General features: G+C 65.2%; 54 protein-coding genes (2 of these 54 only partly in view). 25 read left to right on the top strand and 29 right to left on the bottom strand.

Annotated features, from left to right (window positions below; genetic code table 11):
- Window positions 1-684, top strand: partial view of a sn-glycerol-3-phosphate ABC transporter ATP-binding protein UgpC gene (ugpC, locus tag CT676_RS06245; RefSeq protein ID WP_063981580.1) — the 3' portion only. 408 nt of this gene lie to the left of the window's left edge; the window shows 684 of its 1092 coding nt (coding positions 409-1092); its start codon lies off the left edge, out of view; the stop codon is at window positions 682-684.
- 128 nt (window positions 685-812) lie between these two features.
- Here the strand turns inward: ugpC and CT676_RS06240 are convergent, their stop codons facing one another.
- Both CT676_RS06240 and CT676_RS06235 read right to left on the bottom strand, forming a co-directional pair.
- On the bottom strand, window positions 813-1172 hold the full coding sequence (locus tag CT676_RS06240; protein WP_085399523.1) for a hypothetical protein: 360 nt from the start codon (window positions 1170-1172) through the stop codon (window positions 813-815).
- A 118-nt stretch (window positions 1173-1290) separates the two neighbouring features.
- Window positions 1291-2304 (bottom strand): Spy/CpxP family protein refolding chaperone, encoded by a 1014-nt coding sequence (locus CT676_RS06235; protein ID WP_244623077.1) that lies wholly within the window; start codon window positions 2302-2304, stop codon window positions 1291-1293.
- Between CT676_RS06235 and CT676_RS45130 the strand changes: the two genes are divergently transcribed.
- A complete protein-coding gene (locus CT676_RS45130; protein ID WP_244623075.1) occupies window positions 2299-2685 on the top strand; it encodes a hypothetical protein in 387 nt (128 codons plus the stop codon). The genes CT676_RS06235 and CT676_RS45130 overlap by 6 nt on opposite strands.
- A gap of 40 nt (window positions 2686-2725) precedes the next feature.
- Here CT676_RS45130 and CT676_RS06230 read toward each other — a convergent pair whose 3' ends face one another.
- A complete protein-coding gene (locus tag CT676_RS06230; protein ID WP_085399524.1) occupies window positions 2726-4150 on the bottom strand; it encodes an FAD-linked oxidase C-terminal domain-containing protein in 1425 nt (474 codons plus the stop codon).
- Between the two features lie 84 nt (window positions 4151-4234).
- Between CT676_RS06230 and CT676_RS06225 the strand changes: the two genes are divergently transcribed.
- Window positions 4235-4729 (top strand): thioesterase family protein, encoded by a 495-nt coding sequence (locus CT676_RS06225; RefSeq protein ID WP_028147665.1) that lies wholly within the window; start codon window positions 4235-4237, stop codon window positions 4727-4729.
- Between the two features lie 61 nt (window positions 4730-4790).
- On the opposite strand, the gene CT676_RS06220 is transcribed toward CT676_RS06225, so the two are convergent.
- Window positions 4791-4964, bottom strand: coding sequence for a DUF1328 domain-containing protein (locus CT676_RS06220; protein ID WP_008556598.1), 174 nt, complete (start codon window positions 4962-4964; stop codon window positions 4791-4793).
- A gap of 237 nt (window positions 4965-5201) precedes the next feature.
- Here CT676_RS06220 and CT676_RS06215 point away from each other — a divergent pair, with 237 nt between their 5' ends.
- The 8 genes from CT676_RS06215 to CT676_RS06185 all read left to right on the top strand — a co-directional run bounded on the left by CT676_RS06215 (window position 5202) and on the right by CT676_RS06185 (window position 12299).
- A complete protein-coding gene (locus tag CT676_RS06215) occupies window positions 5202-7814 on the top strand; it encodes a UvrD-helicase domain-containing protein (RefSeq protein ID WP_135214117.1) in 2613 nt (870 codons plus the stop codon).
- A gap of 8 nt (window positions 7815-7822) precedes the next feature.
- The gene (locus CT676_RS06210) at window positions 7823-8110 is read left to right on the top strand and encodes a type II toxin-antitoxin system HicB family antitoxin (protein WP_085399496.1); all 288 of its coding nucleotides are present in this window, start codon (window positions 7823-7825) and stop codon (window positions 8108-8110) included.
- 88 nt (window positions 8111-8198) lie between these two features.
- Window positions 8199-8615: a hypothetical protein gene (locus tag CT676_RS43865; RefSeq protein WP_085399497.1), complete on the top strand. Its 417-nt coding sequence runs from the start codon at window positions 8199-8201 to the stop codon at window positions 8613-8615.
- Window positions 8615-9283 carry an OmpA family protein gene (locus tag CT676_RS43860; protein ID WP_167767960.1) on the top strand — a complete coding sequence of 223 codons (669 nt, stop codon included), beginning with the start codon at window positions 8615-8617 and terminating at the stop codon, window positions 9281-9283. Before CT676_RS43865 ends, CT676_RS43860 begins: the two co-directional genes overlap by 1 nt.
- Before the next feature lie 151 nt (window positions 9284-9434).
- Complete coding sequence (locus tag CT676_RS06200) at window positions 9435-9971, top strand: Mpo1-like protein (RefSeq protein WP_085399499.1); 537 nt, start codon at window positions 9435-9437, stop codon at window positions 9969-9971.
- Window positions 9972-10000: 29 nt separating this feature from the next.
- Window positions 10001-11032, top strand: coding sequence for an NAD-dependent epimerase/dehydratase family protein (locus CT676_RS06195; protein WP_085399500.1), 1032 nt, complete (start codon window positions 10001-10003; stop codon window positions 11030-11032).
- Between the two features lie 28 nt (window positions 11033-11060).
- Window positions 11061-11687, top strand: a complete 627-nt coding sequence (locus CT676_RS06190; protein ID WP_063981571.1) for an isoprenylcysteine carboxylmethyltransferase family protein — start codon at window positions 11061-11063, stop codon at window positions 11685-11687.
- Between the two features lie 234 nt (window positions 11688-11921).
- Complete coding sequence (locus tag CT676_RS06185; RefSeq protein ID WP_085399501.1) at window positions 11922-12299, top strand: hypothetical protein; 378 nt, start codon at window positions 11922-11924, stop codon at window positions 12297-12299.
- Between the two features lie 539 nt (window positions 12300-12838).
- On the opposite strand, the gene CT676_RS06180 is transcribed toward CT676_RS06185, so the two are convergent.
- The 3 genes from CT676_RS06180 to CT676_RS06170 all read right to left on the bottom strand — a co-directional run bounded on the left by CT676_RS06180 (window position 12839) and on the right by CT676_RS06170 (window position 14303).
- The gene (locus CT676_RS06180) at window positions 12839-13045 is read right to left on the bottom strand and encodes a DUF2934 domain-containing protein (RefSeq protein ID WP_135214115.1); all 207 of its coding nucleotides are present in this window, start codon (window positions 13043-13045) and stop codon (window positions 12839-12841) included.
- 293 nt (window positions 13046-13338) lie between these two features.
- Window positions 13339-13545: a hypothetical protein gene (locus tag CT676_RS06175; RefSeq protein WP_028147657.1), complete on the bottom strand. Its 207-nt coding sequence runs from the start codon at window positions 13543-13545 to the stop codon at window positions 13339-13341.
- A gap of 323 nt (window positions 13546-13868) precedes the next feature.
- Complete coding sequence (locus tag CT676_RS06170) at window positions 13869-14303, bottom strand: hypothetical protein (protein WP_244623074.1); 435 nt, start codon at window positions 14301-14303, stop codon at window positions 13869-13871.
- A gap of 478 nt (window positions 14304-14781) precedes the next feature.
- Between CT676_RS06170 and CT676_RS06165 the strand changes: the two genes are divergently transcribed.
- Window positions 14782-16086 (top strand): sorbosone dehydrogenase family protein, encoded by a 1305-nt coding sequence (locus CT676_RS06165; protein ID WP_085399503.1) that lies wholly within the window; start codon window positions 14782-14784, stop codon window positions 16084-16086.
- A gap of 3 nt (window positions 16087-16089) precedes the next feature.
- On the opposite strand, the gene CT676_RS06160 is transcribed toward CT676_RS06165, so the two are convergent.
- Both CT676_RS06160 and CT676_RS06155 read right to left on the bottom strand, forming a co-directional pair.
- Window positions 16090-16914 carry an aspartate dehydrogenase gene (locus CT676_RS06160; RefSeq protein WP_085399504.1) on the bottom strand — a complete coding sequence of 275 codons (825 nt, stop codon included), beginning with the start codon at window positions 16912-16914 and terminating at the stop codon, window positions 16090-16092.
- Window positions 16915-16952: 38 nt separating this feature from the next.
- Window positions 16953-17870 (bottom strand): LysR family transcriptional regulator, encoded by a 918-nt coding sequence (locus CT676_RS06155; RefSeq protein WP_085399505.1) that lies wholly within the window; start codon window positions 17868-17870, stop codon window positions 16953-16955.
- Between the two features lie 156 nt (window positions 17871-18026).
- Here CT676_RS06155 and CT676_RS06150 point away from each other — a divergent pair, with 156 nt between their 5' ends.
- Both CT676_RS06150 and CT676_RS06145 read left to right on the top strand, forming a co-directional pair.
- Window positions 18027-19325, top strand: a complete 1299-nt coding sequence (locus CT676_RS06150; protein ID WP_085399526.1) for an MFS transporter — start codon at window positions 18027-18029, stop codon at window positions 19323-19325.
- Between the two features lie 21 nt (window positions 19326-19346).
- Complete coding sequence (locus CT676_RS06145) at window positions 19347-20420, top strand: tartrate dehydrogenase (RefSeq protein WP_085399506.1); 1074 nt, start codon at window positions 19347-19349, stop codon at window positions 20418-20420.
- Between the two features lie 55 nt (window positions 20421-20475).
- Here the strand turns inward: CT676_RS06145 and CT676_RS06140 are convergent, their stop codons facing one another.
- The 3 genes from CT676_RS06140 to CT676_RS06125 all read right to left on the bottom strand — a co-directional run bounded on the left by CT676_RS06140 (window position 20476) and on the right by CT676_RS06125 (window position 23189).
- Window positions 20476-21423 carry a LysM peptidoglycan-binding domain-containing protein gene (locus CT676_RS06140; RefSeq protein WP_085399507.1) on the bottom strand — a complete coding sequence of 316 codons (948 nt, stop codon included), beginning with the start codon at window positions 21421-21423 and terminating at the stop codon, window positions 20476-20478.
- A gap of 585 nt (window positions 21424-22008) precedes the next feature.
- Window positions 22009-22263 carry a hypothetical protein gene (locus CT676_RS06130; protein WP_085399508.1) on the bottom strand — a complete coding sequence of 85 codons (255 nt, stop codon included), beginning with the start codon at window positions 22261-22263 and terminating at the stop codon, window positions 22009-22011.
- A gap of 62 nt (window positions 22264-22325) precedes the next feature.
- Window positions 22326-23189 (bottom strand): DUF3313 domain-containing protein, encoded by an 864-nt coding sequence (locus CT676_RS06125; RefSeq protein WP_135214269.1) that lies wholly within the window; start codon window positions 23187-23189, stop codon window positions 22326-22328.
- 178 nt (window positions 23190-23367) lie between these two features.
- Here CT676_RS06125 and CT676_RS06120 point away from each other — a divergent pair, with 178 nt between their 5' ends.
- A complete protein-coding gene (locus CT676_RS06120; RefSeq protein ID WP_085399510.1) occupies window positions 23368-24039 on the top strand; it encodes a TetR/AcrR family transcriptional regulator in 672 nt (223 codons plus the stop codon).
- A gap of 9 nt (window positions 24040-24048) precedes the next feature.
- On the opposite strand, the gene CT676_RS06115 is transcribed toward CT676_RS06120, so the two are convergent.
- Window positions 24049-24528, bottom strand: coding sequence for a MarR family transcriptional regulator (locus CT676_RS06115; RefSeq protein WP_085399511.1), 480 nt, complete (start codon window positions 24526-24528; stop codon window positions 24049-24051).
- A gap of 104 nt (window positions 24529-24632) precedes the next feature.
- Between CT676_RS06115 and CT676_RS06110 the strand changes: the two genes are divergently transcribed.
- Both CT676_RS06110 and CT676_RS06105 read left to right on the top strand, forming a co-directional pair.
- Window positions 24633-25841, top strand: coding sequence for an ABC transporter substrate-binding protein (locus tag CT676_RS06110; protein WP_085399512.1), 1209 nt, complete (start codon window positions 24633-24635; stop codon window positions 25839-25841).
- A gap of 16 nt (window positions 25842-25857) precedes the next feature.
- Window positions 25858-27036 carry a cytochrome P450 gene (locus CT676_RS06105; RefSeq protein ID WP_085399513.1) on the top strand — a complete coding sequence of 393 codons (1179 nt, stop codon included), beginning with the start codon at window positions 25858-25860 and terminating at the stop codon, window positions 27034-27036.
- A gap of 35 nt (window positions 27037-27071) precedes the next feature.
- On the opposite strand, the gene CT676_RS06100 is transcribed toward CT676_RS06105, so the two are convergent.
- Window positions 27072-27800, bottom strand: coding sequence for a hypothetical protein (locus CT676_RS06100; RefSeq protein ID WP_085399514.1), 729 nt, complete (start codon window positions 27798-27800; stop codon window positions 27072-27074).
- A 288-nt stretch (window positions 27801-28088) separates the two neighbouring features.
- Here CT676_RS06100 and CT676_RS06095 point away from each other — a divergent pair, with 288 nt between their 5' ends.
- Window positions 28089-29012: an ABC transporter ATP-binding protein gene (locus CT676_RS06095; RefSeq protein ID WP_028147643.1), complete on the top strand. Its 924-nt coding sequence runs from the start codon at window positions 28089-28091 to the stop codon at window positions 29010-29012.
- Window positions 29009-29770 carry an ABC transporter permease gene (locus tag CT676_RS06090; protein WP_028147642.1) on the top strand — a complete coding sequence of 254 codons (762 nt, stop codon included), beginning with the start codon at window positions 29009-29011 and terminating at the stop codon, window positions 29768-29770. The genes CT676_RS06095 and CT676_RS06090 overlap by 4 nt, the downstream gene beginning before the upstream one ends.
- 108 nt (window positions 29771-29878) lie before the next feature.
- Here the strand turns inward: CT676_RS06090 and CT676_RS06085 are convergent, their stop codons facing one another.
- Complete coding sequence (locus CT676_RS06085; protein WP_085399515.1) at window positions 29879-30202, bottom strand: hypothetical protein; 324 nt, start codon at window positions 30200-30202, stop codon at window positions 29879-29881.
- A 327-nt stretch (window positions 30203-30529) separates the two neighbouring features.
- Here CT676_RS06085 and CT676_RS06075 point away from each other — a divergent pair, with 327 nt between their 5' ends.
- A complete protein-coding gene (locus CT676_RS06075; RefSeq protein WP_085399528.1) occupies window positions 30530-31309 on the top strand; it encodes a L,D-transpeptidase in 780 nt (259 codons plus the stop codon).
- A 2-nt stretch (window positions 31310-31311) separates the two neighbouring features.
- Here the strand turns inward: CT676_RS06075 and CT676_RS06070 are convergent, their stop codons facing one another.
- Entirely contained in the window at window positions 31312-32574 is a 1263-nt protein-coding gene (locus CT676_RS06070) for a hypothetical protein (protein ID WP_085399516.1), read from the bottom strand.
- A gap of 132 nt (window positions 32575-32706) precedes the next feature.
- Between CT676_RS06070 and CT676_RS06065 the strand changes: the two genes are divergently transcribed.
- A complete protein-coding gene (locus tag CT676_RS06065; RefSeq protein ID WP_085399529.1) occupies window positions 32707-33690 on the top strand; it encodes a glycerophosphodiester phosphodiesterase in 984 nt (327 codons plus the stop codon).
- Between the two features lie 134 nt (window positions 33691-33824).
- Here the strand turns inward: CT676_RS06065 and CT676_RS06060 are convergent, their stop codons facing one another.
- Window positions 33825-36104 carry a fused MFS/spermidine synthase gene (locus tag CT676_RS06060; RefSeq protein ID WP_085399517.1) on the bottom strand — a complete coding sequence of 760 codons (2280 nt, stop codon included), beginning with the start codon at window positions 36102-36104 and terminating at the stop codon, window positions 33825-33827.
- A gap of 178 nt (window positions 36105-36282) precedes the next feature.
- On the opposite strand from CT676_RS06060, the gene CT676_RS06055 reads away from it, so the two are divergent.
- Entirely contained in the window at window positions 36283-37893 is a 1611-nt protein-coding gene (locus tag CT676_RS06055) for an NAD(P)/FAD-dependent oxidoreductase (RefSeq protein WP_085399518.1), read from the top strand.
- Between the two features lie 288 nt (window positions 37894-38181).
- Here CT676_RS06055 and CT676_RS06050 read toward each other — a convergent pair whose 3' ends face one another.
- The gene (locus CT676_RS06050) at window positions 38182-38346 is read right to left on the bottom strand and encodes a Flp family type IVb pilin (RefSeq protein ID WP_063981551.1); all 165 of its coding nucleotides are present in this window, start codon (window positions 38344-38346) and stop codon (window positions 38182-38184) included.
- Window positions 38347-38500: 154 nt separating this feature from the next.
- On the opposite strand from CT676_RS06050, the gene CT676_RS06045 reads away from it, so the two are divergent.
- A complete protein-coding gene (locus tag CT676_RS06045) occupies window positions 38501-39388 on the top strand; it encodes a 50S ribosomal protein L11 methyltransferase (RefSeq protein ID WP_085399519.1) in 888 nt (295 codons plus the stop codon).
- Window positions 39389-39461: 73 nt separating this feature from the next.
- On the opposite strand, the gene CT676_RS06040 is transcribed toward CT676_RS06045, so the two are convergent.
- A complete protein-coding gene (locus tag CT676_RS06040) occupies window positions 39462-39641 on the bottom strand; it encodes a hypothetical protein (protein WP_028147633.1) in 180 nt (59 codons plus the stop codon).
- Window positions 39642-39826: 185 nt separating this feature from the next.
- Here CT676_RS06040 and CT676_RS06035 point away from each other — a divergent pair, with 185 nt between their 5' ends.
- Together CT676_RS06035 and CT676_RS06030 are read left to right on the top strand one after the other, a co-directional pair.
- Window positions 39827-41653 carry an aminopeptidase P family protein gene (locus tag CT676_RS06035; RefSeq protein WP_085399520.1) on the top strand — a complete coding sequence of 609 codons (1827 nt, stop codon included), beginning with the start codon at window positions 39827-39829 and terminating at the stop codon, window positions 41651-41653.
- A 321-nt stretch (window positions 41654-41974) separates the two neighbouring features.
- Window positions 41975-43255, top strand: coding sequence for a multidrug effflux MFS transporter (locus CT676_RS06030; protein ID WP_085399521.1), 1281 nt, complete (start codon window positions 41975-41977; stop codon window positions 43253-43255).
- A gap of 227 nt (window positions 43256-43482) precedes the next feature.
- Here CT676_RS06030 and ligA read toward each other — a convergent pair whose 3' ends face one another.
- The 10 genes from ligA to CT676_RS05980 form a co-directional block, all read right to left on the bottom strand.
- A complete protein-coding gene (gene ligA / locus CT676_RS06025; RefSeq protein WP_085399285.1) occupies window positions 43483-45636 on the bottom strand; it encodes an NAD-dependent DNA ligase LigA in 2154 nt (717 codons plus the stop codon).
- 154 nt (window positions 45637-45790) lie between these two features.
- Entirely contained in the window at window positions 45791-47461 is a 1671-nt protein-coding gene (gene recN, locus CT676_RS06020) for a DNA repair protein RecN (RefSeq protein ID WP_085399284.1), read from the bottom strand.
- Between the two features lie 23 nt (window positions 47462-47484).
- Window positions 47485-48372, bottom strand: coding sequence for an outer membrane protein assembly factor BamD (locus CT676_RS06015; protein WP_085399283.1), 888 nt, complete (start codon window positions 48370-48372; stop codon window positions 47485-47487).
- A 259-nt stretch (window positions 48373-48631) separates the two neighbouring features.
- Window positions 48632-49594 carry a UDP-3-O-acyl-N-acetylglucosamine deacetylase gene (gene lpxC, locus CT676_RS06010; protein WP_085399282.1) on the bottom strand — a complete coding sequence of 321 codons (963 nt, stop codon included), beginning with the start codon at window positions 49592-49594 and terminating at the stop codon, window positions 48632-48634.
- 364 nt (window positions 49595-49958) lie between these two features.
- The gene (gene ftsZ, locus CT676_RS06005) at window positions 49959-51752 is read right to left on the bottom strand and encodes a cell division protein FtsZ (RefSeq protein ID WP_085399281.1); all 1794 of its coding nucleotides are present in this window, start codon (window positions 51750-51752) and stop codon (window positions 49959-49961) included.
- Window positions 51753-51839: 87 nt separating this feature from the next.
- On the bottom strand, window positions 51840-53162 hold the full coding sequence (gene ftsA, locus CT676_RS06000) for a cell division protein FtsA (protein ID WP_071910400.1): 1323 nt from the start codon (window positions 53160-53162) through the stop codon (window positions 51840-51842).
- Window positions 53159-54187: a cell division protein FtsQ/DivIB gene (locus CT676_RS05995; RefSeq protein ID WP_085399280.1), complete on the bottom strand. Its 1029-nt coding sequence runs from the start codon at window positions 54185-54187 to the stop codon at window positions 53159-53161. The genes ftsA and CT676_RS05995 overlap by 4 nt, the downstream gene beginning before the upstream one ends.
- Before the next feature lie 350 nt (window positions 54188-54537).
- Complete coding sequence (locus CT676_RS05990; RefSeq protein ID WP_085399279.1) at window positions 54538-55524, bottom strand: D-alanine--D-alanine ligase; 987 nt, start codon at window positions 55522-55524, stop codon at window positions 54538-54540.
- A gap of 22 nt (window positions 55525-55546) precedes the next feature.
- Complete coding sequence (murB, locus tag CT676_RS05985; protein ID WP_135214114.1) at window positions 55547-56467, bottom strand: UDP-N-acetylmuramate dehydrogenase; 921 nt, start codon at window positions 56465-56467, stop codon at window positions 55547-55549.
- Window positions 56464-56528, bottom strand: partial view of a hypothetical protein gene (locus CT676_RS05980; RefSeq protein ID WP_135214113.1) — the final stretch only. 190 nt of this gene lie beyond the right edge of the window; the window shows 65 of its 255 coding nt (coding positions 191-255); its start codon lies beyond the right edge, outside the window — the gene reads right to left on this strand; it ends in the stop codon at window positions 56464-56466. The genes murB and CT676_RS05980 overlap by 4 nt, the downstream gene beginning before the upstream one ends.

Below are 56528 nucleotides of genomic sequence, written 5' to 3'. Positions count from 1 at the left end.
GGCCAGCGCCAGCGCGTGGCGTTGGGTCGTGCCATTGTGCGTCACCCCCGCGTGTTCCTGTTCGACGAGCCGCTGTCGAACCTCGATGCCAAGCTGCGGGTACAGATGCGCGTTGAGCTCAAGAAACTGCATCTCCGTCTCGGCACCACCGCCATTTACGTTACCCACGATCAGGTCGAGGCCATGACGCTGGGTGACCGGGTCGTCGTCATGAAAGACGGCGTGGTCCAGCAAGTGGGGGAGCCGCTCGAACTGTACAATCAGCCCGCCAACAAGTTCGTCGCCGGCTTCATCGGCTCCCCGGCCATGAATTTCGCCGCCGTTACGGTGACCGAGGCGAACGGATCGCTGATTGCCGAGAACTCCGGCCTGCGCATCAAGCTGCCGGACGAGACCGCGCAGCGGCTGCGCGGCCATATCGGACGCGAGGTCATGCTCGGCGTGCGGCCGGAGGACCTTACCGTGGCGGGTAGCGCTGATCTCGGCCACTCATGCTTCGATGCTGTGATTGAGGTGGTCGAGCAACTCGGCTCGGAAATCCTGCTCGATATGAAGGTCGGCGAGAGTATCATGGTGGCGAGCGTCGAGCCGACCGCGAGGGTGAGGGTGGGCGACAGGCTGCGCGTTGCCATGCGGCCTTCCAGGCTTCATGTTTTCGACGCGCAGACCGAGGCGGCCATCTAACCCCGGCAGAGGATCAATTCCACCGGTGAGCGGGAATTCGCCTTCTTGTCACCAGCTTCGATGACGCCCGGAGAGCGCGATGGCACTTGGCTCGTTGCCGGGCACACCGGATTTACGAGTACACGCCTCTAGGCCAGGGTCGGATGATCCCGCTGCACCGTCTCCCGGATCCAGCTGGCATGGATCGCGCGAAACAGGATTTGCGCGGTCTTGAGGTCGTTCGCTGTCATGCAGAGATCGACGATGCGATGGACTGCGTCATCGCGCATCAGCCCGTCGGAGATCTTCATCGCGATTTCCATCGCGACCTGGGCCGCGCGTTCATAGCGCTCACCTTCGCGCGTGTCGTTGCGCGCCGAACCGGCCGCGCTCGCGGCCGCGGCGTCACAGATCGCGCGGATGCGCTCGGCGGCCTCGATGTCGCCGAGCGGTCCTTCGATCGTCTCGTCCCAGATGTCCGCCGGCTTCTGCTTTGCGAACCACTTCATCGCCCCGTCACCAATGGTCTTCCAGCCGCCGTAGTTCCGCGCTCCCGCCTCGCCCAGCATAGAGAGGCCGATCGAGATCGGCGAGGCGATTTTTCCGCCACGTATTATCGATATGCAGTCAGGGCGTCCGACGTGGTCCGATGGCCTCGAACTGCGCCTTCTGCTCGTCGTTCAGCGTGGCGTAGAAATCCTCCAGCGCCGCGCGAACCGACTTGACGCCGTCGAGCATCGTGTCGAGCCGCTTGCGAACCGCCGCCATTCGCGCCGGCGGCGTCATCACGTCGCTGGGCTCGCAGGCCGCCTTGAGCGATGCGCTGACTTTGGCGCTGGTATCCTGGAGCACCTGTAGCGCAGCGCGCTGGGTGTCGTTGGGATGAAGCCTCGCCTCGATGTCAGTGCTGGGCCAATCGAGCGCAGCAGGCGTCGCGCAATTCTGGACCAGCGATCCGCCGGTGTTGTTGGAAGCCGTCGCACGACGCTGATCCTCGGCCAGCGCATTGAAGCGCGCCTTCTGCTCGTCGGTGAGCGAGCCGTAGAATCGATCGAGGGCGGGCTGAACGAGATCGACGGCTTTCTCCATCGCCTCGATGCGCTGCTGCATCGCCGTCAGCCGACCTGGCGCTGTCGCCGCGACCTGCGACGGGCAGGACGCGCGGATCATCTCGGACGCCTGGATCGATGCGTTGCCGAGTTCGTCGAGGCTTGCGCCTTGCGCCTCGGTCGGCTGCACCGCGGCGGCGATCTGGTCGATCGGCAGACCGACGATTTCGCGGCGGTCGCTGCCGCAGAGCCGATCCAGCGGGACGCCGCGCGCCTGGCGCCGTCCCTGCGGCCGCTGCGGCAGATAGGCCGAGAGACCGTTATAGCCATAGGGCCCGAAGATGCCGGCATAGATGTCCGGATAGCCGTAGCCCCAGAAGCCGAGACCGTCGCCCCAGATCGTGTAGTCGTAGAGATCGTTGTAGGCGAACGGCCAGAACAGCGGTCCGACCCAGCCATAACCGCCGCCCGCATGTTGCCACCACCCGCTGCTGGCGCCGTGCCAGCCGGCGAGTGCGGCCGCCGCCGCGATCTGGGCTCGCGCGGCCGGATTGCTGATCAGACGGCCGTTGCGGAAGGCGCTGGAATGCACGTTGAGGGCGTTGCGAAAATTCGCAGGACGGACGGCCGCATTGCGGATCTGGCCGAAGTTCGGGCCGCGATGTCGCGCGCCCGTTGCGAAGCGGGGCCCGCCATGATGCCCGCCGCCATGCACGTGTCCGAAGCCATGACCGCCAAAATGGCCGCCACCATGATGACCACCACCATGACCGCCGCCGTGATGGCCGCCGCCATGCCCGCCTCCGTGCCCACCACCATGGCCGCCACCGTGCCCGCCCTTGCCCAGAGCCGTGCCCGCCAGCATGCAGGCAAGCGCCATCACGGCAATTCCAATGACAGGTCGCAACATCGCATCCTCCCGCAGAGCCGCGCCATCGAGGCATCGGAAATTGACGGGGTGGAACCGGCCTGACTGCCGAAAGTTCCGCGACCGCGACGCAGCCGCCCGCGCGCTATGCCTCCGGCACGATCTTGCCGGGATTGAAGATATTCAGCGGATCGAGCGCCTTTTTCAGCGCCCGCATCGCGTCGAGCGCTTCGGGGCCGAGTTCCGCCTTGAGATATTTCTGCTTGCCCTGGCCGATGCCGTGCTCACCGGTGCAGGTGCCGTCCATCGCCTGCGCGCGCTCGACCAGGCGATGCATGAACTCCTCGCCGCGCGCCATCTCGTCGGCATCGTTGGTGTCACAGACCAGCGAGCAGTGGAAATTGCCGTCGCCGACATGGCCGACGATCGGCGACAGCAGGTTGAGGCGCTTGAGGTCTTCCTCGGTCTCGCCGACGCAATCGGCAAGCCGCGAGATCGGCACGCAGACGTCGGTCGCAACCACGCCGATGCTGTCGCCGGGCCGCAGCGCCTTCACCGACCAATAGGCGTCGTGCCGCGCCTGCCACAGCTTGGTGCGATCCTCCGGCTTGGTGGTCCAGGAGAAATCGCCGCCTCCGCAATCCTTTGCGATCTCGCCGAAGGCCTTGGACTGCTCGCCGACCTCGACCTCGCTGCCGTGGAATTCCATCAGAAGCAGCGGCGTTTCCGGCAGCGTCAGCTTCGAATAGGCGTTGCAGGCCTTCACCTGCGCGGCGTTGAGCAGCTCGATGCGCGCCACGGGAATGCCGGTCTGGATCGCCAGGATCACCGCCTGACATGCCCCGTGCACGGTCTCGAACGACACCGCACCGGCCGCGATCGTGTCAGGGATTCCGCGCAGGCGAATGGTCAGCTCGGAGATGATGCCGAGCGTGCCTTCGGCGCCGACGAACAGATGCGTCAGGTCGTAGCCGGCGGATGATTTCTTGGCGCGCGTGCCTGTGGTGATGATCTCGCCGTCGCCGCGCACGACCTTCAAAGCGAGCACGCTGTCGCGCATGGTGCCGTAGCGCACCGCGTTGGTGCCGGAGGCGCGGGTCGAGGCCATGCCGCCGAGCGAAGCATCCGCGCCGGGGTCGATGGGGAAGAACAGGCCCTGGTCGCGCAGATGCTCGTTCAGCGCCTTGCGGGTGACGCCGGGCTGGATCACGCAGTCGAGATCCTCGGCATGCACCGCGAGCACCTTGTTCATGTCGCGCAGGTCGATCGAGATGCCGCCGGCGGGCGCGTTGACCTGGCCCTCGAGCGAGGTGCCGGTGCCGAAGGCGATGACGGGCACGCGGTTCCTGGCGCAGATCCGCACCACGTCCTGGATGTCGGCGGTCTCCTGCGCCATCACCACGCCGTCCGGCGGCTGGTTGACGATCCACGTGGTGGTATGGCCGTGCTGCTCGCGAACGGCCTGCGAGGTGATGAGGCGGTTGCCGAACCGTGCGGCAAGCTGCTCCAGCGCGCTTGCGAGGGCTTTCGGCTCGACCCGCGGCGGATTATTGGTGATGGTCGTACCCACGGACATTCCTCCCGACAGAAGAACCGTGGCAAAGGACATCTGACCGGTCAAGTCAAGCGACCGCGCGCATAGCAGGAAAGACACATGCCGGAGACCGCCGCTGCCGAGCCGTTCCGCTCGTCGATCATGCAGATCGAGCCGCAATGGATCGACTATAACGGCCATCTCAACATGGCCTATTACAACGTGATGTTCGACCGCGCGATCGACCAGATGTGGTTACAGCTCGGGATCGGGCCGGGCTACATGAAGGAGCGAGGCGGCTCGACCTTCACTGCCGAATGCCATGTGCGGTATCTGCGCGAAATCCACCTCGGCGATCCCGTGCAGGTGTCGGTCTGGCTGCTCGAAGCCGACGACAAGCGGCTGCATACGTTCCAGGAGTTGCGGCACGCGACCGAAGGCTGGCTGTCGGCGACCTCCGAAAACATGTCGCTCCACATCGACATGGGCTCGCGAAAGGTGGCGGCCTTTCCGCCCGATATCCGGCAGCGCATCGCAGCCGTCGTGGGCGCCCACGGCGCCGTGCCGCGGCCCGAGGGCATCGGCCGGAACGTGGCGATGCCCTCGAAGCGGTAGTGCATGATCCGGAAAAGTGTGAAGCGGTTTTCCGGTAAGATCATGCACCCATCAGACCGCGCTATATCCTGTTGCGGCCGCGGGCAAGGCCCACCACGGCCGAGACCAGGAACAGCACGACCGCGATGAAGAAGATGATCTTGGCGATCTCGATCGAGGCGCCGGCGATGCCGCCGAAGCCCAGGATGCCGGCGATCAGTGCGATAACCAGAAACGTCACAACCCAGCCTAGCATGGTCAAACCCTCGTCTTGATGTCTGTCTGCGTCGGCGCGGCTGGCCGCGCCACCTGTCCAGACAATCTCGACGCGGGAACGATGGTTCCGGCCCACGCAAGCTGGAAATTCGCCCTCGCCGATGGAACAAATCAGCCCGCCGCGCACGTGGAAAACCTCGCCCCGGCGCCCCATATAGGCAGCAATCCCTGTTAAGAAGGCTCCCTTCCACCACCCCGCGGTGCCATCGTGGGGCCAATGATTCGCATGACCGAGCCGAGCAAGATCACCAGCGTACCCGACCACCAGCCCGCAGCCGGCGGCATCGCCGCGCGTGCGCGCGCCTCCGTGGGCCCGAAATATCTGTCCGGGCTCAATCCCGAGCAGCGCGACGCCGTGGAGACGCTGGACGGCCCGGTTCTGGTGCTGGCCGGCGCCGGCACCGGCAAGACGCGCGTGCTGACCACGCGCATCGCCCACATCCTCAGCCAGGGCCGCGCCCGCCCCGCCGAGATCCTGTCGGTGACCTTCACCAACAAGGCCGCGCGCGAGATGAAGCATCGGCTCGGCCAGATGCTCGGCCATGCGGTCGAGGGCATGCCGTGGCTCGGCACCTTCCACTCCATCGGCGGCCGCATCCTGCGCACCCATGCCGAGCTGGCGCAGCTCAAGTCGAACTTCACCGTGCTCGACACCGATGACCAGGTGCGGCTGCTCAAGCAGCTGCTCCAGGCCGACAATATCGACGACAAGCGCTGGCCGGCACGCATGCTGGCCGGCCTGATCGACGGCTGGAAGAACCGCGGCCTGACGCCGTCGCAGGTGCCGTCAGGCGAAGCCGCCGTGTTCGCCAACGGCAAGGGCGGCAAGCTCTATGCGAGCTACCAGGAGCGGCTGAAGATCCTGAACGCCGCCGATTTCGGCGATCTGCTGCTCGAGGACATCCGGATCTTCCGCGAGCATCCGGACATCCTGCGGCAATACCAGCAGCGCTTCAAATTCATCCTGGTCGACGAATATCAGGACACCAACGTCGCGCAATATCTGTGGCTGCGGCTGCTGTCGCAGGCGCCGACGTCTCCCTCCTTCACCTCTCCCCGCGTGCGGGGAGAGGTCGCATCGCAAAGCGATGCGGGTGAGGGGGACTCTCCGCAGACTGAACTCGTGGAGACAGCCCCTCACCCCGACGCTCTCAGCGCGAGCGAAGCTCGTCGCGACCCCGCAAGCGGGGCGAGGGAGCAGACGCCCCACGTCAAAAACATCTGCTGCGTCGGCGACGACGACCAGTCGATCTATGGCTGGCGCGGCGCCGAGGTCGACAACATCCTGCGCTTCGACCACGATTTCCCCGGCGCCAAGGTCATTCGCCTCGAGCGCAATTACCGCTCGACCGGCCACATCCTCGCCGCCGCCTCGCATCTGATCGCGCACAACGAAGGCCGGCTCGGCAAGACGTTGCGCACCGAGGACCATGACGGCGAGAAGGTCACCGTCACCGGCTCGTGGGATTCGGAAGAGGAAGCCCGCGGCATCGGCGAGGAGATCGAGCAGATCCAGCGCCGGGGCGACAAGCTCAACGAGATCGCGATCCTGGTGCGTGCCTCCTACCAGATGCGCGAGTTCGAAGATCGTTTCGTCACGCTTGGCCTGCCCTACCGCGTGATCGGCGGCCCGCGCTTCTACGAGCGCGCCGAAATCCGCGACGCGCTGGCTTATCTGCGGGTCATCAACTCACCGGCCGACGACCTCGCCTTCGAGCGCATCGTCAATGTGCCCAAGCGCGGCCTCGGCGACGCCACCGTGCAGATGCTCCACGACCACGCCCGCAAGCGCCGCATCCCGCTGTTCGAGGCGGCGCGCGCGGTGGTCGAGACCGACGAGCTGAAGCCGAAGGCGCGCGGAAGCTTGCGCGACGTCGTCGCCCAGTTCGACCGCTGGCGCGCCCAGCGCGAGGTCACCGCGCACACCGATCTCGCCCAGATCGTGCTCGACGAGAGCGGCTACACCGAGATGTGGCAGAAGGACCGTTCGGCAGACGCCGCGGGCCGGCTGGAGAACCTGAAAGAGCTGGTGCGCTCGATGGAGGAGTTCGAGAACCTGCAAGGGTTCCTCGAGCACATCTCGCTGGTGATGGACCGCGACAGCGGCGCCGACGAGGACGCGGTGTCGCTGATGACGCTGCATTCGGCCAAGGGCCTCGAATTCGACAACGTGTTCCTGCCCGGCTGGGAGGAAGGCCTGTTCCCGAGCCAGCGCACGCTGGACGAGCAGGGCCGCGCCGGCCTCGAGGAAGAGCGCCGGCTCGGCCATGTCGGCCTGACCCGCGCGAGGCGCCGCGCAAAGATCTACTTTGCGACCAACCGACGGATCCATGGCACCTGGTCGACCACGATCCCGTCGCGCTTCCTCGACGAATTGCCGTCCGCCAATGTCGAGATCACGGAATCCAAGGGCGGCTCGGCCTGGGGCGGCACCGGCGGCTACGGCGCCTCGCGTTTCGACGACATGGAGGCGTTCGGTTCCACCTATTCGACCCCGGGCTGGCAGCGCGCCCAGGCCAACCGCAACCGGGGCGGCGGCCGCAGTGGCGGCGGCCAAGGCGGCTTCGAGGAACAGGCCTCGTCGTTCTCCTCCTCATCCGGCCCGGATTTCGGCAGCTTCTCCTCACGCCGCCGCGGGCCGATGACGATCGAGGGCGAGCTGGTCGCCAAATCCACCGGCACCACCTCGGAATTTTCCCTCTCCGACCGCGTCTTCCACCAGAAATTCGGCTACGGCCGCGTCACCAAGATCGACGGCAACAAGCTCACCATCGCCTTCGACAAGGCCGGCGAGAAGAAGGTCGTGGACAGTTTTGTGCAGCGGGCGTGAGGCCTGATATGCCTCAGTACGTCGCCATCATCGAGGACGCAGGCCCGGACGACGCCGTCGGCTTGTGGTTTCCCGACCTGCCGGGCTGCATTTCCGGCGGCGACGACGTCGACGAGGCCCTGGAGAGTGCGCCCGAGGCGCTCGCATTTTATGCGCAGGAGCTGAGCGCGGACGGCCGCCAGCTTCCCCCGCCGCGGACATTGGACGAGCTCAAGGCCGACCCTGCTGTGGCCGACGACCTCAGGAAACACACGGTCGCCCTGATCGAATGGCCGCCCCTCCCTGAGGCCGAGTGAGGACTGTTCGCCGCACTGGCCGGACGTTCGACAGTTCTCACCCGAACGCCCCTTGACCACCGCGAACTTCCCCGTATCAGATGCGCCCATGGTCCGGGGCTCCATCACACTGATCTTGCTGGCATTGGTTATGCCGTCGCTTGCGGCGGCGGAGACCATGAGCTTTGGCGATTCGATCGGGCTCCTGGCCAAGAGCTGCGGCGCGGAAATCGTCGCCAATTGCCGCGGCGTCAACCCGGACTCGACCCGGCTGAAAGAGTGCCTGTCCCGCAACCGCGACGTGCTCTCCCAGCAATGCCAGAGCGACTATCTCGGCGCCTTCGATGCCATCCAGAAGCGCGTCGCCGCGCGCGTCACGGTGGCGAACGCCTGCCAGCGCGAGATCGTCAAGGTCTGCGGCGGCTCGACCAAGGAGACCAGCAAGTCGATCCCCTGCCTGGTCACGACGCCCAAGGGCATCAGCAACAACTGCCTGAAGGCCGTCGACGACGCGGGGTATCGGTGATGCGCGCGAACGGAATCGCCATCACGCTGGTCGTGGTCCAGGTCCTGGCCCTGCTCGCGGGCGCAGCAAGCGCGCAGACGGCGGCGCCGACGCGTGACGACATCGTCGGCAAGCTGAACCATTTCGAACAGGCCGCCGAGGTCGACCTTCCCGCGCTGAAGCAGCAGGTGATGGAGCGCGCCAAGGCCAGGATCAAGAACGATCCGGGTCCGGTGAACCGGCCGCTGATCGCGCCTGATCTCGCCAACCTGCCCGCCCTCAACGCGCAGATCCAGTTCGACGCCGACACGCCGATCATCCAGCCGACCTCCTACCAGACCGTCGGCCGCATCGCGGACGCGCTGGTTAACTCCTCGCTGCTGCCGTACACGTTCCTGATCGTCGGCCATGTCGAATCCAATGCGAAGACGCGCGAGGCCAATGCGATCCTGAGCCAGCGACGCGCCGATGCGATCCGTGACGTCCTGGTGAACACCTTCAAGATCTCGACCAAGCGGCTGCATCCGATCGGCCTCGGCGAGGAGCAGTTTCTCGACCGGGCCAAGCCGACCTCGGCCGCCAACGGTCAGTTGCAAATCCTGACCTATGCCAAGGTGCCGGAGGAGGCGCCTGCGCATCCAGCTGCGGCGCCTGGGCCTGCGGCGAAAAAGCCCGCCAAGAAGCGCTGAACGAGATCACCTCCCCTGACGGAACTCTTTGAAGTTCCGACCGTTTTGCGGCCTGTCGAAAGCGCAACAGCCATGCTTTGCGCGACACGCGAGCCGGTTTGTGCACTGCCCTATCAGGTGCTATAGCCTGTTCTCGCCCTTCCCAGACCCCATGCTGCACGAGACCGAGATGGCTGGTTATTTTCAACGCCAACTGGCCGATTACGTCGAATATCATCGCGATCCCTGGAACTGCGCGATGCACGTGGTCGGAATCCTCCTGCTCTTCACCGGCGCCGTGCTGCCGCTCACTCTCGTGCGTTTTCCCATCTTCGGGATCGAGGTGAGCTTGGCCGTGGTTGCGGCCCTGCCGGTGCTGGTTTACTGGCTGATGCTGGACGCCGGGATTGGGCTCGGCATCCTCGCCGCGATGATCGTGCTGCTTTCGGTCGCAACCGCAATCGGCAATCAGGCCTCGATCGTCATGATGTGGTCGATTTTTGCGCTGCTGATCGGATCTGGCGTCGCAGCGCAGATCGTGGGCCACAGGGTTTTCGAGGAACGGCAGCCGTCGATGGTCGACCACCCCGCGCATTTCCTGCTTGGACCGATGTTTGTCATGGCGAAATTATTCATTGCACTGGGCTTCCGTCGCGACCTTGCCGCGATTTTGGCGCCTGTTCCGACCAATTCCCTTTCAACCCGATAGCTCTAGAAGCGAAACAGTAAACCTTCTGCATGGCTCTCGTACTGGTTACCGGTGGCAGCGGCTTCATCGGACATCATCTCGTAGAAGCGCTCCGCGCCCGTGGGCAGCGGGTACGCGTTCTCGATGTCCGTGCGCCGGCCGCGGCGAACGCGGACGTTGAACACATCCACGGCTCGGTGCTGGACGGTACCGCGGTGGACGCGGCGATCGCCGGTGTCGATCAGGTCTATCACCTCGCCGGCCTGCCCGGCATGTGGGTCGCCAACAAGCAGGACTTCCACGACGTCAATTGCCGCGGCACCGAAATCGTGCTTGCCGCGGCGATGAAGCGCGGCGTGTCGCGCTTCCTGCACTGTTCGACGGAATCGATCCTGTTCCCCTATTCCGACCTCAACGGCGTTGCCGCCGAAGAGGCGCTGCAGCCGGCCGATGCGATGCCCGGCGCCTATACGCGGTCGAAGTCGCTCGCCGAGCACCACGCCGCGAAGGCGGCGGCCGCGGGCTTTCCGCTCGTGATCGGCACGCCGACCATGCCGATCGGCGCCGCCGACCACAACCTGACGCCGCCGACCGCAATGCTGTGGTACTTCCTCCAGAAGAAGGTGCAGCCGCATCTCAACTTCCTGGTCAATCTCGTCGATGTCCGCGACGTCGCGATGGGCCTTGTGCTGACCATGGAGCGCGGCCGCATCGGCCAGCGCTACATCCTCGGCGGCGACTGCGTCCCGCTCGGCAACATCCTGCGGATGATGTCGGCGATGAGCGGCCGCCGGCAGTTCCCGGTCGTCGTGCCCGGCAAGATCGCCGAGCTCTCCGCGATCATGCTCGAATCCATCTCCGATCGCATCACGCGCCGGCCGCCCAACGGCACCGCCGAGGGCGTGCGCATCGCGCTTGCCGCGAGCGACCTCTCGATCGGCAAGGCGCGCACCGAGCTCGGCTACGCGCCGCGCCCGATCGAACCGGTCTTGCGCGAAACCATCACCCATCTGCTCGCCCGCAACGGCCAGCGGCCCTCCGGCGCCATCGAGCATCACGCGCTTTCCTCGCGCGCGAGCTAAGGCCTCCGCCCAAACGCAAAGAACCTTCATGTCCTTCGATTTCAGCAAGCTTCTCTCCGTGGCCTGGGGTGGCTGGACCACGACCTGGCCGACCGAACTCCTGGCCTTGATCTGGCTCGCCTTTCTCGCCAGCTGGGTCGGCGCCTCGTTCTGGCAGGGCCGCACCCAGAAGCAGGTCATGACGCTGGAGTCGCAGCGCTATCGCCTGCCGATCCTGGTCGGCGGAATCCTGTACACGCCGTGGGTTGCACAGGTCCTGGGCTGGAAGCCGCTCTGGGTGCTCGGCAACACCGGCATCTACATCGCCGCGGTCCTCTCGGCCGCCGGCATCGCCTTCGCCTGGTGGGGCCGGCTGCATCTCGGAAAATTCTGGTCCAACACCATCACCCACAAGGAGGACCACCGCGTTATCGACACTGGCCCCTACGGCATCGTGCGTCACCCGATCTACACGGGACTGATTGCAGGCATGCTCGTCACCGGCATCGCGATCGGCCTCGTAACGACGATCCTCGGCGCCATCCTGATCTCGCTCGGCATGTGGCAGAAGGGCCGGATGGAAGAGGTGTTTCTGTCCAAGGAACTCGGCGAAGACGCCTACGGCGCTTATTGCCGCCGCGTGCCGATGATCATTCCGTTCCTATCGCCGCGGTGAGCGTCCTGAAGGCGCGGTCGCTGCGTTCCGCTTTCTCTGCACGAAGTTACTGCTAGTGTCGGACTTGCGCTCGATCCAAGCTTTACCATCAGTCGCTTGCTTGTCAGCCAAGCAAGCGACGATACGAAATATCTCGCAGGACGAGAGCGGGTCTGCGAGGGCATGCGCCTAGCCCTAGCCGGGGTGCCAGAGGAGTGATGTCCGTAAACTGACAACGCTACGGAGAAGCCGATTATGCAGTTGTCAAAGGTCGCCGCGTTGGCGCTCATCGCTAGCTGTCCAAGCCTACTGTCTGTATCTCGGGCGGCGGCCGTTTCTGAATGCTCAATCTCAGGCACACTAGCGGATTGGGGCGAGAACTCGACGGCCGACATTGACCTCACGTCCGGAGGAAGTTGCCAATTTCCAATCAAGATACGCGGCACGGTGAGTGGCTCGGACATCTCTCAAAAGCCGTCACACGGCAAGCTGAAAAGGCTCAACCTGTCTACGTTCGAATACAAGGCGAAGGCCAAATATAAGGGTAGCGATACCTTTGCCATCAAAGCGACGGGTCAGGGACCGACAGCTTCTGGCACGTCGGTAATCACTGTGCACGCGACGATCAAATAGCGTTCCTCGCTCGATTGCATGGTGAACGCGGAAGCAACAGCCGCCCGATGTCTCGCGCCAATGGCACCACAATGAAAAGGGACCATCGGAGTAACCGATGGTCCCAAAAGCCTCAAAGGCTCTTCGCTGGCAAAGGCCTTGCCGTGTCTTGCCAAGTTGGGCTGCGAGCAGACTTGGCGGGCTGCTTGCAGGGTTGATGCTCGCTCTACGCTGGCCTTCTGGACCCTGGCCTCCTTGACGCTGGCCTTATGGACGCTGGCCTTATGGACGCTGGTCCCGTCGGACACTGGTTGCCATCGGCTCTGGTCACGTCGGCGCTCGTCGCTCTCGGCGCTGGATGGTGCGAGAAACCGACTCGATCAACCAATGCCAATTGAACTGCCGACCCGACGAATAGTCTAGGTGTTGTTGTCTGTTCCTCTCGAAGAAATTTGGGTTAGCGAGGCTGCCAATTCCCGCATCGTTGGATGTCATTTCTAACGACGACCGGCAGCCCGCCGACCGAATTGCGAATGGCGCACGTCCTCGCGCTGGACCCGTCAGCGCGAGTTTTGCTTTTTCGGGGATCGCACCCTTCTGGCGGGTTTTGTCAATGCGATGTCAGCCACAGCAGGGTTTGCGACTGACGCTTCGAGAATTTCGTATTGAGCATGCTTCCAATGGACTTCCGCCTTTCCGTCGGGTTGCCCATCGGCGACCCAGAGGTGGTAGGCGCGCTCGCGAATTGCCTCTTCCAGATTTGGCATGGGATTTTCCTTGCGAATGATCCGCCCGGCCCCAGCCAAAAGACTTGCTCTCGTAGGGTTAATGAAATCTTAACGGGGCAGCGGAAGCCAAGCGTCGCGCGGGTGCCGCTAAAGGGCGGTCGGCGCTCATTGCGAGAGATCTCGGCAGCGCTCGCGGACGCAGGTCGCAACGAACGGTAATCCGCATGCGGCGACCGGCATCAAACTCATGCTTACCGAGGGTCGACGAGGCCGTGCACGGGCCGCCTCTTTGGGGGCTCGTGGCCCGATTGACACCAGCGCAGCGAAACTAGTCAGTCGATTGGCGCGAGCCGTTCGTTCCACCGCGCCGCAAGGTTTTTGATCTGCTCGAAATGCAGGATCGCCGGCTCACCCTCGCGGACGATTGTCGTCCGCTTGCGTTCCTTGGGTGGCAACGTCATCGCGCGCGATACTGCCGCGCGCAGTTTCATCGAGCCGTGATCTGTCAGGGTGACGAGTTCTTCCGGGTCAAGGGCCATGGGTCCACGCCTACGCTACCGGCTGGCCCGCAAGCCAGCACACGCGCCCCGAATGCCCAATTCTCCAGATAGCTCAACATGGTTAATAGTTCGTTATCGTTTGGCTCTGTCATTTGGATTGGCGCGCGGGTCACGCGGCGTCTTGTCCCGCAAGTCAAATGAGCCTCTCAGGCTGCACCAGCCCCTGTTTGGGTCGAACCCAATCCCACCCGATTTCAAATGCTAAAGGAGGTGGCTACCGCCAGGCTCGCAGCAGGGGTAGTTCGCCCGTGCCGCGCCGGTCCGCGCGGTAGCCCCCAGTGAGCCATTGCAGTCGCAATTGATCAGGCTACCGCTGCCAACCTGCCATCGGCATGCGGATTTGCGCAAAGCAGACGCTTGCGAATGGCCTCTTCAACGAGCGCGAGCGCTTCCTTGGCTTGTCGCGCTTCGGCTTCCGCAACTTCGGCGCGAAGCTCTACGGCCGTCAACTTATCCTTCTGAGCTTCAATGCAGCACTGGGCCAGCTCCAGCGCTCGGCAAGCATCTTGCAGCTTACGTTCGGTGGTTACGGTGAGTTCACGCTGTGCCCGCTCGGCGGCCTCCGCTCGCCCTTCGGCCAGCCGCAATCTTTCTATGGCGCTCGTGCAAAGTGATTGGGCACGGGCTTCGGTCTCGCGGGCGTGCTTCTCCATATCGCGGAAGACATCGGCCGCTTGATATACCAGATCGAGAGCTGTTGCTCCCTTGTCTGGTGCCAGCGGTGAGGGAAAGCTCAAGATGCCCTCATCCCCTCCAACTGGCGCTCTGGAACTACGCTGCGCCATGCAGTTCAAGCTCGTCGCGAACACACATACACGGGCAGTATCATGAATAGCTATGGTTAACGGATGGTTAAACAGTTGCATGCCTGGAGATGTCGTAACGGCGCGCGGCGGGCAATGGCACCGAAAATCAGTCAGTTCTTTGGGCGTGCCTAGCGTAGCAGCAGAGGCTCGCGCCGGCGGCTGGACCGGCACATCGGCCGCTGACTTTCCTCTCCATGCAAATTTGGTCGGCTGCCATTCCTCGGGAATAGGCGCTGATCGAGTTCCGTAACGGTTGACCTTTTTGCCGCTACCCAGTTGGATGCGCGCGCAAAAAGGCACGACGACATCCCATCGTGGATCCGGAGAGGTCGACGATAAGGTCTGAGCCCGCGCGGGGCTTTGGGCGATCCGTCGTTGGACTGTGCCGTACGTTCAACAGGGGATTTCCATGACCTTTTCCAGCATCTTCGCGCAGTTCGTCGCGCTGATCGGCGGTGCCGCGCTGCAATGGCGGCGGCTGTCGGGGACCGCGCCCGCGCCGGCCTGGGGCCAGGCGCCGGCGATCCCCGAAGCGAAGCCGCAGGGGGCGCTGCCGACCTTGAAGATGCCGACGGCCAGGGGCTGGAGCGAGGGCCACAAGCCGACGGTCGCCCCCGGGCTCAAGGTCAATGCGTTCGCGGCCGGGCTCGACCATCCGCGCTGGATCGAGGTGCTGCCGAATGGTGACGTGCTGATCGCGGAGGCGACGCAGATCGCGGGCGCGCCGAGGTCGGTGTTTCACTATGCGATGCAGGCGACGATGCGGCGCGCCGCAGCGCTCGGCGTCAGCGCCAACCGCATCACGCTGCTGCGCGACAAGGACGGCGACGGCGTCGCCGAAGTGCGCGGCGCCTTCATGGAGAACCTCAGCCAGCCCTTCGGCATGGCGCTGGTCGGCAACACATTCTATGTCGGCAACACCGACGGCGTGATGGCCTTCCCCTATGTCGCCAATGCCGACCGCATCACCGCACCGGGCAAGCGGCTCACGACGTTCAAGCCGAGCGGCCACTGGACGCGCAGCCTGCTTGCAAGTCCCGACGGCAAGAAGCTCTATGCCGGTGTCGGCTCGCTCAGTAACATCGCCGAGATGGGCATGGAGGTCGAGGAAGGCCGCGCCGCGGTCTATGAGCTCGATCTCGCCGCCGGCACGCATCGCATTTTTGGTGCGGGCCTGCGCAATCCTGTTGGTCTTGCCTGGGAGCCCAATACGAACGTGCTCTGGACCGTCGTCAACGAGCGCGACGGGCTCGGCGACGAGACGCCGCCGGATTATCTCACCTCGGTGCGCGACGGCGGCTTCTACGGCTGGCCCTATTGCTACTGGGGCAAGACGGTCGACGATCGCGTGCCGCAGGATCCCGCGATGGTCGCCAAGGCGCTTCAACCGGACTACGCACTCGGCGGCCACACCGCTTCGCTCGGCCTGTGCTGGATGCCCGCAGGGACCCTGCCCGGCTTCCCCGACGGCATGGTGATCGGCCAGCACGGCTCGTGGAATCGCAGCACTCTCTCGGGCTACAAACTGGTGTTCATCCCGTTCGAGAACGGCAAGCCCTCCGGCCCCGGTCGCGACATCCTGTCGGGCTTCCTGTCCCCGGACGAGAAGGAATCCTACGGCCGTCCGGTTGGCGTCGTGATCGGACCCGACAAGAAGTCGCTGCTGATGGCCGACGACGTCGGCAACGTGATCTGGCGCGTCACGGGCGCGTAGAGGTTACGTCCCGACACAGAGCGTGGCGCGCTGCTTGCGTAGCAGCGCGATCACGGAGAGCGCCGTGATCAGGCCCGTCTTGGGATTCTCCGACGGGATGTTCTCGATCGACATCGAGAAGCGCGCCGAATCCGCCTCGACCTCGATGCGGTGAACGTTGCGCGTCACGGTCGGATCGGCCCAGATCTGCACGGAGGTGCGGTCGGGTCCGACGCCCGCGAGCGACAGCGCGACCGCGACATTGAGATTGGCCGGAAAGCCCTTTGCGGCCTCGCGCGCGGTGCCCTCGAACAGTTTGAGCGGCTCGCGCAGATTGTCGATATCGATGTTGTTGTCGACGATGAAGGGCGCGCCCTTCAGACCGTCGATCGGCTTGCGCGTCACCATCTTCACCGAATGAATGGTGCCGATTGCGGCGGCGTTGACGGCGTCCAGCCCGATCAGCGCGCCGGTCGGCACGATGATGCGGCCGCCATTGGCGCGGGCAAGATCGACGAGATCGAAATTGTCGAGCAGCCCGCCGACGCTGACGACGACCGCGGCCCTGCCGCGCTTCACCGCGGGCTCGACGATCGCGCGCAACTGGCTGCTCGGCGCGCATTCGACCACGATATCCGCGGCGTCACCGAGCTGATCGATCGGCAGCACGGATGGCGCACGACGCAGGCCGCCCAGAAACGCCTGATGCTTGGCGGGATCACGCACGGCGACAGCGGACAGCGTCAGCCCCTCGATACCCTGATCGAGCGCCGACGCGATCTTGGTGCCGATCGAGCCCAGGCCTGCGATGGCAACCCGCAATTCGTTCGAAGCTTTCTGTCCAGTCATCGCATCCCGCCTTCTCGCCAGGCCCATGTCATAGCCGCTCACGCCTCCCGCGCATAGCTGCGCAGGCGCGCCTCCAGCACCGCCAGCATGGCATCGCGGGCCGGGTCGCGCGAACCGCGCAGCCATGCGGCGGCAAGCGGCAGCCGGCCGATGGGGCCGCTCTGCTTCGGCCGCAGCGGCACGAAGCGCACGCCCGTCACCGCCATCCGCGTGGTCCAGCGCGGCACGATCGCAACACCGAGCTTCGTTGCCACCAGATGGATGATGGTCTGCTTCTCGTCGGCGACCTGCACGATGCGCGGCGTCAGCCCGGCCTGCTCGAACAGCTTGATGGTGAGGTCATGGCTGTGCGGCCGCGAGCGGCGGTCCGGCACCAGCATCGCCTCGTCGGCGATCTGCGCCAGCGTGATCGACTTGCGCTCGGCGAGCGGGTGGCGCTGCGGAAACGCGACGATCGCGGTCTCCTGGAGCAGATCGCGGAATTCGAGCCGCTTGTCCGCACTGTCGGGCGGGCGGACGAAGGCGAGATCGAGCGCACCGGTCAAAATCTTCGGCAGCAGCCGGACGGTCTTGTCTTCGAGCAGCTGCACCGCGATCTCGGGATGCTTGTCGCGGAAATCGCGCAAGAGCGGCGGCAGCAATCCCGCCGCCGCGCTGTCGATGGCGCCGACCCGCAGCCGCCGCGCGGCGCCCGCGCGCGAGCGGTTGCGCAGATTATTCTCGACCGCCTCGACCTTGGCGAGGATGGCGCGGGCATCGCGCAGCAGCGTCGAACCGTCTTCCGTCAGCGACACCGCGCGCGTGGTCCGTGCGAACAGCCGCGTTCCCAGATCTTCTTCCAGCAGCCTGATCTGCCGGCCGAGCGCGGAGGGCAGCATCTGGAGCTGCTGCGCCGCATGGCCGAAATGCAGCTGCTCGGCCGCCGCCACGAAGCATCGCAACTGATGCAATTCCATCCAAGGTCCTCTCGTCTCGCCAGGCGAGGATTATATCATTTTTTTGTATAAACCAGCGCCAATTGAGTATGCCTCCTTCCCCCGCCTAGGCTCGTTGCCGGCGTGGACCTCAGGGTCCGCCGATACAACAACAAGCCGGAACTCGAGGAGGCCAGGGTGGCGAGCGAGATTCAGACGCGCGTGCTGCGCAAGATCACTTGGCGCATCGTTCCCTTCATCATGCTGCTGTACTTCGTGGCCTTCATCGACCGCGTCAATATCGGCTTTGCCTCGCTGACGATGAACAAGGACATCGGCCTGTCGCCCACCGTCTACGGTTTCGGCGCCGGCATCTTCTTCTGGGGCTATTTCCTGTTCGAGGTGCCCTCCAACATCATCCTGCACAAGGTCGGCGCGCGGATCTGGATCGCGCGGGTGATGATCACCTGGGGCCTCGTGTCGGCCGCGATGGCGTTCGTGCAGGGCCCGACCAGCTTCTATGTGCTGCGCTTCCTGCTCGGCGTCGCCGAAGCCGGCTTCTTCCCCGGCATCATCCTCTATCTCTCCTACTGGTTCCCGGCGCGCCAGCGCGCCGCGGTGACCGCGCTGTTCATGGCGGCGGCGCCGCTGTCGACCGTACTCGGATCGCCCGTCTCCGGCGCGCTGCTGGAAATGGATGGCCTGTTCGGCTTCAAGGGCTGGCAATGGCTGTTCGTGCTGGAGGCACTGCCGGCCGTGCTGCTTGGCTTCGTTGTGCTGGCATTCCTCACCGACCGCCCGGAAAAGGCAAAATGGCTCGCGGACGACGAGCGGCGATGGCTGGTCGACGTCATGAATGCGGAAACCACGAGCAAGGCCGCGACCGCGAGCCACAGCATCTGGCGCGGGCTCGCCGATCCGCGCGTGCTGGCGCTCGCGCTCATCTATTTCGGCACCTCGGCAGGCCTCTACACGCTCGGCGTCTGGGCGCCGCAGATCATCAAGCAGTTCGGCCTGTCCACGCTCCAGGTCGGCTTCCTCAATGCACTGCCGGCAACCGCCGCCGTCGTCGCCATGGTGCTGTGGGCGCGGCATTCGGACCGCACCGGCGAGCGCACCTGGCACGTCGTGCTCGCCTGCCTGCTCGCGGCCGTGGGGCTCGCCTATGCCGGCCTTGCGACCGGCGTCGTCGCTGTGCTGGTCGCGCTGACGCTGGTGAACATCGGCATCTCTTCGGCCAAGCCGCCACTGTGGAGCATGCCGACGCTGTTCCTGTCCGGCCCCGCGGCCGCGGCCGGGATCGCCACCATCAACTCGATCGGCAATCTCGGCGGCTTCGTTGGTCCGGCCATGATCGGCTGGATCAAGGACCAGACCGGCAGTTTTGTCGGCGGACTCTATTTCGTCAGCGGCCTGCTCGTTCTCTCGGCGGTCCTGACCCTGCTATTGTCGCGCGCGCAGACCGCGCCCGTCGAACCCGTCCCGCAATCCCACTGACATCTCAAACGGAGCATCTTCATGCGCACTCATTCGATCGCAGCAATTCCGGCCGACGGCATCGGCCCCGAGGTCATCTCGGCCGGCGTCCGCGTGCTGGAGGCTCTGGCAAAACGCAGCGGCGACCTCGCCTTCAACGTCAAGACGTTCGACTGGGGCTCGGACTATTACAAGAAGCACGGCGTGATGATGCCGGCCGACGGGCTCACCGAATTGAAGAAGTTCGACGCGATCTATTTCGGCGCAGTCGGTGCGCCCGACGTGCCCGATCACATCACGCTGTGGGGCCTGCGCCTGCCGATCTGCCAGGGCTTTGATCAATACGCCAATGTGCGGCCGACCAAGATCCTGCCCGGCGTCGCCTCGCCGTTGCGCAATGTCGGCATTGGCGATCTCGACTGGGTGATCGTGCGCGAGAACTCGGAAGGCGAATATGCCGGCATGGGCGGCCGTGCCCACAAGGGCCTGCCGGAAGAGGTCGGCACCGAGGTCGCGGTGTTCACCCGCGTCGGCGTCACCCGCATCATGCGCTACGCCTTCCAGCTCGCGCAGTCGCGGCCGCGCAAATTCCTGACCGTGGTGACCAAGTCGAACGCGCAGCGCCATGGCATGGTGATGTGGGACGAGATCGCAGCCGAAGTCGCGACCGAATTCCCCGATGTGACCTGGGACAAGATGCTGGTCGACGCCATGACGGTGCGCATGACGCTGCATCCGAAGAGCCTCGACACGATCGTTGCGACCAACCTCCACGCCGACATCCTCTCCGATCTTGCCGGCGCACTCGCCGGCAGCCTCGGCGTCGCGCCGACCGGCAACATCGACCCGCAGCGCCGCTTCCCCTCGATGTTCGAGCCGATCCACGGCTCTGCGTTCGACATCACCGGCAAGGGCATCGCCAACCCGGTCGCGACCTTCTGGACCGGTGCCCAGATGCTGGAGCATCTCGGCGAGAAGGACGCGGCAATACGGCTGATGTCGGCGGTCGAGCGCGTCTGCGCGGCCGGCGTGCTGACGCCCGATGTCGGCGGCAAGGCGACGACGAAGGAAGTCACGGACGCCGTTATCGACGCGATCCACGGGACGAACGTGTAATCGCTACCCGACGTCATGGCCGGGCTTGTCCCGGCCATGACGAGTTGTGGATCAACTACTTCCGCCCTTGCGGCGGAGGCGCCGGCGCCGCCATCGCGGCCACAGGCTCGGGCGGCGTCAGATGGCGCGGGACGATGATGGACTGGCCGGGGGTGAGGGTCGCGTTCTCCGCCAGCGAATTGCTCTGCGCCAGCGTCCACAGCGGCACGCGGCGGGCGGCGGCGATGCTCTCCATGGTGTCGCCCGCGCGCACCGGCACCCGCACGCCGCTGTCCCACAATTCCACCGGCGTGTTCGGCGGCACGAGATAGCGCAACGGTACCGCATCGGCCTGGCTCTGCGCGGGGATGCGTGGCAGCTGCGTCACCATCTCGATGATCTGGCGATGGATGTCGTCCGACTTCTCGATGTTGATGTGCGAGACGCGGCTGTTCTCCTTGAGGTCGTAGCTCGCGTAATGGCCCCGATAGCCGGGCACGGCCACGACGTCGCCGCCGCCGAGCACGCTGTCGGAGAGGAAGATGTTGATGAAGCGCTCGACATTGAGCGGCACGTCGCCGGTCGCATGCGCGGAATCGATGGCGATGACGAGGCTGATCCGGATGTTCTCCTTGGCCGCCATCTCGGAGATCACGACCGAGCACAGCCCGCCCATGGAGTGGCCGATCAGCACGATCGGCGCCGGGCTCTCCTTGTAGCTGGAGATGACACGATCGCCGATCCATCGGCAGATGGTGAATTCATAGACGTCGGCCGAGAAGCCGGCCTTCGTCAGCTTTTCGCTGAGCCGGTCCATGCCGGTCGAGAAGATCGGCCCCATGGCGCCGCGGAACAGGTAGATCTTTGGCGGCGGCAGCGGCTCGACCGGCGGAGCGGGAGGCGGCGGCGCAGCGGTCGTGACCGCGGGGCGCTTCGGCTTCGCAGGTGAGGCAGCGGCCATGCCGGTGCCTAGGGCGAGCAGCGCAACCGCTGCCAGCACGACTAGCCGCCTCAAATCGATCATCCGTCCAGCAGTCCCACCATGGGAGGCAAAGGCCTCCTCCGCGGGCTTAGTGACCACCGATTGGGTGGATTTTGGGGCACGGAACCGGGCCCGTGACGCCCGTCGGTCGAGGTTCTCATCCTGCCCCTTACATCCCCGGCATCAATTGAAGGGAATCCATGGCTGGGCTTCGCAGGTATCAAGGATCACCGAGCTCTGGACTCCCTTGTAGGCGTCATCGTCGAAAAAGACCGAATAGGCGGGGTGTCTGTCAGACGGACCAGCGCCCTGCCTCAGGCAGACGAAATACGCCCCCGGCCCGTGGTCAGTAGGGCGGACGGCGGATGTCTCGAGTCCCCCGGTCAGCTTGACTTCGGCGGCTGCCTTCCTGACGCCCTCCTGCACCGCCTTGGCACCAGGCGGACGCGGAGGATGATAGACAGGAGGCAAATTCCCGCTCGACGCGCATCCCGCCAGCAGCAGCGTCAAGATGGCGGACAAGGCCGCCAGAGAACTGCGGCGGCCGAAGACGGACCTTCGCTGGCCGCACGCCAACTCATATCGTGAATGCATCGCTTGTCCCCAGTGCCGCGCTCGCTGCGCGCCTCATCCCTGGGTCAGGACGAGATAGAGGCAGCCGGCGACCGTGGGCAGGAACGCGACCAGGGCCGTCATCCAGAAGCCGGGCTCGAGCATCGAGTCCTGGTCATCCCTCTCGTCGACTGCACGCCGATCTGCATTCGTCCGGCTCCACGCCTCATCGGCCGTGAACAGGGGAACGCTGCTCGCGCGCGCATCGTCGCGTGCTGCGCTTTGGCGCAAAGCGCGTTGGGAAAGGCGAGTTATTCCGGATGTCAGCATGTCATTGACTCTGATCGGCTACCAATATGTCGGGCTCGGATGTTGCGGGGCGCGCGGCCGCATCACTGTGTCAGCGCCTGATCTGAATTCGCTCCGGGCACAGGCGGCGGGGCCGGATTGTTGGCCGGGCTCTCCTTGGCGCCGGAATCGGTCCAGGCCGGCGGCAGGCCGAGCCCCTGCCCCGCGATGCCGGTGATGCCGGGAAACCGTCCGAACGCTTCGCAGGCGACGTATTTGGGTGCACCGCCGAGGCGCACGGGAATGCTGTCCATCGGCGGCAGCGCAGGGATGCCGCCGAACGGCGATTCTCCGGTCGTAACCAGTTTTGCGAAGTCCGTGCCGAAATCGGCGGCGAGATCGTAGGCATCGCCCTCATTGGCGACCCGCGGAGAGTTGGTAATCGAGTTGGCGCCGCGCGCCCAGACCATGGCCGCCTTCTGAAATCCTACAAAATCGCGCGCCTCCGCCTCGACCGACAGGCTGCCGAGCCCGACCGGAAGCCTCGGCACCGGTACAGGCACGCCGGGCAGCGCAACGGTCTTGGCAATCGACAGGGCCTTCGATGCGCCGGAGGCGGTCGGGCTGGTCGGCGCGGCATGTGTCACGGTCGCCTGCACCGTGAGATCGGCATCGTCATCGGATGAGACGATACGGAAGCGCTCGCTCAAGCGGAGACACAGCTCGCGGCTGATGGCGTTCGCAACCAGGCGACGTTCCTTTTCGTTCAAGACGACATCCGTGCGCGCGGGAAAGACGGTCGATGCGATCCGGATCGTCTTCGCCGCCAGGACATCCTGCTTGTTCACGCGGATTTTCGATCGCGTCACCAGCCCGTTCGCTTCCGACATCCGGTCGTAGCTCCTGAGCGAGCCGGCCTGTTCGAGCGGCGCGGTCGCACACCCTCCGAGCGCAAGCGCGGCACCCATCAGGGCCGTCCGTGGAAAGCGCATGGTCCCATTCCCGCATCGGCAGTTTATTAGAGAGATCGCTCTAATAATCACTTCTCACGCCTCGCAACATCCGTCAACATAAATAGATGGAACTCTCTAATTTTGATTTTCTCGTGGCGAACCGTCGTGCTAAACGGGGCGAGTGTGAGTGGAGATGTCCGGTTTGAGGAAAGTCGACCCCGTTAAGCATGAGCAGAAGCGCGGGGAAATCCTCGGCGCGGCGATCCGCTGCTTCATCCGGGACGGCTTCCGCGGCGCCAGCACGACAGATATCTGTACCGAAGCCGGCATCAGTCCGGGCCACCTCTATCACTACTTCGCGAGCAAGGAGGCGATCATCGAGGCGATGATCGACCTCGGTCTCGCGCGGTCGGCCGAGCGGTTTGAAAAGATTCTCGCGGCCACCGACGTGATCGAGGCACTGCTCGTCGATATCGAGGAAACCAGCCTGCGGTTTCGTCCCGCCCAGATCCTCAATCTGGATGGTCTCGCGGAGGCCGCCCGCAATCCTGAATTCGCTGCGATCATCGAACGCCACACCGCGGCGGTCCGCCGCATGTGGAGCGACTTCCTGCGCCGCGCGCAGCAGCAGGGACGGGTGGATCCTGGGTTAGATCCGGACGCGACGGCAAACATCCTGATCGCCCTCGTCGACGGATCCCGCGCCATGCCGATCCGCAATCCGAAGCTGGATATCAAGCAGAGCGTAGAGCATCTGAGAACGATGCTCGCGCGCTTCCTGAACCCGCCCGACGCACAGAGCGCTGCGATCAAGCCCCGCATTCAGAAGACCGGTCGTCCCCTGAAGCTGGTCAGGAAGCGATAGAGCCCGACCCTAGAGCGGCAGGAGCCGGTTCAGCAATTCCAGCAGCGTGCGCTGCTCGGCCGCGCTGAGCGGGACCAGCATCTTTTCGTTATAGGGCTCTGTCAGCCTTGCCCCCTCGGCAATGAGCTTTGCGCCCTTCGGCGTCAGCATCAGCTCGACGGCGCGACGATCCGCCTTCGAGCGGTTGCGCTTGATGAAGCCGGACGATTCGAGCTCGTTCAGGATCTTGATCAGGTTCGGCAGGCGCAGCCGAAGCAGGCTGGCGAGGCTGCTCGGCGGCACGCCGGGATTGTCACGAATGACGGCGAAGATCGCATAGGTCGCCGGCGTCAGGCCCAACGCGGCGAACTCCTCGTAAAAGCCTTCGAAAAACTTCAACTGCGCGAGGCGCAGCATGAAGCCGGGCGTCCGCCGGAGCGCGCGCAGGTCCAGCGATTTCTCCGGCTGCTGATCGGACTTCAACCCGGGTCTTACGGTTTTCGAACTCATGATCCTCAATCCGCGGCGGCCAAAGCCGAATTGACACTCTCAAAAATAGCTATAAAATATAACTATTATTTAGCGGCACCAAGACCGCGCATGGGAGGGACACAATGAACAGCAAATTCCTGCACAAATTGTGCATTTTGGCCTCGATGCTGGTTGCCGCGCCGGGCTTTGCCCAGGATGCCGTGAAGATCGGCATCCTGAACGACCAATCCGGTCCGTTCGCGAGCTATCAGGGGATCGGCTCGGTCGTCGCCGCAAAAATGGCGGTCGAGGATTATGGCGGCAAGGCCGCCGGCAAGCCTGTCGAGGTCGTCGCGGCCGACCATCAGAACAAGACCGACATCGGGATCGGCATCGCCAGACGCTGGTACGAGAATGACGGCGTCGACGCGATCTTCGACATCCCCAACTCGTCGATCGCGCTCGCTGTCGCCGGCATGAGCGCCGAGAAGAACAAGGTCTTCGTCGGATCGGGCGCTGGCACGGTTCTGTTGACCGGCGAAAAATGCACGCCCAACACCGTGCACTGGACCTACGACACCTATGCCTACGGGCGCGGCCTCGGCAAGGCGATCGTGCAGCAGGGCGGCAAGAAGTGGTTCTTCATCACCGCCGACTACGCGTTCGGTCACGATCTGGAGAAGCAGGCCGCGGAGGCCGTGAAAGCGTCCGGCGGCGAGGTGCTCGGCAGCGTGCGGCATCCGCTGGGAACGGCTGACTACGCCTCCTTCCTGCTCCAGGCCCAGGCTTCGGGCGCGAACGTCGTCGGCTTCGCCAATGCCGGCGACGATACCATCACCTCGATGAAGCAGGCCGCCGAGTTCGGGCTGACCAAGGACCACAAGCTGGTCGGATTGATCCTGGGGATGAACGGCCTTCCCTCACTCGGACTGAAGTTTGCGCAGAGCGCGCAGATCATGAACCCGTTCTACTGGGATCTGAACGACGGCACGCGGGCTTTCGCCAAACGCTTCGCCGAGCGCATTCCCTCGAAGGCTTATCCCAACGACATGCAGGCCGGCGTCTATGCCTCGGTCATTCACTACCTCAAGGCGGTCGACAAGGTCGGCGGCGCCAAGGACGGCAAGGCCGTCGTCACCGCGATGAAGGAGATGCCGACGGACGATCCGCTGTTCGGCAAGGGCTACATCCGCAAGGACGGACGCAAGATCCACCCGCTCTATTTGCTCCAGGTCAAGGCGCCCGAGGAGTCGAATTCGGCCTGGGACCTGCTGAAGGTCGTCGCCACGATCAAGGGCGAGGACGCATTCCGCGCGGAGAGCGAAGGCAAGTGTCCGCTGACCACGCAATAACGGCCGGGAGCTGACCATGAGCGGCATTGCATCCAGTCCGATCGACCCGTTCGCGCCTGACTTCCTGATGGACCCCTATCCCGCCTATGAAGCGCTGCGCGCGCTCGGGCCTGCGTTCGCGCTGGAGCGGTATGGCGTGTGGGCCATGGCAGGCTATGCCGAAGTCGAGCCGGCCCTGAAGGACTGGAAGACGTTCATCAGCGGCGAGGGTGTCGGGCTTCACGGGATGAATCCTGCCCTGCCGAAACCGCTGACACTCCAGATCGATCCTCCCGATCATGACAAGGGCCGCCGCGTCCTCGGCCGCACCCTGTCACCGGGCGTCGCAAGGAAGCTGCGCGAGACGTTTCAGCTAGAAGCGGAGAAGAAGGTCTCGGAGCTGATCGACAAGGGCACCTTCGATGCCGTGGCCGATCTTGCGGAGGCCTATCCCATGAAAGTGTTTCCGGATGCGATCGGCATCCGGCCTGACGGCCGCGAGAAGCTGCTGGCCTGGAGCACGTTCGTGTTCGACAGCTTTGGCCCGGAGAACGTAATGCTGGCCGCATCGCGCAAGGCGGGCCTCGCCGCTCAGAGCTGGATCATGGAATGCTGCGCCCGGGACGCGTTGCAGCCCGACGGGCTGGGCATGATGATCTACCAGGCGGCCGACGACGGCGAGATCACCGAGCACGAAGCAACGCACCTGGTGCGGCCGTTCCTCACCGCCGGGATCGACACCACCGTCAATGGCATCGGGAATACCCTGCTGGCACTCGCCACGCATCCGGATGAATATCGCAAGCTGCACCACAAGCCGGAACTGGCGCGCAACGCCTTCGAGGAGGGGTTACGCTACGACTCACCGGTGCAGACGTTCTTTCGCACCACCTCGCGCGACGTCGAGATCGGCGACGGCGTGATCCCCGCGCACCGCAAGGTGCTGCTGTTCATGGCCTCCGCCAACCGCGATCCGGCGCGCTGGGACAAACCCGACCGCTTCGATGTCGAACGGAGTGCGACCGGACATGTCGGCTTCGGCGCCGGCATTCACGCCTGTGTCGGCCAGATGATTGCACGTCTGGAAGGCGAATTGATCTTCGGCGAGCTTGCAAGGCGCGTGAAGACCATCGAGCTCACGGCAGAGCCGAAACGCAGGCTCAACAATTCCCTGCGCGGACTGGAGAGCATCCCGGTCCGCGTGACCGCCGCTTAGGCGGCATCACGCGGTGCTGCGGGCGCGACGCGCCCTCAGTTCCTGGCCGGCGCCGTTGCCGCCGCGGAGCGTGCCTGCCGCGGGGCCCTGGGTGCGCCGGGTTCGGCGACCGGACCTGCCGGGGCGCGCGAGCGCAAGATGGCGGCGTCGATCTCGCCGATGACGCGGCGCTGGATCGCCTCGTTCTTGTCGATCGAGATGTGGCCGACGCCGGTGCCGCGGACGTCGACATTGTCGAGCTTGCCGCGGAGACCAGCCGCAGCGCGCACAGGCTCGCCGGGACCGTCGCCGATATAGATGTTGATGTAGCGTTCGGCGCCGGTCGACAGCCTGGTCTTGAATACGGAATCGAGGCCGATCGCTAGCTTCACGGGCACGCCGAGCTGGTTGAGCTTGGCGATCATGTCGGGCAGCGCGGTCGCGCCGGAGGAATGGCCGACCAGGACAATGGTCTTGACCCGACCGGCCCTGTAGTTGGCCGCGGCCTCATCAGCGAGCGAGGACCAGGACACGAAGTTCGCGACGGTCACCTGGACGCCCTGCGCCTGGAGGCGGGAGCCGATCGTATCGAGCCCGAGCGAGAAGATGTTGAGCACGCCGCGGAGCAGGTAGACATGGGTGGTCGCGGCCGCGGACTGGCTCGGCGCCGCCCTGGCGGTGGACGGGCTAATGGCAACAGCTGACAGCAGGAGCAGGCAGATCGCCCACACACGGAGGGCGGGCAACTGGCTGGCGCCGGCGGTGTGACGGCCGTTCGGTCTCATCTCGATGTTTTCCCTGGGGACGATACGCTTTGCGATTGGCCGGAATCGTAGCCACGGCCTGCTCGCAGACGCAACAAAGAGGCGCGTGAGCGGCAATCTTAGCCACAAGCCGTGACCCTCGCGCAACACTTGCCCGGAACCTGCCACCGAAGGGACTGTTTTGAGACCATTTTTCTCCGGCCAATTGCGGCCGGGCAAGTGCATTCCTATTTCAGGGCTCCGCTGACCTCCTCCCGGACGGTTCCAGCCTCCCCTCCCCAGTCTTTACCTTTCAGCCCTGCGGCCATCATGTCCTCCATCATTTCCGTCGCCAATTTGTCGAAGACCTATGGGTCCGGCTTCAAGGCGCTCAAGAACGTCAATCTCGACATCAAGCGCGGCGAGATTTTCGCGCTGCTCGGCCCCAACGGCGCCGGCAAGACCACGCTGATCTCGATCATCTGCGGCATCGCCAACCCAAGCGAAGGCACGGTCCTCGTCGGCGGCGAGAACATCCAGACCTCGTACCGCAAGGCCCGCTCGCTGATCGGCCTCGTGCCCCAGGAATTGCACACCGACGCCTTCGAGAGCGTGTGGGCGACGGTGAGCTTCTCCCGCGGCCTGTTCGGCAAGCCGAAGAACCCCGCCCATATCGAGAAGGTGCTGAAGGACCTCTCGCTCTGGGACAAGAAGGACAACAAGATCATCACGCTCTCCGGCGGCATGAAGCGCCGCGTGATGATCGCGAAGGCGCTGTCGCACGAGCCGCAGATCCTGTTCCTGGACGAGCCGACCGCCGGCGTCGACGTCGAGCTGCGCAAGGGCATGTGGGAGGTGGTGCGCACCCTGCAGCAATCCGGCGTCACCATCATCCTGACCACGCATTACATCGAGGAAGCCGAGGAGATGGCCGACCGCATCGGCGTCATCAACAAGGGCGAGATCGTGCTGGTCGAGGACAAGGCGACGTTGATGGAGAAGCTCGGCAAGAAGCGGTTGACGCTGCATCTGCAGGGCAAGGTCACGACGCTGCCGGACAGCCTCAGCCATTACGAACTCGACGTCTGCGACGGCGGCGCGACGCTCGTCTACGACTACGACACCAAGGGCGAGCGCACCGGCATCACCAGCCTGCTCAGCGACCTCCGCAACGCCGGCATCCGCTTCAACGATCTCGACACGACGCAATCGTCGCTCGAGGACATCTTCGTCGACCTCGTGAGGACGTCATGAATCATCGCGCCATCCGCGCCATCTATCTGTTCGAAATGGCGCGCACCTGGCGTACGCTGCTGCAAAGCATCGTCTCGCCTGTCGTCTCGACCTCGCTCTATTTCGTGGTGTTCGGTGCCGCGATCGGCTCGCGCATCAGCCAGGTCGAGGGCGTCAGCTACGGCACCTTCATCGTGCCGGGCCTGATCATGCTCTCGGTGCTGACACAGAGCATCGCCAACGCTTCCTTCGGCATCTACTTTCCGAAATTCACCGGCACGATCTACGAAATCCTGTCAGCGCCAATTTCCTATGGCGAGATCGTGCTCGGCTATGTCGGCGCCGCCGCGACGAAGTCGATCATTCTCGGCCTGATCATTCTCGCCACTGCCGGCCTGTTCGTGCCGCTGCACATCCATCATCCGGTCTGGATGCTGACCTTCCTGGTGCTGACGGCAGTGACGTTCAGCCTGTTCGGCTTCATCATCGGCATCTGGGCCGACGGCTTCGAAAAGCTCCAGATGATCCCGATGCTGGTGGTGACGCCGCTGACCTTCCTCGGCGGCAGCTTCTATTCCATCGACATGCTGCCGGCAGGCTGGCGCACCGTGGCGCTGCTGAACCCGGTCGTCTATCTGATCTCGGGCTTCCGCTGGAGCTTCTACGAGATTGCGGATGTCAGCGTGTCCGTCAGCATCTGCATGACGACGGCGTTCCTGGTGATCTGCCTCGCCGTGATCTGGTGGATTTTCCGCACGGGCTACCGGCTGAAGAACTGACCGCAGATCCGTAGCCCGGATGGAGCGCAGCGAAATCCGGGACGAGCGTCACCTCACGCACCAGCGGCCCCGGATTGCGCTTCGCTCCATCCGGGCTACGGCGCTACCTCACCTGTAGCAGTGGAAGCGATGGTAGCCGTCATAGTAGCCGCGGCAGCGGTAATGGCGGTGATGCGGAATGCCGAACACGCCCTCCACCGCACCCACGGCCCCTCCAACACCGGCGCCGACCGCGCCGCCAACGACGCCACCGACAGGCCCGGCAATCCGGTTGCCTTCATAGGAGCCCTCCTGGGCGCCGCGCACGATGCCCTGGGCGTGGCCGGCTTGCGGCAGCGACAACAGCGCGAGCAGGATGGCGGTGGCTGCGAACAGCAGGCGGACGGGCAAACCGGCCGGCAATTGCGCGGCGGCGATACGGGCTTTGTTCATCTTCGGTCCCAAGGGAATTAAAGGGGAGAGGGCAGCGGAAGCCGCCCGTCGAGGGCAGCCACAATCAACGCCTGAAGCGGCCGAATGGTTGCGCCTTTGTGACGAATTGTCGGCGTTGTGACTGCTTGGCACGCTCGCGAAAATGTCAGCGCCACCGCCAGCCACGCGGCACAAAGCGGCCTTGCTTACGCCCGGCATCGCGTTAACGATGGAGGGGCAGCCCGCTGGAACGAAAGCCGGATTGCAGGCATATTGCACGCCGGGGGACGGAGAGCCGCGGCGCCTAGCGTGAACAGGCCGGAGGCCAGAACTCAAATGCGTTTCCAGATGCGTTCTTTTTTCATCGCTTTTTCCTCATTGATGTTTTTGAGCGCGGGCACCGCGCAGGCCAAGGTCGAGATCACCGTCGACAAGGACAATCAGCAGATGACCGTCGCCGTCGACGGCGTCGCGCGCTATCACTGGCCGGTGTCGACCGGCATCCCCTCGCGCGAAACGCCGGGCGGCGCCTTCCGCGCCTTCCGCATGGAAGAGGATCACTACTCCAAGGAATTCGACGACGCGCCGATGCCGCACGCGATCTTCTTCACCAAGGTCGGGCACGCCATCCACGGCACCGACTCGGTCGGCCGCCTCGGCTCGCCGGCGTCGCACGGCTGCGTGCGACTGTCGCGCCAGAATGCCTCGACGCTCTATGCGCTGGTGCAGCAGCAGGGCGTGCTCAACACCACGGTGACGCTGACCGGCTCGGCCCAGGTGGCTCTGGCCCGCAACCCGCGCGGCCGCAACCCCACAGCAGTGGCCCGCGCGCCGCAGCCGGCCGAAGAGCAGTACGCCACTTCAGGCGATCCCGTGAATCTCGCACCGCCGGCGCAGCCCGCCCGCCGCTACATGCCGCAGGACGACAATTACATCTACCCGGCCGACGGCAGCGACACCGGCACGCGCTATCCCGCGCCGCGCTCGGCCAGCCGTCCGCTCTATGACGCACAGGTCTACCAACAGCAGCAGCCGCAGCAGTACTACAATCAAGGCTACGGCCAGCAGGGCTACTATCAGCCACAGCCCCGGCAATACTATCAGCCGCGCGGTTACTATCAGAACTGACGCTACCGGAACGCGGCGTTGCCGCGTTCGACGATCTTTCGCGCAGCATCGACGAAGGCGCGCGCGACCGGCTCGAGGATCTCGGGCCCGGTCGCGGCGAGATCATCCGACGGCGTATGAAACGTCCGATGGCGCCCGGCCATGCCGAGGAAATTGGCGTAGCCCGCCGCATGCACGTCGCGCAGCTCACCGACCGCCTGCTTCTCCGTCACCAGACGCTTGGCCTCGACTTTTGCAAAAGCCTCGTCGGTCAGCGCGACGGCGGATTTGCTCAGCACGAGATAACGCTCTTGCTCGGGCCGATCGGTGCGCGCGCCTTCCGCGAAGGCATAGCAGGCGTTCGACGAACCGAAATGAATCCACGCCAGCGTGTCCTTCGGTGCCGGCGCTCCGTGCTTCAAAAACAGCTCCATGCCGCCATGGCCGATCTCGTGGCCGGCGGTGGCGATGAACACAAGATGCGCCGGCCATTTCTCGGCGGCGACGGTGCGCGCCAGCGCGAGAAAATTGGCGATGCCGGGGCCGCGCTCGCAGACGCACGAGTACCAGCCGGTCATCGGCGTGGAGACGACGATGACCGGCCCACGGCCGGCCCCGATCTCGGCGATGACGTTGCGGCCAACAACATCGCGCTCGTAATGGCCCTTGACGTCAAAGGTCACAGGCGCACCTGAGGCGAGCGCGCGCTCGAACACCGCTCGCGACGCCGCGCCGACCACGATCACCGGCACGGGCCAGGGTGCATCCTCCTGCGTGACGTTATAGGCGAAGCGGTCGTCGGCGGGATTGCCGATCATCAGCAGGATGGCCGCCGGCTTCCTTGCCGCGGCTTCCTCGATCGCCGCACGATGGGTCGGCCCCAGATAGGCGCCCCGATCGAACGGCAGATCGAGCAGAAGGATCCTGCCGGTAACATCGCCGTCGCGAGCGAGCGGCGCGGCGAGATGGAAGCTGGCCTTGTCCTCCGGCGGCCACCAGAATGGCGTCGCCTCGACAGAGATGCCGGCGGCTTCGGCGCTGGCCCGCTCGACGACATATTGCCGCCCGAGCACGACGGGCTGGAAGCTGATTTCGAAACCCGCCTGCTTCATCTCGCCGGCGATCCAGTCGGCCGTCGCGCGATCGCCCGCCGAGCTGAAGCGGTGCAGACCGAAGGACGCATAGCGCGCCACATCTTCGTAGAGGCTCGCACCCGAGAGCACATCCTTGGCTAGCGCCTGTCCGACCATGAGAATCGCCATCGTTGCGATGAAGATAAGCCGCATATGAATGGCTCCCTTTTTTGAGAGCCAGTTTCCGCCTTCCCCGGCCGCCGTCAAGCACCTGTCGACCACGAAGCTGGACGAACCGGGCGAAGATTTCATAAGCTCCTCTTTTCACTTGGGCTGCGAACCTTGATGCCGTCACGTGCCGCGACAATCCTGATCGTGCTCTCGGTTCTCATTGCGGGACGAGCCATGGCCTTTGATCTCGAAGCGCATCGCGGCGGGCGCGCGCTGTTGCCGGAAAACACCCTGCCGGCCTTCGCCAACGCGCTGTCGATGGGCGTGGACACGCTGGAGCTCGACGTCGGCGTGACCGCGGATGGCGAGGTCATCATCTCGCATGAACGCGGGCTCAATCCCGACCTCGCGCGCGATGCAGGCGGCGCCTATGTCGCCGCGCCCGGCACACCGTTCGTGAAGCTGCGGCTCGAAGAGGTCAGGGCCTATGACGTCGGCCAGATCCGCCCCGACAGTTCCTACGCGAAGCAATTCCCCGACCAGCGGGCCGTGCCGGGGACACGCGTTCCCACCCTGGGCGAGCTGTTCGCGCTGGTACGCAAGGCCGGCAACACGCGCGTGCGTTTCAATATCGAGACCAAGATCGATCCAAACCATCCGGACGAGTCGCTCGATCCGCAAGGCTTTGTCGCAAAGCTGCTCGGGCTGATCGAGGCCGAGAGATTGTCCGATCGCGTCATGATCCAGTCGTTCGACTGGCGGACCCTGCTGCTCGTCCAGCAACAGGCGCCCAACATTCCGACGGTCTACCTGACGCTCCAGCGCGGCTCGGGCCAGACGGTGGCGTTGGACAAGGCGACGAACTGGACGGCGGGTTTCAGCCCGGCCGATCACGGCGGCTCGCTGCCGCGGACGATCAAGGCTGCGGGCGGCGCGGTCTGGTCGCCCTATTTCGGCGATGTAACCGAGGCGGTCGTCTCGGAGGCACACACGCTCGGACTGCGCATCGTGGTCTGGACCGTCAACAAGCGCGAGGACATGGCGCGCATGATCGAGCTCGGCGTCGACGGCATCATCTCGGACAGGCCGGACCTGCTGCGGCAAGTCGCGGGCGAGAAGGGAATTGCATTGCCGGCGGGAACGCCGGTCGTGCCGTGAAGTCTATCCGCCGTCATGGCCGGGCTTGTCCCGGCCATCCACGTGTTGCGGCATCGTCGGAAGAACGTGGATGCCCGGGACAAGCCCGGGCATGACGACCTCTCGTAAATCTGCGCGCCGTACCTTTGGCGTCCCTACTCCCCATCCCGCAGACGCCGGTACAGCGCGCCCAAAATATTGGAATAATCATCCGTCCAGACCCGCACCCGGTCGTCGGCTTCGGTCTGCTCCCATGACTTGGAGGAGGCGAGCCGGCCGACGTCGGCCTCCTCGCGCGCGGAGATGACGACGTCGGTCGAGAAGATGTAGTCCCCGTCGCGTCCGGAATCCTCGTTGAAGACCCAGCTCTTCAGATCGTTGGCATCGGCGATGCCGACCACGACGGTCTCGAGATCGAGGTGCCGGTTGGAGACGTGCATCACCACGGCACCGTGCGGCGCCAGCTTGTCCTTGTAGATATTCATCGCCTCTTCGGTGGCGAGATGAATCGGGATCGCATCCGACGAATAGGCGTCGACGATGATCAGGTCATAAGCGCCGTCGGGCTCTTTCGCGAAGGTGAGGCGAGCATCGCCGATCACCGGCTTCAGGCCCGGCATGCAGCTCGATATGTAGCGAAAGTTCTTCGGGTCGCTCGCCGCGTCGACCATGGACTGGTCGATCTCGAAGAAGGTCCAGCTTTCGCCGGGCTCGGCGGCACAGGCGAGCGTGCCCGATCCGACGCCGATTGCAGCGACCTTCAGCGGCGCGCCCTTGCGCTCGCGGAGCGCGGTGATGGCCTGACCGATCCCGCCGTCCTTGTGATAGTAGGTGATCGGCTCGGGCCGGCCGACGACCGGCGTGCCGTCATTGTTGCGGAAGCGCTCGGCGCCGTGGATCGTGGTGCCGTGCATCAGCACATGGAAATAGCCGCCGGGCGTCACCACGATCTTGTGCACGCCGAAGAAGCTGCGCACCGTCGTGACGCGGCCTTCGTCCGCCGGATAGACGCGGATCAACGCCAGCGCGAGCGCGGCGGTGGCGAAGATCTTCCAGCGGCTGGCGTTGAGCGCGAGCGCCAGAAGTGCTGCGAGCACGCCGACGGCCCCCGCGACCCAGACGCGATGATCCTCGAACCAGGTCGAGAGATCGCCGGTCATGTAAGACGGCGCGACCAGCGCCACCGCAAGCACGGCGAGTGCCAGCCAGTACCATCTGACGATACCCGCCAGCCGCTCGTTCGCCGGCGGCCGGCACAGCGCGGCGAGCGCGACCAGGATCGGGTATTCGGCGATCCAGGAGAAGGTGAATGGAGCAACGAGGCCGGCAAAGAGTCCACCGACCATGCCGCCGAACGACAGCGCGACATAGAAGCCCGTGAGATATTTGGCGGCCGGGCGTGTCCGCGCCAGCTCGCCATGGCAGGCCATGGCGATGACGAAGAAGCACAATTGGTGGCCGCCGAGGGTCAGCAGCAGATTCTGTTCGCCGCCGAACGCCAGCAGGACGATGACGCCCGCGATCGCGACCGGCTGGAGCATCAGCATCCATTTGTGCGGCAGCAGCGGCCGCGACTGGAACACCACCACCCAAGTGAGTAGATACAGCGACAGCGGCAGCACCCAGAGCAACGGCGCCGCCGCGACGTCGGTCGAGATGTGCGCCGTGACGGCGATCAGCAGCCCGGACGGCACCGCGGCGAGGAAGATCCAGCGCAGCCGCGTCACGAAGCCTGGCGCCGGCGCATTGATGTCCTCGGTTTTTGCGTCGACCACGGCCAGCTTCGGCGAACGCAGCAGCAGCACGCCGCAGGCGGCGATCAGGAGGATCAGGAGGCCATAGCCAAGGGTCCAGAACCGGTTCTGCGTGTGCAGCGTGAAAATCGGCTCCAGCAGGAACGGATAGGACAACAGCGCGAGGAAGCTGCCGATGTTGGAGGATGCATAGAGGAAATAGGGATCGTGTCCGGCAGGATGGCCGGTGCGGACGAACCAGGCCTGCAGCAGCGGATTGTTGGCGGCGAGCGCGAAGAACGGCAGGCCGATCGAGACCACGAACAGGCCGAGCAGCCAGAACGCATAGCCCGACGCCGGTGGCTCGCCATAGGCGGTGGCGATGCCGAGCGGCAGCGTGGCGAAGGCCAGCGCCAGCAACACGAGATGCACCACCACGGGAACGATCCGGCTCCTGATCTGCATCAAGAGATGCGCATAGGCATAGCCCGCCAGCAGCAGCGACTGGAAGAACACCATCGCCACCGACCACACTGCCGGCGAGCCGCCGAGCCGCGGCAGCACCATCTTGGCGAACAGCGGCTGCACCGAGAACAGCAAGAGCGCACTGACGAAGATCGCGGCAGTATAGACCGTCAGCAGCAGCCGGTTGCGCGACGAGGAGGGCTGCTCCGTGGCGGCGGGTTGCACGATCGAATCCATGGAAGCTCCGGCTTAAACCCCGGCGGGCGCCGGACGCGCGCAATGGAGCACAAGGCGCATGAACGGGCAATAAAGGGTCTCGTGATGTTGCAGCGACGATTGCTTGATATACAGATGTCATTCCGGGTCTGGTCTTTCGGACCATCCCGGAAAGACCGCGGAACATTTTGAATCCTTCATGAGCGAAACCGACGTCATCATCATCGGCGCTGGCCATAACGGCCTCACCTGCGCGGCCTATCTCGCGATGGCGGGCCTGCGCGTGCGCGTCGTCGAGCGCCGCAAGGTGGTCGGCGGGGCCGCGGTCACGGAGGAGTTTCACCCCGGATTCCGCAACTCGGTCGCGGCCTACACGGTGAGCCTGCTCAATCCGCAGGTGATCCGCGACTTGGGGCTCACTGAACAGGGCCTGCGGATCGTCGAGCGGCGCGCCCAGAATTTCCTGCCCGCGCCCGACGGCAGCTATCTGCTCACCGGCGAGGGGCGGACGAAGGAATCCGTCGCGCGGCTGAGCACGCACGACGCAAGCGCGCTGGACGGGTTCTCGCGCGAGCTGGAAGACATCGCCGACGTGCTGCGGCAATTCGTGCTGCGTGCGCCGCCGAACCTGCTTGACGGTTTTGGCACGAACGCGATCCGCGAAGCGGTGAACGCGTTGCAGAGCGCCAACATCCTGCGTGGGTTGACGCTGGAGCAAAGCCGCAGCCTGCTCGATCTCTTCACCCGCTCGGCCGGCGAGATACTGGACGAGCGCTTCGAGCACGATCTGGTCAAGGCGCTGTTCGGCTTCGATGCCATCGTCGGCAATTATGCCAGTCCGTACGCGGCGGGCTCGGCCTATGTGATGCTGCACCACGCCTTCGGCGAGGTGAATGGCAAGAAGGGCGTCTGGGGCCACGCCATCGGCGGCATGGGGGCGATCACGCAGGCGATGGCGCGCGTCGCGCAGGGCCGCGGCGTCACGATCGACACGGATGCGGGTGTGCGCGAGATCATCGTCGAGCGCGACCGCGCGGTGGGCGTAGTGCTGGACAACGGCACCTCCATCCGCGCGAAATATGTCGCGGCCAACGTCAATCCAAAGCTGCTCTACACGCGGCTGATCGCGGCCGACGCGCTGCCCCCGGACTTCCTCGCGCGCATCCGGCACTGGAAGAACGGCTCCGGCACCTTCCGCATGAATGTGGCGCTGGACCGCCTGCCCTCCTTCACCGCGCTCCCGGGCGACGGCGATCACCTCACCTCCGGCATCATCCTCGCGCCAAGCCTCGGCTACCTGGACCGCGCCTATCTCGACGCGCGCGCGCTGGGCTGGAGCCGGGAGCCTGTCGTCGAAATGCTGATCCCCTCCACGCTCGACGACACGCTCGCACCGGCGGACAAACACGTCGCGAGCCTGTTCTGCCAACACGTCGCGCCCGAACTGCCCGACGGAAAGTCCTGGGACGACCATCGCGAGGAGGTCGCCGATCTCATGATCGCGACGGTGGACAAATACGCACCTGGCTTTGCGGCAAGCGTGCTTGGCCGCCAGATCCTCTCCCCGCTCGACCTCGAACGGCAATTCGGCCTGCTGGGAGGCGACATCTTCCACGGCGCGCTGACGCTGAACCAGCTGTTCTCGGCGCGGCCGATGCTGGGCCATGCCGACTATCGCGGGCCCCTGAAGGGCCTCTATCATTGCGGCTCCGGCGCCCACCCCGGCGGCGGCGTCACCGGCGCGCCCGGCCACAACGCCGCACAGGCGATTTTGAGGGATCACCGCTCGCTGTTCGGAAGCCGTGGATAGGTCTGTGGAAAGGGCTGTGGACAGGCTGTTGGCAGGGCTGTGAGAAAGCAGTGGGTCGCCTGCGCGCGGCAGGCCCGGCGCGCCCCGTACAAGGCGGTGGAAAAGCTGGGGACGAGTGGCGGGATAAAGCCGTGGACAACTTGGGGGAAACGAGTGGAAGGCCTGTGGGCATTTCCGGGCCGCCCCCCAAAACGACCTCGCCCGCCGGGGGCAACTCCCCGTGCGGGCGATCGTCAGGTAACAGCCTCTAAAGAAAAACAGCCCCCGCCAGGAAATGGGAGGCGGAAATTACTTCAAGGAACTGCTAATCGAACCGAACTTGTCGTTCAAGCTGGTGCCCAGGCTGTTCACCACGGTGATGATCGCCAGCGCGATGCCCGCTGCGATCAGGCCGTATTCGATCGCGGTTGCACCGGATTCGTCCGACCAGAACTTCAAAACCATGCTCTTCAAGACTCGCCTCCGTTTCAATTCCAAGGTGCGTTGGCTGGATCCAACACCCGGAAATCTACGGGATACAACCTGCAGTCAGGTTAAATCGGAACCTGCAAGTTATGCGGAAAATTGGGAACAAAAGTTCCAAAAATTGAACTGACGGAACCCTAGAATGCAGCTTTCTCCCACTCATCGCGCCTGCTTTTCGATCGGCACCGAGGCCGCGGCCAAGCGCGTCGTCGACGTGCTCACGGAGGTCTTTTTCGACGGCGATGCGGCGGTCGCCGCCTTCGAACGGCCGGACGGACAGTGGGACGTCACGCTCCATTTCGCCGAGGCGCCCGATCAGGCATGGCTGCGGGAACTCATTGTAACTTCGGCAGGAAACGAGATCGCGGACACGCTCATCTTCGACATTGTCGAGGCCAAGGACTGGGTCAAGGCGAGCCTCGAAGATCTCGTCCCGGTGCCGGCCGGGCGCTTCGTCGTGCACGGCAGCCACGACCGCGACCGCGTCGCGCCGAACAAGCTTGCCATCGAGATCGAGGCAGCGCTCGCCTTCGGCACCGGCCACCACGGCACCACACGCGGCTGTTTACTGTTGCTTGACCACGTCCTGAAGAGTTCCCGGCCGAGGAGCCTGCTCGACCTCGGCACCGGCACCGGCGTGCTGGGCATCGCCGCAGCGAAGGCGCTGCATCGCGCGGTGCTCGCCTCCGACATCGACCCGCCGTCGGTGCGGGTGGCGGCAGAGAACGCGACACTGAACCACGTCGGCAACCAGGTGCGGGTGATCCGCGCAACCGGATTTGCCGCACCGGACTTTGCCAGATGCGGCCCGTTCGACCTGGTCCTGGCCAACATCCTTGCCAATCCGTTAAGGCAATTGGCCGGCCCGATGGCGCGGCACCTCGCGCCCGGCGCGCGCGTCATCCTTTCGGGCCTCTTGACCCACCAGGCCCCCGCCGTGATCGCCGCCTACCGCGCACGCGGCCTCGTGCCGCTGCGGCACCTGCGGATCGAGGGGTGGAGCAGCTTGTTGCTGAGGAAGATGGGGTAAGGCCAGCGTAGGTGCCGTCGGGTGGGCAAAGCGACTTGTCCGCCATAGCTCGAAGAGCGACGGCGGAACACCACTACTCCGCCGGCTTCTCGTCCCGGCGCGTCGCGCGCTTGCCCTGCAAGGCGCGCCTGGCGCGGCGCTCGGCGAAACGGTCGATCATCTGGCTGATGAGGCCGCGCGGCTTCTTCGGTGTCGTTGCGGCCGGGGCGCGGTGGGCCGGCGGCGAAATCTTCTCAAACATGAACGCTGGCATCGTGTGTCCCCTCGCCGTTGAGATGAACCACCCGCTCGAATTTCCCTGTTATCCGGACGAAGCGCAACTGCTGCATCCTGTACTCCACTCAATTCGAATGGACCATTTTCAAGCACGGTCCGTGCCAGATGCGACCCCAAATGCGTCTACATTGCGGACTGATCCTCATGATCCTAAACTGAGCCATGTTCGAAGCACACTTCCAGACATTCGAGGAGCCCGAGGCCGGCGTCGCATTGACGGCGCGCCTGGCCGCGCTCCGTGAAGAACTCGCCCGCCGCAAGCTGACCGGCTTCGTCGTTCCGCGCGCCGATCAGCAGCAGAACGAGTATGTGCCCCCCTCGGAAGAGCGGCTGGCCTGGCTGACCGGCTTTACCGGTTCCGCAGGATTGGCGGTGGTGCTGACGCATGAGGCCGCGGTCTTCGTCGACGGCCGCTACACGATCCAGGCGGCCAAGCAGGTCGACGCAAAGGCCTGGGCGGTGGAATCGCTGATCGATCCGCCGCCGGAGAGCTGGGTATCGACGCACCTGAAGGCCGGCGACCGCCTCGGATTTGATCCGTGGCTGCACACTTCTTCGGCAGCCGAGCGCCTCGCCGCCGCCTGCGCCAAGGCCGGCGCCGAGCTGATCGCCGTCGACAGCAACCCGGTCGACGCGATCTGGCAGGACCGGCCGCAGCCGCCGCTGGCCCCTGTCGCCGTGCACAGCCTGCAAAATGCCGGGGTCGCCGAGGCCGAGAAGATCACGCAAATCAAAAGCGAGATCGCCAAGCTCGGCGTCGACGCGCTGGTGCTCTCCGACAGCCACGCCGTGGCCTGGACCTTCAACATCCGCGGCGCCGACGTCGCCCATACGCCACTGCCGCTGTCCTACGCGCTGGTGCCGAAGGACGGCCGGCCGACCGTGTTCATCGACCACCGAAAACTCTCCAATTTGACCCGCGACCATCTGGAACAGTCCGCCGACGTGCGCGAGCCCGATGCGATGGCACCGACGCTGATGGCGCTCGCCAAGAGCGGCGCCGCGATCGCACTCGACAATGCCACCGCGGCCGACGCGCTCAGCCGGCTGATCGCAAGCGCCGGCGGCAAGCCGGTGCGCGGCAGCGATCCGATTGCGCTGCTCAAGGCCGTCAAGAACGCGACCGAGATCAAGGGCACACGGACGGCGCATCGCCGCGACGCCGTGGCGCTGGCGCGCTTCCTCGCCTTCGTCGACCGCGAGGCATCAAGCGGCAAGCTGACCGAGATCGACGCGGTCGAAGCGCTTGAGACGTTCCGCCGCGACACCGGCGCGCTGAAGGACGTCTCGTTCCCGACCATATCAGGCACCGGCCCGAACGGCGCCATCGTGCACTACCGCGTCACCCGCAAGAGCAACCGGCGCATCGCGCCGGGCGACCTGCTGCTGATCGATTCCGGTGCGCAATATGAAGACGGCACCACCGACGTCACCCGTACCATGGCCGTGGGCGAGCCGACGGAGGAGATGCGCGACCGCTTCACCCGGGTACTGCGCGGCCACATCGCGATCGCGCGCGCGGTGTTTCCCGACGGCACGACCGGCGCGCAGCTCGACACGCTGGCGCGGCAATATCTCTGGGCCGCCGGCGTCGATTTCGAGCACGGCACCGGCCACGGCGTCGGCAGCTATCTCAGTGTGCACGAAGGACCGGCGCGGATCTCGAAGCTCGGCACGACGCCGCTGAAACGCGGCATGATCCTCTCCAACGAGCCCGGTTATTACAAGACCGACGGCTTCGGCATCCGCATCGAGAACCTCGAGCTGGTGGTCGCCGCCGACATCGAGGGTGCCGAGAAGCCGATGAACGCGTTCGAGACGCTGACCCTGGCGCCGATCGACCGGCGCCTGGTCGATGTCGCGATGCTGGGCAAGGACGAGCTCGACTGGCTCAATGCCTACCACGCGCGCGTCCGCGCCGAGGTGCGGCCGGCACTGGACGAGGCGACGAAGGCCTGGCTCGATCAGGCCACGGCGGAACTGACGTAGAGCTCGGCCTGCGGGGCACGATGCATAGCTCTACGCGATTTGCGCAACGCTGTTTCCCCACCCATCGCTGTCATTCCCCGCGAAAGCGGGGAATCCAGTATTCCAGAGACAGCAAACGCATGCGGAAAGGCCGCGGCGTACTGGATCACCCGCCTTCGCGGGCGATGACACCGCCCTTAAGGCACGAGCAACGCGCCCAATCGGTCGCCATCGTGCCCTCATCGTAACCGTCCCGAAATCCGAATAGCCGCATTCCGAAACGCCGATATCCGTCTTGCGCGAGCACGCTACAGTCGATTCGACTTCGAAAGACGGACGACTATGCACGGCATGATCAGCAGGCCGCCGGACGCGGCGACGAAAAACATCGCGACCTCGCGCGTGGTGTTGCTGCTGCTGGTCGTCATGACCGGGATCGCGCCGATCTCGCTCTACATCCTGGTTCCGGCGCTGCCAGTGCTGGCGACGACGTTCGGCCGCGACATCTCGATCGCGCAGATGACGGTGTCGCTGTACATGGTCGGCATCGCGCTGTCGCAGCTCATCATGGGACCGCTGTCGGACAGGTTCGGCCGGCGTCCGGTGCTGCTTGGCGGCCTCGCGCTGATGGTCGCGGCGAGCGTCGCCTGCATCTTCGCCGAAACCCTGCCGCAACTGATCGCAGCGCGCTTCTTCCAGGCGCTCGGCGGCGCCTCCGGCATGGTGGTGAGCCGCGCCATCATCCGCGATATCTACGAGCGCGACCGCGTCGCCTCCATGATCAGCCTCGTGGTCGCAGCGCTCATGATCGGCCAGATGGTCTCACCGCTCACCGGCGGCCTGATCGAGACCGCATTCGGCTGGCGGGCAATCTTCTACGCCGTCACGATCGGTGCGATCGCGGTCGCAATCGGCATCGCGATCGCGCTGCCCGAAACCCGCCGCGATCGCGCGGTCGGCAGCGGCGGGTTTCGCAGCGACGTCGGCACCCTGATCAAGAGCCGCGCCTTCATCGGCTATGTGATGTGCCAGGTGCTGGCGTCCCAGATTATCTTCACCTTCGCCGGCGGCGGCCCCTACATCGTGGTGACGCAGATGGGCCGGACCAGCGCCGAATATGGCGCCTGGTTCGCGACAACAGGCTTTGCATATCTCGTCGGCAATCTGCTCTGCGTGCGCTTCGCGCCGCGACACTCGCTGGAAAGACTGATCTGGTTCGGGCTCGGCCTGCAACTCTGCGGCAGCCTGTTGAACCTGCTCTGGAGCTTCACCGGCTGGAACGAGGCTCCGAGCTGGCTATTCGGCACGCAGATGATCGTGATGGTCGGCAATGCCTTCGTGATGGCGAACTCCGCCGCCGGCGCCATCAGCATCCGCCCTGAAGCCGCCGGCACCGCATCAGGCGCGATGGGCTTCCTCCAGCAGGGCATCGGCGCGCTGATGTCGCAATTCGGCGCCTATCTCGGTGGCCATTCCGCAACGACGCGGCCGCTGACCTCGGCGGTGCTGGCGATCTCGCTGCTCTGCGCCTGCATGATGATCTTCGTCGTTCCTCGCCGCGAGGTAGTGGTGAGCGAGGAGTTGATCGAGCAGGCGGAGGAGGAAGAGACGGGGATGATGTGAGGGGAGCGATTGGCCTCGCGCCAATCTCGGTGTCATTCCCCGCGACCCGGCTACGCCAAGGCTTCGCCGGGGCTGAGGTCCAGGGCCGCCGAAGCTTTAGCGTAGGCGGCAAGCGGGGAATCCAGTACGCCGCGGCCCATCGGTTCTATCACAGCCGTCTCGGAGTACTGGATCGCCCGGTCAAGCCGGGCGACGACAGCGGAGTGAGTGGCGCGAGCGCGCCCCTCTCACTCCCCGATCAGCGTCAGCCACTCGTCCTCAGTCAACACCTTGACGCCGTGCTTGTTGGCTTCCGCGAGCTTGGAGCCCGCGCCCGGGCCGGCGACGACGAGGTCGGTCTTCTTCGACACCGAGCCCGACACCTTCGCCCCGAGACGCTCCGCGGTCGCCTTGGCCTCGTCGCGCGTCATCTTCTCCAGCGATCCCGTGAACACCACCGTCTTGCCGGCGACGGCGGAGTTGCTCTTCGGCTTCTCGGCGTCGATGATCTCGACTTCCTTGGTCAGCCGCTCGACGATGCCGCGATTGTGGCTCTCGCCGAAATAGTCGGCGATGCTCTTGATCACGGTGTCGCCAATCTGATCCAGCGCGTCCATCTCGGCCATCGCCTCCTCGTCGCCCTTGGCGACCTTGAGACAGGCGTCGTGGAAGGCGTCCCACGAGCCATAGCCGCGTGCGAGCGCCAGCGCCGTGGTCTCGCCGACATGACGCATCCCGAGCGCATAGACGAAGCGCTCCAGCGCGATTCTGCGCCGGCTTTCGATGGCGCCGAACAGGTTGCGCACCGACGTTGCGCCGTAGCCCTCGATCTCCTCGAGCTTCAGCTTCGCATTGCGCTTCTCCAGCGTGAAGATGTCGGCGGGCTCCTTCACCCATCCCTCGTCGAAGAAATACTGGAGCTGCTTCTCGCCAAGACCGTCGATGTCGAAGGCGCGCCGCGACACGAACAGCTTGAGGTGCTCGATCTTCTGATAGGGACAGGCGAATTCGCCCGTGCAGCGGGCGCGCGAGCCCTCTTCGCCGGCCGCCGTCTCCTCGCGCGTGACGTCGGTGTGCAGCGGGCACGGGCACTTCGTCGGGAAGTGGAATTCCTTTGCGCTCTTCGGCCGCTTGTCGAGGACGACGTCGACCACCTGCGGGATGACGTCGCCGGCACGCTGGATCACGACGGTGTCGCCGATCCTGATATCGCGCCCCTCGCGCAGCACCTCGCCCTTGTTGCCGATGCCCTTGATGTAGTCCTCGTTGTGCAGGGTGACGTTCTGCACGATCACGCCGCCGACGCCGACCGGTTCGAGCTTGCCGACCGGCGTGAACGAGCCGGTGCGGCCGACCTGGATCTCGATGTCGCGCAGCACCGTCACGGCGCGCTCGGCCGGGAATTTGTGCGCGATGCCCCAGCGCGGCGTGCGTGAGACGAAGCCGAGCCGTTCCTGCCAGTCGATGCGGTCGACCTTGTAGACGACGCCGTCGATGTCGTAATCGAGCTTTGCGCGCTGCTCCTCGATCGACTGATGGAACGCGAGCAACTCCTCGACGGAATGACAGAGCCTGGTCAACGGATTGGTCTTGAAGCCGCAGCGCTCGAACCAGCCGATCATGCCGCTCTGCGTACCCTCCGGCATCGCGCTCATCTCGCCCCAGGCATAGGCGAAGAAGCCCAGGGGGCGCGAGGCGGTGATGGTCGGGTCCTTCTGCCGGAGCGAGCCTGCGGCCGAATTGCGCGGATTGGCGAACGGCGCCTCGCCGGCCTCGACCTGCTTCTTGTTGAGTGTCAGGAAGGCCCTCTTGGTCATGTAGACCTCGCCGCGCACCTCGCAGATGTCAGGGACGTTGCGGCCTTTCAGCTTCTGCGGCACGTCTTCGAGGGTGCGGATGTTGGCGGTGACGTCCTCGCCTTCGGCGCCATCACCGCGGGTCGCCGCGGTGACGAGCTCGCCGCCCTCGTAGCGCAGCGACATCGAGAGGCCGTCGATCTTCGGCTCGGCCGAGAAATCGACCTTGTCGTCGTCGAGCTTCAGGAAGCGCACGATGCGGCCGACGAAGTCGCGGACGTCCTCTTCGGCAAACGCGTTGTCGAGCGACAGCATCGGAACGGAATGCCGGACTTTCCTGAAGCGACCCGACGGTGCCGCGCCGACTTTCTGGGACGGCGACTCCGCGCTGACGAAATCCGGAAAGCGCTTTTCGATCGCGTTGAAGCGCTGGCGCAACGCGTCGTACTCGGCGTCGGTCACGGTGGGCGCGTCGTCTTGATAATAGCGCCTGTCGTGCTCTTCGAGTTCGAGTGCGAGCCGCATGTGCTCGACCTTGGCCTGCGCCTTGGTGAGGTCGGCGACGTCGCGAAGCGGCCTTGCTTTGGATTTTGCTGCTCTTGCCATGGTGCTTGGATACGACGGAGCGGGCGGGAGGGTAAAGGCGGTTGGTCTCGTGCCCCGGACGCTGCGCAGCGCGGAGCCGTGCGCTGCAGAGCCGGGGCCTGTGTGGCGGCATTCCGTGTCCCGGCTCGCGCTACGCGCATCCGGGACACAAAGTCTAACTCGCCGCCTTGAGCAGCCGATCGGCGGCCGCCCTCGCCTCGGCCGTGATCTCGGCGCCGGCGAGCATGCGGGCGATCTCCTCGCGGCGGTGGTCGGCGGCCAGCGCATTGACGCGGGTGGCGACGCGCTTGCCCTTGTCGAGGGCGTCCTTGGAGATCAGCAGATGCTGGCCGGCACGGGCGGCGACCTGCGGGGCGTGGGTCACGGCCATCACCTGCACCTTGCCGGCAAGCCGCGCCAGCCGTCCACCGATGGCGTCTGCGACCGCACCGCCGACCCCGGTGTCGATTTCGTCGAACACCAGCGTCGGCGCCGAGCCGCGGTCGGACAGCACGACCTTGAGCGCCAGCAGGAAGCGCGAGAGCTCGCCGCCGGAAGCGACCTTCATCATCGGACCCGGCTTGGTGCCGGGATTGGTCTGCACCCAGAACTCGACGCGGTCGAAACCTTGCGGGCCCGGCGCGGCCTCATCGGTCTCGACCTGCGTCATGAACTTGGCGCGTTCGAGCTTGAGCGGCGCGAGCTCGGCGTTGACCGCCTTGTTGAGCTTGTCCGCCGACTTCTGCCGCGCCATCGACAGTTTCTTGGCGGCAGCGGCATAGCGCGCGTCGGCCTCGATTGCCGCCTGCTCCAGCTTCTTCAACCGCGAAGCACCGGCATCGATCAGGACGACATCGGCGGCGTATTTGGCGGCAAGCGCGGCGAGGCCATCGACCGGCGTCGAATATTTGCGCGAGGCGGCGCGTAGCGCGAACAGCCGCTCCTCGATGCGCTCGAGCTCACCCGGATCGAAGTCGGTCGCGGCGAGCGCGGCCAGGAGATGCTGGTCGGCTTCCTCCAGCGCGTTGATCGCGGTGTCGATCGCCTTCACGGCGGGCTCGACCAGCGCCGGCGAGTTGACACCGCGCCGCTCCAGCCGGCGCACCGCGGCCGACAGGGAGGCGACCGGCGAATGATTGCCGCCGACGGCTTCCTGCGCCTCCCGCAAATCGGAGGCGATCTTCTCGCCCTGCATCATGGTTGTGCGGCGACCGGCGAGCGAGGTCTCCTCGCCTTCCTTGGGCGCGAGCTGCTTCAGCTCGTCGGAGGCGTGGCGCAGATAGTCGGCCTCGCGCGCGGCGCGCTCCATGGCGGCGCGGTGCTCTTCCAGCGCGGCGCTGGCCGTGCGGCGCGCGTCCCAGAGCGCTTCGACCGCGGTGACGTCCTTTTCGAGCCCGGCAAAGGCGTCGAGCAGGCGGCGGTGGGTGGCGGCATCGACCAGCGCGCGCTCGTCATGCTGGCCATGGATCTCGACCAGGGCACCACCGACCGCCTTCAGCGTCTGCACGCTGATCGACTGGTCGTTGATGAAGGCACGGGTGCGGCCGTCGGCGAGTTGCACCCGGCGGAGAATCATCTCGCCGGTATCATCCAGGCCGTTCTCGGCCAGAATCCTCGTCGCGGGGTGATTTTTGGGGATATCGAAGACGGCGGTGACTTGCCCCTGCTCCGCGCCATGGCGCACGAGCCCGGCGTCGCCGCGGCCGCCAAGCGCCAGTGCAAAGGCATCGAGCAGGATGGATTTGCCCGCACCGGTCTCACCGGTCAAAACCGCAAGTCCGGTGGCGAATTCGATATCGAGCCGCTCGATCAGGACGATGTCACGGATCGACAGACGCGCCAGCATGGAATCAAATTTCCTAGCCGAGACTATAGGCCTATCTTCTTGAAGGCCCTGCTCATCCAGGAACCCTGATTCTCGCTCGGCTCGAGACCCCCGGATTTTACAAGATTATAGGCGTCCTTGTACCAGCGGCTGTCAGGAAAATTGTGGCCAAGCACCGCGGCTGCGGTCTGCGCCTCGGCGACGATGCCGATCGTCATATAGGCCTCGGTGAGCCGGAACAGAGCCTCCTCGACATGGCGGGTGGTCTGGTACTGCGTGACGACGGCCTTGTAGCGGTTGATCGCGGCCGTGTAGTCGCGCTTCTGCATGTAATAGCGGCCGACATTCATCTCCTTGCCGGCGAGCTGGTCGCGCGCACCCTCGATCTTGGCCTTGGCCGAGGTCGCATATTCCGAGTTCGGATATTTGCGGTTCACCTCTTCCAGCGCGGCGATCGCCTTCTCGGTGCGGGCCTGGTCGCGGCTGATGTCCGGGATCTGATCGTAATGGGAGGCGGCGATCAGGTATTGCGCATAGGCCGCGTCCGGGCTGCCGGGATGCAGCGTGACGTAGCGGGTCGCGGCGCCGATGCAGCCGTCATAGTCGCCGCCCTGGTAGGAGGCATAGGCCGACATCAACAGCGATTTGCGGGCCCAGTCGGAATAAGGATGCTGGCGGTCGACCTCTTCGAACTTCTTGTTCGCCCCCTTCATGTCCTTCTTCTCGTTCATGAGGTACAGGCCCTCATTATAGATCTTGTCGGCGGGCTCCTCGGTGAAGGTGTCGTCCTTGGCGGTGAACTTGTCCCAGAGCGCGCCGGTGCCGCAGCCGGCCAGCGGCAGCGCGAGCACCAAGAAGGTGGCGGCTTGAAGCAGCCCGCGGACTCCAGGCGAGACCGAGAGATATCCGCGCGTCATACGCTGTGCCGACATGAATTTAAGCCCTGACGCCCTGTGATGCGGTGTCCGCCAGCCCATGAACCCCGTCATGGGCGCGAAATGTAGCCGTGGCGCCTGCCATGCGACCACGCCGTGTAACCGAAAAACGATCTCGAACCAACCGGATAGGCAGGCATTTCGCCCGGATTAAGGCGAACGCGCCGCAATCCTAGCCGATCATCGTTACCAGGAGTTTCCCGGGAGCCGCCGCCAAACGCCGGCGGCAACAGAACGCCAGTGGCGACAGGTCTCTTCAGGACACGTCCGGCCCGTAGGCTGCGGCGATCCGCCCGCCGACGATGCCGCGACCGACTTCGCCCACGGGACGCGTGGCGCGGCGGACCGCCTCGCCCTCGACCACCCGCCAGGCGGTACGGTCGGCGAGCAGCGCGGTCAGGACAGCGTGGTTGAGCTTGTGACCGCCACGCACCGAGCGGTAGGCGCCAAGCAGCGGCAGGCCGGCCAGCGCGAGATCACCGATCACGTCCAGCACCTTGTGGCGGGCGCATTCATCGGCGTAGCGCAGGCCCTCGGTGTTGAGCAGCCGCTCGTCGTCGAACACGACGGTATTGTCGAAGGAGGCGCCGAGTGCGTAACCCGCGCTCCAGAGCCGGGCAACGTCGCACATCAGGCCGAAAGTCCGGGCGCGACCGACTTCGCGGCGGAAGCGCTCCGGGCTCAGGTCGAAGCCGTAGCTCTGCTGGCCGATGACGGGATTGGTGAAGTCGATCTCGATATCAACGCGGAACCCGTTGGCGTAGGGCCGGATCTCGCCGAAGGAGTCACCGACCTTGGCCGAGATCGGCTTCAAAACCTGAATGAAGCGGCGCTGTGCCGGCTGGCTGACGATGCCGGCCTGGTCGATCGCGGCAATGAAGGCCGCGGCGCTGCCGTCCATGATCGGCACTTCCGGTCCGTCGATCTCGATGGTGGCGTTGTCGACGCCCATGCCCCGCAGCGCCGCAAGCACGTGCTCGGCGGTCGAAACCAACGGGCCGTCACGATCGCCGAGGACGGTGGCGAAGTCGGTCGCGATCACCTGGTCGGCGGTCGCCTGAATCTCACGGTCACTTCCCTCGAGGCCGGTGCGGACAAAAACAAACCCCGCATCGACGGGCGCAGGCCCAAGCGTGAGAGTGACGGGAAGCCCGGAATGAACGCCAACGCCGGCCACTGTGGCTTGCGCACGAAGCGTTGTTTGCCGGCTAAATTTCATCAGGAATCCGCCCCACTACGACCCACTGCGACTTATACTAGGCCCGCTTGGCCGGCCAGTGCCGACGGTTGCGAATCTCCGTATCCCCAAGTCACGGCAAACCATAGTCACAGCCTCAAACAGCGCCAACTCACGCTTTTTTACCGATTGTTACCCCAAACCTGCCGTATTCGCGCCAAGGCTTAACCAAATTGCGCCGGAGTTTGGGACCGTTATCGGCAGTTTTACTGAACCACCAAATGCGTAATTAATGATTTAAAATCAGTTGTTTGATGCCGCAATCCGGGCATGCACGGGACCAAAGGAAAGGTCCCGGCAAGCTTCCCGCCGGGACCTTTTTTCGTCAGCCCTATTGTAACAATCCTCAGGTCGCCTGACGCCTCAGGAAGGCCGGGATATCAAGATGGTCGTCACCCTGTGGCGCCGGCGCAACAGGCGCCGGGCGGCCATGCATGTCCAGGCCCTGAGGCGCAGGACGGCGGGCATACTCCGATACCGGCTCGCTCGCCGCGATCTGCTGCGCCACGCTCTTCTGGGGCCGGCGATCGGGCAGCGGCGGCATCGCGGGACCGGCGGTGCGGGCTGCGACCGGCGCCTCACTCTCCTCGTCGCGGCGGCCGAGGCCGACATTGGCGAGGCGCTGGAGCAACGACAGGCGGGTCTTCTGCGGGGTCTCTTCTTCAACCTCGCCGCGGGCCTGGCGAAGCTCGGCCTGGGCCGGCATCGGCAGTTCGTCGATACGCGGCATCCGCGGTGCACGGACCGGCCCACGCTCGGCCTGCGGCGGGATGAAGGTTTCCGGCGTCATCGGCTCCTGCATCGCGACCGGGGCCATGTCAGGCTCCGGAAACAGCGTCGGCTTCTGCGCGATCGGGCGTACCGTGACGTCGCCATAGGTCTGCATCGGCGCGGGCGCCTGCGGGACCTCGGCAACGGCAGCCGCGATGGCGGCCAGCGCGGCGCGCTCGACATTCGGACGCGGCGCGGTCGGGGCGGCGGCCGGGATCTGGGCTTCCAGCTTCTGGGCGCGCTCGGCCATGCGCTGATTGTCGGCGCGCAGACGCGCGGTCAGGTCGGCGAGACGGCTCTCGGCAGCGGCCGGAGCAGCGGGAGCCTGCTGCACCTGCTGGATCTGCTGCGGCGCCGCGTTCGCGACCGGGGCGCTGGTGGCCTGGGTGTTGCGGGCGATCGTTGCCTGCTCGATGCCGGTGGCGACGACCGAGACGCGGATCAGGCCGTCGAGCGCTTCGTCGAAGGTCGCGCCGACGATGATGTTGGCGTCCTGATCGACTTCCTCGCGGATGCGGGTCGCGGCTTCGTCAACCTCGAACAAGGTGAGGTCCTTGCCGCCGGTGATCGAGATGAGGAGGCCCTTGGCACCCTTCATCGAGCTATCGTCGATCAGCGGGTTGGCGATCGCGGCTTCAGCGGCGGTCAGCGCGCGCTTGTCACCCGAAGCTTCGCCGGTACCCATCATCGCCTTGCCCATCTCGCGCATGACGGCGCGAACGTCGGCGAAGTCGAGGTTGATCAGACCTTCCTTGACCATCAGGTCGGTGATGCAGGCAACGCCGGAGTAAAGCACCTGGTCGGCCATCGCGAAGGCGTCGGCGAAAGTGGTCTTCTCGTTGGCGACCCGGAACAGGTTCTGGTTCGGGATGATCAGGAGCGTGTCGACGACCTTGTGCAGCTCGTTGATGCCGGCCTCGGCGGTGCGCATGCGGCGGCCGCCCTCGAAGTGGAACGGCTTGGTCACGACGCCGACGGTGAGGATGCCCATGTCGCGCGCGGTCTTGGCGATGACGGGAGCAGCACCGGTGCCGGTGCCGCCGCCCATGCCGGCGGTGACGAACACCATGTTGGCGCCCGAGAGATGGTCGCGCAGTTCATCGATCACCTCTTCCGCCGCCGCCGCGCCGACGTTCGGCTGCGAACCCGCGCCGAGGCCTTGCGTGACCGCCGTGCCCATCTGCACGATGCGCTGCGCCTTCGACATCGTCAGCGCCTGCGCGTCGGTGTTGGCGACCACGAAGTCGACGCCCTGGAGGCCCGCCGTGATCATGTTGTTGACGGCGTTGCCACCGGCGCCACCGACGCCGAACACGGTGATCCGGGGCTTCAATTCGTGAATATCAGGAACATTGATGCTGATGGTCATGTTTGCCTCTCGATCACGCGCGCGTGGGTTCGCCCCGGCCGGCGGCCGCGGGAGTTGGTGAAATGCGAAGGTTGCGGAACCGGTTCATCAGAAGCCCTCGCGTAGCCATCGTCCGACCTTTCCAAAATAACCGCCCGTCCCTGTCTTGACCTGCTGCCGCGTATGCCGCGGTTCGACATGCTCGTGATGAACATATTGCGGGTAGACGAGGAGCCCGGCCGGCACCGCGAACGCGGCGTTCTTCGCCTCGTTGGGCAGCCGGCCGAAACCGAGCGGACGTCCGACCCGCACGGGCCGGCCGAGAATCTGTGTGCCGAGTTCGACGAGGCCGGTCAGCTGCGAGGCGCCGCCGGAGAGCACGACGCGGCCGTTGGGCTCTGAGGCGAAGGGCGAATCCTTCAGCTTGTCCCGAACCATTTCGAAGACTTCCTCGGCACGGTGCTTGACGATGTTGGCGATGGTGGCGCGGGAGACGATCTGCGGCAGATCCTGCTCGTCACCGGCTGTCGGTACAGACATCAGCTCACGCGAGTCCGATCCGCCGGTGATGACGGTCCCATATAACGTCTTGATTCGCTCGGCATCGGCAATGGTCGCGGAGAGTCCGCGCGCGAGATCCATCGTGATGTGTTGCCCGCCGACCGCAAAGCCCGCCGCATGCACGAAGCGGCCGCCGGAATAGACCGCGATGGTGGTGGTGCCCGCGCCCATCTCGACGACGGCGGCGCCGAGGTCGGCTTCGTCGTCGGTCAGCACCGACAGGCCGGCCACATAGGGGCTCGCCGCCATGGCTTCGACATTGATGTGGCAACGCTCCACCGCCAGCATCAGGTTACGGGCAACGGTGGCCTCGCAGGTGACGACGTTCATGTCGACGCCGAACTGATGCGCGACCATGCCACGCGGATCGCGGATGCCCTTGACGCCGTCGAGCGTATAGCCGACCGGCAGCGCGTGCAGCACGGTGCGGCCCTCGCCGGTGGCGTGGCGCATGCCGGTCGAGGTGACGCGGCTGACATCGGCGGGCGTCACCGCGCCGCCGCGGATGTCGGCCGCAGCTTCGACCAGCTGGCCGGAGAGCCGGCCGCCGGAGACCGACAGCAGCACGGACTCGACCCGCACCTTGGCCATCTTCTCCGCCAGCCCGACGGCCTGGCGTACCGCCTGCTCGCATTCGGCAAGATCGATCACCGCGCCGGCCTTCATGCCGCGCGACTGGATCTGGCTGTAACCGATCAGCTCCACCGCGTGGGTACGGTCGCGCAGGGCTTCGCTCGGCGCCGACGGCCTCAGCCGCGCAATCATGCAGGCGATCTTGCTGGTGCCGATATCGAGGCAGGCGACGATGCCGCCGCGCTTGTGCGGCATCGGGCGCGTCTTCGGGGTCTGGGTGCGATCAAGACCGGTCATGCGGCGTCCCCGGCCTTCTTTTTCTTCTTGTCCTTGAACAGGTCCTCGCGCGCCTTGGCGGCGTCGTCGGACAGCTGCACCACCAGGCGATCGGGCAGGCGCATGTCGACGGCGACGATGTCTCGGGAGAACAGCTTGTCCTCCTTGTCGAGCCTGGACAGCGTCGCGAGGGCGTTGCCGACGTCCTGCTCGGGCAGACGGATGTCGAGGCCATCCTTGAGCCTCAGGTTCCAGCGCCGCTCGCCGACATAGATCGCGGCCTTGGTCACCGAATTGATCTGCGGATAGCGCGCCAGCAGCGCCAGGAAATCGCGCGCCTGGGTGTCGGCGCCCTTGCCGACCACGAGCGGCAGCGACAGGAACCGGCGCGAGACGTAAGGCTCGAGCACCGCGCCGTCATCGGCGATGACGGAGAGCCGGCCGGCCTCTTGCCACAGCGCGAACGCCTGGCGCTCGGTGATGTCGATCATGAGCCGGCCCGGATAGAGCTTCAGCACGGTCGCATCCGCGATCCAGGGATTGGCCTTGAGCTTGTCGCGCACGACGTCGGCGTCGAGGAACAGCAGCGAGGAGCGGCCGCTGACCCCGCCGACCGCGAGGATCTCGTCCTGGCTGAGCTGCTTGCGGCCGTTGATCACGACAGAGGTAATGCGGAAGCCCGCGGAATTGGCCAGCGCGTTGCGGGTGTCGCTGACTGCCGCGATGAAATCCTGGAGGTGGCCGCCCCTGACGATGCCGAAGCCGCAGCTTCCGACCAGCAGCAGAACGGTCATGGTGATCCCGATCCGGCGCGGCGCATAGCGCTCGACCAGCGCGACCACGCGCGGCGGCGGCTCGCGCTCGACGACGGGCTTGGCTTTGGTCTTGGACCTGATCTTGTTCTGGGCGGCAGCGCGCTTCTCGTCGCGCTTGTCCTGCACCCACTCGCGCAGAAGCATGACCGCTCCGATAGCGGCCGCCTTCAGGTCAGCTTGGGGCCTCAGCGATCTCAGAAACGACCGAGTGAGGCTTCCTGCACCATCCATTGCACGAGCTCGTCAACAGTTAGCCCGCGACATCGCGCGGGTCCTGGCGAACATGACGTCTCGGACTTGCCGGGCCGGGTGCTGGTCTTCAGAAGAAGAAAACCTCTCCCCTTCAAAGCGTTCGCTGGAGGTGACATCACCCGCAACAGCCCACGCGCCGGCAGCCAAAGCGTCATATGCGCCGCCAGCGTTAACCTTCGGACGTCCTGGTAAACAAAAGGTAAACTTCGTTAACGCGGGATGCGTTTTGCCCAGGCGTGTGAGGCATTTATGCCGCGATGTCCGGCATTTTACCGGTTTTGGCTTCCAAAATCGGCCATTTCGCCGGTTCGGCCGTTAACCAGTCCTAATTATTTTCTTACGCCCCGCCCGGCGAGCTCGACCAGGCCGCGCAGGAAGTCGACGAACGCGATGCCTTCGGCTTTCAGCGCCTTTGGGTAGAGCGAGGACTTGGTCAACCCGGGCAGCGTGTTGGTCTCGAGATAGATCAGGCCCCTGTCGGAGACGATGAAGTCCGAGCGGGAATAGCCGGTGCAGGACATCGCGCGATGCGCCAGCATCGCCTGCTCCTTCAGCGCAGCGGTGATCTCGGGCGAAAAACGCCCGGGGCAGATCTCCTGGGTCGACTTCAGGAGATATTTTGCGGCGTAGTCGAAATTGCCCTCGCCCGGAATGATTTCGATCGGCGGCAGCGAGATGATCGAGCCGTCGGGGCGCTCCAGCACGCCGCAGGTCGCCTCGACGCCTGCGATGTAGGGCTCGATCACATAGTCTTCGTGCTTCGCGGCATTGCGGACCGCGACGAGATCCTGCTTCGCATTGACGAAGATCAGGCCGTAGCTCGAGCCGTCGCGCGCGGGCTTGGCGATCAGCCGGCCGTATTCGGCGAAGGCCTCGTCGATGTTCTCAAGCGCAACGTTTTCCGGCGGCGTCACGCCGCCGAGCGCGGCAAAATGCTTGGCCGCGATCTTGTCGAAGGCGAGATGCGAGGAGGCCGAGCCCGAGCCGGTGAAGGGCACGCCGCGCGCCTCGCACATCACCTGCAATTCGCCGTTCTCCGCGCGCCCGCCATGCAGGCCGAGCACCAGCACGCGGCCTTCCGTCTTGGCCTGGTCGAGCGCCTGCCCCAGCGGAATGCCCGATGTGCCGGGCTTGAACTCGTCCTCGAATGGACGGGCGTGTTCGAGCAGTTGCTTCGACTGCACGACATGCACCTTGTCCTCGACGTCCCACCACCAGAGATCGGCCTCGGGCAGCGCCTGATGTAACGCCTGGGCTGAGGCGACCGAAACCAGACGCTCCCGGTTGGAGCCGCCGAAGAGGATGGTGATGCGCATGTTCTCTCGTCGCCTGTCCAGGTTAGCCGGGAATTCCAATCCGCTTGATTTCCCAATGTAGCCCAATTCCGGAGTTTGCCTTCACCCGTTCGCGCACGGTCTCGCCCAGCGTCTCGATGTCGTGCGCGGTGGCATCGCCCGTGTTGATCAGGAAATTGCAGTGCATCTCCGAGACCTGCGCGCCGCCGACGCGCAGGCCGCGGCAGCCGGCGGCGTCGACCAGCTCCCAGGCGGAATGGCCGGGCGGGTTCTTGAAGGTCGAGCCGCCGGTCTTTTCGCGGATCGGCTGCGCGGTCTCGCGGTGGTTCTGCACCTCCGCCATGCGCGCGCGGATCGCATCAGTATCCCTGATCTCGCCGCGAAAGCGCGCGGAGGTGAAGATGATGGAGGGGTCGACGCCGCTGTTGCGGTAGACGAACTTCATGTCGGCGTTCGAGAACACGTGCTTGCTGCCGTCCCTTGCAACGCCGGTCGCCTCGATCAACACGTCCTTGGTCTCGCCGCCATTGGCGCCCGCATTCATGCGCAACGCACCGCCGATGGTGCCGGGAATACCGAAATAGAATTCGAGCCCGCCGATATTGGCGGAGGCCGCCACTTCCGCCACGCGCTTGTCGAGCGCGGCAGTTCCAGCGGTGACGACATCGCCGCTCGCGCTCGCCTCGCCAAAGGCGCGCGGCGCCAGCCGAATCACCACGCCCGCAATGCCACCGTCGCGCACGATCAGGTTGGAGCCGACGCCGACGACATAGACGGGAATGTCGGACGCAAGATGCGCGAGGAAGTAAGCGAGATCGTCCTCATCCGCCGGCGTGAACAGCACCTGCGCGGGACCACCGACGCGAAACCAGGTGAGCTCGGCGAGCGACTGGTTGGCGAGCAGTCGTCCGCGAAGTTGCGGCATTGCGGCTTTGAGCTCGTGTGTGATGTCGGGAAAGCTCATTGGACGTACGGAAGGTTTGGAAACCAGACACCACGATGAAGCATCGTGCCCATGTTTGGAA

The sequence above is a fragment of the Bradyrhizobium sp. MOS001 genome (assembly GCF_004634465.1).
Taxonomy (GTDB): domain Bacteria; phylum Pseudomonadota; class Alphaproteobacteria; order Rhizobiales; family Xanthobacteraceae; genus Bradyrhizobium; species Bradyrhizobium barranii.
This window is presented reverse-complemented; position numbering and strand designations above follow the sequence as displayed.

Coding starts and splice junctions, on each gene's coding strand:
- CT676_RS06240 (WP_085399523.1), bottom strand. CDS start 1,172: ATGAAGTGGTTCGCAAAGCAGAAGCCGGCGGACATCTGGGACGAGACG.
- CT676_RS45130 (WP_244623075.1), top strand. CDS start 2,299: ATGCACGTTGAGGGCGTTGCGAAAATTCGCAGGACGGACGGCCGCATT.
- CT676_RS06225 (WP_028147665.1), top strand. CDS start 4,235: ATGCCGGAGACCGCCGCTGCCGAGCCGTTCCGCTCGTCGATCATGCAG.
- CT676_RS06220 (WP_008556598.1), bottom strand. CDS start 4,964: ATGCTAGGCTGGGTTGTGACGTTTCTGGTTATCGCACTGATCGCCGGC.
- CT676_RS06215 (WP_135214117.1), top strand. CDS start 5,202: ATGATTCGCATGACCGAGCCGAGCAAGATCACCAGCGTACCCGACCAC.
- CT676_RS06210 (WP_085399496.1), top strand. CDS start 7,823: ATGCCTCAGTACGTCGCCATCATCGAGGACGCAGGCCCGGACGACGCC.
- CT676_RS43865 (WP_085399497.1), top strand. CDS start 8,199: ATGGTCCGGGGCTCCATCACACTGATCTTGCTGGCATTGGTTATGCCG.
- CT676_RS43860 (WP_167767960.1), top strand. CDS start 8,615: ATGCGCGCGAACGGAATCGCCATCACGCTGGTCGTGGTCCAGGTCCTG.
- CT676_RS06200 (WP_085399499.1), top strand. CDS start 9,435: ATGCTGCACGAGACCGAGATGGCTGGTTATTTTCAACGCCAACTGGCC.
- CT676_RS06195 (WP_085399500.1), top strand. CDS start 10,001: ATGGCTCTCGTACTGGTTACCGGTGGCAGCGGCTTCATCGGACATCAT.
- CT676_RS06190 (WP_063981571.1), top strand. CDS start 11,061: ATGTCCTTCGATTTCAGCAAGCTTCTCTCCGTGGCCTGGGGTGGCTGG.
- CT676_RS06185 (WP_085399501.1), top strand. CDS start 11,922: ATGCAGTTGTCAAAGGTCGCCGCGTTGGCGCTCATCGCTAGCTGTCCA.
- CT676_RS06180 (WP_135214115.1), bottom strand. CDS start 13,045: ATGCCAAATCTGGAAGAGGCAATTCGCGAGCGCGCCTACCACCTCTGG.
- CT676_RS06175 (WP_028147657.1), bottom strand. CDS start 13,545: ATGGCCCTTGACCCGGAAGAACTCGTCACCCTGACAGATCACGGCTCG.
- CT676_RS06165 (WP_085399503.1), top strand. CDS start 14,782: ATGACCTTTTCCAGCATCTTCGCGCAGTTCGTCGCGCTGATCGGCGGT.
- CT676_RS06160 (WP_085399504.1), bottom strand. CDS start 16,914: ATGACTGGACAGAAAGCTTCGAACGAATTGCGGGTTGCCATCGCAGGC.
- CT676_RS06155 (WP_085399505.1), bottom strand. CDS start 17,870: ATGGAATTGCATCAGTTGCGATGCTTCGTGGCGGCGGCCGAGCAGCTG.
- CT676_RS06145 (WP_085399506.1), top strand. CDS start 19,347: ATGCGCACTCATTCGATCGCAGCAATTCCGGCCGACGGCATCGGCCCC.
- CT676_RS06140 (WP_085399507.1), bottom strand. CDS start 21,423: ATGATCGATTTGAGGCGGCTAGTCGTGCTGGCAGCGGTTGCGCTGCTC.
- CT676_RS06130 (WP_085399508.1), bottom strand. CDS start 22,263: ATGCTGACATCCGGAATAACTCGCCTTTCCCAACGCGCTTTGCGCCAA.
- CT676_RS06125 (WP_135214269.1), bottom strand. CDS start 23,189: ATGGGTGCCGCGCTTGCGCTCGGAGGGTGTGCGACCGCGCCGCTCGAA.
- CT676_RS06120 (WP_085399510.1), top strand. CDS start 23,368: ATGTCCGGTTTGAGGAAAGTCGACCCCGTTAAGCATGAGCAGAAGCGC.
- CT676_RS06115 (WP_085399511.1), bottom strand. CDS start 24,528: ATGAGTTCGAAAACCGTAAGACCCGGGTTGAAGTCCGATCAGCAGCCG.
- CT676_RS06110 (WP_085399512.1), top strand. CDS start 24,633: ATGAACAGCAAATTCCTGCACAAATTGTGCATTTTGGCCTCGATGCTG.
- CT676_RS06105 (WP_085399513.1), top strand. CDS start 25,858: ATGAGCGGCATTGCATCCAGTCCGATCGACCCGTTCGCGCCTGACTTC.
- CT676_RS06100 (WP_085399514.1), bottom strand. CDS start 27,800: ATGAGACCGAACGGCCGTCACACCGCCGGCGCCAGCCAGTTGCCCGCC.
- CT676_RS06095 (WP_028147643.1), top strand. CDS start 28,089: ATGTCCTCCATCATTTCCGTCGCCAATTTGTCGAAGACCTATGGGTCC.
- CT676_RS06090 (WP_028147642.1), top strand. CDS start 29,009: ATGAATCATCGCGCCATCCGCGCCATCTATCTGTTCGAAATGGCGCGC.
- CT676_RS06085 (WP_085399515.1), bottom strand. CDS start 30,202: ATGAACAAAGCCCGTATCGCCGCCGCGCAATTGCCGGCCGGTTTGCCC.
- CT676_RS06075 (WP_085399528.1), top strand. CDS start 30,530: ATGCGTTCTTTTTTCATCGCTTTTTCCTCATTGATGTTTTTGAGCGCG.
- CT676_RS06070 (WP_085399516.1), bottom strand. CDS start 32,574: ATGCGGCTTATCTTCATCGCAACGATGGCGATTCTCATGGTCGGACAG.
- CT676_RS06065 (WP_085399529.1), top strand. CDS start 32,707: ATGCCGTCACGTGCCGCGACAATCCTGATCGTGCTCTCGGTTCTCATT.
- CT676_RS06060 (WP_085399517.1), bottom strand. CDS start 36,104: ATGGATTCGATCGTGCAACCCGCCGCCACGGAGCAGCCCTCCTCGTCG.
- CT676_RS06055 (WP_085399518.1), top strand. CDS start 36,283: ATGAGCGAAACCGACGTCATCATCATCGGCGCTGGCCATAACGGCCTC.
- CT676_RS06045 (WP_085399519.1), top strand. CDS start 38,501: ATGCAGCTTTCTCCCACTCATCGCGCCTGCTTTTCGATCGGCACCGAG.
- CT676_RS06040 (WP_028147633.1), bottom strand. CDS start 39,641: ATGCCAGCGTTCATGTTTGAGAAGATTTCGCCGCCGGCCCACCGCGCC.
- CT676_RS06035 (WP_085399520.1), top strand. CDS start 39,827: ATGTTCGAAGCACACTTCCAGACATTCGAGGAGCCCGAGGCCGGCGTC.
- CT676_RS06030 (WP_085399521.1), top strand. CDS start 41,975: ATGCACGGCATGATCAGCAGGCCGCCGGACGCGGCGACGAAAAACATC.
- ligA (WP_085399285.1), bottom strand. CDS start 45,636: ATGGCAAGAGCAGCAAAATCCAAAGCAAGGCCGCTTCGCGACGTCGCC.
- recN (WP_085399284.1), bottom strand. CDS start 47,461: ATGCTGGCGCGTCTGTCGATCCGTGACATCGTCCTGATCGAGCGGCTC.
- CT676_RS06015 (WP_085399283.1), bottom strand. CDS start 48,372: ATGTCGGCACAGCGTATGACGCGCGGATATCTCTCGGTCTCGCCTGGA.
- lpxC (WP_085399282.1), bottom strand. CDS start 49,594: ATGAAATTTAGCCGGCAAACAACGCTTCGTGCGCAAGCCACAGTGGCC.
- ftsZ (WP_085399281.1), bottom strand. CDS start 51,752: ATGACCATCAGCATCAATGTTCCTGATATTCACGAATTGAAGCCCCGG.
- ftsA (WP_071910400.1), bottom strand. CDS start 53,162: ATGACCGGTCTTGATCGCACCCAGACCCCGAAGACGCGCCCGATGCCG.
- CT676_RS05995 (WP_085399280.1), bottom strand. CDS start 54,187: ATGGATGGTGCAGGAAGCCTCACTCGGTCGTTTCTGAGATCGCTGAGG.
- CT676_RS05990 (WP_085399279.1), bottom strand. CDS start 55,524: ATGCGCATCACCATCCTCTTCGGCGGCTCCAACCGGGAGCGTCTGGTT.
- murB (WP_135214114.1), bottom strand. CDS start 56,467: ATGAGCTTTCCCGACATCACACACGAGCTCAAAGCCGCAATGCCGCAA.